At 48.5% G+C, this 57,631-nt stretch carries 43 protein-coding genes and 2 pseudogenes; 14 read left to right on the top strand and 31 right to left on the bottom strand.

The window, feature by feature from the left end; genetic code table 11:
• Nucleotides 1–86 (top strand): annotated as a pseudogene (locus tag C8R14_RS06855) (IS5/IS1182 family transposase); the annotation flags it as partial.
• Nucleotides 87–286: 200 nt separating this feature from the next.
• On the opposite strand, the gene C8R14_RS06860 reads toward C8R14_RS06855, so the two are convergent.
• The 6 genes from C8R14_RS06860 to C8R14_RS06885 all read right to left on the bottom strand — a co-directional run bounded on the left by C8R14_RS06860 (nucleotide 287) and on the right by C8R14_RS06885 (nucleotide 10,351).
• On the bottom strand, nucleotides 287–1,099 hold the full coding sequence (locus C8R14_RS06860; RefSeq protein ID WP_011634473.1) for a PEP-CTERM/exosortase system-associated acyltransferase: 813 nt from the start codon (nucleotides 1,097–1,099) through the stop codon (nucleotides 287–289).
• Nucleotides 1,100–1,418: 319 nt separating this feature from the next.
• A complete protein-coding gene (locus tag C8R14_RS06865) occupies nucleotides 1,419–3,266 on the bottom strand; it encodes an asparagine synthetase B family protein (RefSeq protein WP_011634472.1) in 1,848 nt (615 codons plus the stop codon).
• 157 nt (nucleotides 3,267–3,423) lie between these two features.
• A complete protein-coding gene (locus tag C8R14_RS06870) occupies nucleotides 3,424–4,659 on the bottom strand; it encodes a pyridoxal-dependent decarboxylase, exosortase A system-associated (protein ID WP_011634471.1) in 1,236 nt (411 codons plus the stop codon).
• Entirely contained in the window at nucleotides 4,656–6,245 is a 1,590-nt protein-coding gene (locus tag C8R14_RS06875) for an acyl-CoA ligase (AMP-forming), exosortase A system-associated (protein ID WP_011634470.1), read from the bottom strand. The genes C8R14_RS06870 and C8R14_RS06875 overlap by 4 nt, the downstream gene beginning before the upstream one ends.
• A 40-nt stretch (nucleotides 6,246–6,285) precedes the next feature.
• A complete protein-coding gene (gene prsR / locus C8R14_RS06880) occupies nucleotides 6,286–7,644 on the bottom strand; it encodes a PEP-CTERM-box response regulator transcription factor (protein ID WP_011634469.1) in 1,359 nt (452 codons plus the stop codon).
• A gap of 364 nt (nucleotides 7,645–8,008) precedes the next feature.
• On the bottom strand, nucleotides 8,009–10,351 hold the full coding sequence (locus C8R14_RS06885; protein WP_242500247.1) for a penicillin acylase family protein: 2,343 nt from the start codon (nucleotides 10,349–10,351) through the stop codon (nucleotides 8,009–8,011).
• Between the two features lie 540 nt (nucleotides 10,352–10,891).
• Between C8R14_RS06885 and C8R14_RS14380 the strand changes: the two genes are divergently transcribed.
• On the top strand, nucleotides 10,892–11,134 hold the full coding sequence (locus tag C8R14_RS14380; RefSeq protein WP_011634467.1) for a uracil-DNA glycosylase family protein: 243 nt from the start codon (nucleotides 10,892–10,894) through the stop codon (nucleotides 11,132–11,134).
• Here the strand turns inward: C8R14_RS14380 and C8R14_RS06895 are convergent.
• The 4 genes and pseudogenes from C8R14_RS06895 to C8R14_RS06910 form a co-directional block, all read right to left on the bottom strand.
• A pseudogene (locus tag C8R14_RS06895) lies at nucleotides 11,135–11,958 on the bottom strand (ABC transporter permease). It abuts the gene before it with no gap.
• 125 nt (nucleotides 11,959–12,083) lie between these two features.
• The gene (uvrC, locus tag C8R14_RS06900) at nucleotides 12,084–13,898 is read right to left on the bottom strand and encodes an excinuclease ABC subunit UvrC (protein ID WP_011634466.1); all 1,815 of its coding nucleotides are present in this window, start codon (nucleotides 13,896–13,898) and stop codon (nucleotides 12,084–12,086) included.
• A gap of 13 nt (nucleotides 13,899–13,911) precedes the next feature.
• The gene (locus tag C8R14_RS06905) at nucleotides 13,912–14,100 is read right to left on the bottom strand and encodes a tautomerase family protein (protein ID WP_011634465.1); all 189 of its coding nucleotides are present in this window, start codon (nucleotides 14,098–14,100) and stop codon (nucleotides 13,912–13,914) included.
• Nucleotides 14,101–14,120: 20 nt separating this feature from the next.
• Nucleotides 14,121–14,771: a uracil-DNA glycosylase gene (locus C8R14_RS06910; protein ID WP_011634464.1), complete on the bottom strand. Its 651-nt coding sequence runs from the start codon at nucleotides 14,769–14,771 to the stop codon at nucleotides 14,121–14,123.
• Nucleotides 14,772–14,913: 142 nt separating this feature from the next.
• On the opposite strand from C8R14_RS06910, the gene C8R14_RS06915 reads away from it, so the two are divergent.
• Nucleotides 14,914–16,722, top strand: coding sequence for an autotransporter assembly complex protein TamA (locus C8R14_RS06915; protein WP_074710437.1), 1,809 nt, complete (start codon nucleotides 14,914–14,916; stop codon nucleotides 16,720–16,722).
• A gap of 1 nt (nucleotide 16,723) precedes the next feature.
• The gene (locus C8R14_RS06920; RefSeq protein WP_011634462.1) at nucleotides 16,724–20,623 is read left to right on the top strand and encodes a translocation/assembly module TamB domain-containing protein; all 3,900 of its coding nucleotides are present in this window, start codon (nucleotides 16,724–16,726) and stop codon (nucleotides 20,621–20,623) included.
• On the opposite strand, the gene C8R14_RS06925 is transcribed toward C8R14_RS06920, so the two are convergent.
• Entirely contained in the window at nucleotides 20,611–21,075 is a 465-nt protein-coding gene (locus C8R14_RS06925; RefSeq protein ID WP_011634461.1) for an RrF2 family transcriptional regulator, read from the bottom strand. The two genes, C8R14_RS06920 and C8R14_RS06925, sit on opposite strands and share 13 nt — an antisense overlap.
• Before the next feature lie 300 nt (nucleotides 21,076–21,375).
• Here C8R14_RS06925 and C8R14_RS06930 point away from each other — a divergent pair, with 300 nt between their 5' ends.
• Genes C8R14_RS06930 through C8R14_RS06945 form a run of 4 tightly spaced genes read left to right on the top strand, consistent with a single transcriptional unit; the run spans nucleotide 21,376 to nucleotide 24,544 of the window.
• A complete protein-coding gene (locus C8R14_RS06930; RefSeq protein WP_011634460.1) occupies nucleotides 21,376–22,437 on the top strand; it encodes a multicopper oxidase domain-containing protein in 1,062 nt (353 codons plus the stop codon).
• 37 nt (nucleotides 22,438–22,474) lie between these two features.
• Nucleotides 22,475–23,173, top strand: a complete 699-nt coding sequence (locus C8R14_RS06935) for a c-type cytochrome (protein ID WP_011634459.1) — start codon at nucleotides 22,475–22,477, stop codon at nucleotides 23,171–23,173.
• On the top strand, nucleotides 23,173–23,556 hold the full coding sequence (locus C8R14_RS06940; protein ID WP_011634458.1) for a c-type cytochrome: 384 nt from the start codon (nucleotides 23,173–23,175) through the stop codon (nucleotides 23,554–23,556). Before C8R14_RS06935 ends, C8R14_RS06940 begins: the two co-directional genes overlap by 1 nt.
• 43 nt (nucleotides 23,557–23,599) lie before the next feature.
• Nucleotides 23,600–24,544, top strand: a complete 945-nt coding sequence (locus tag C8R14_RS06945) for a multicopper oxidase domain-containing protein (protein WP_011634457.1) — start codon at nucleotides 23,600–23,602, stop codon at nucleotides 24,542–24,544.
• Between the two features lie 146 nt (nucleotides 24,545–24,690).
• Here C8R14_RS06945 and cphA read toward each other — a convergent pair whose 3' ends face one another.
• The 13 genes from cphA to C8R14_RS07020 form a co-directional block, all read right to left on the bottom strand.
• Nucleotides 24,691–27,279 carry a cyanophycin synthetase gene (gene cphA, locus C8R14_RS06950; RefSeq protein ID WP_011634456.1) on the bottom strand — a complete coding sequence of 863 codons (2,589 nt, stop codon included), beginning with the start codon at nucleotides 27,277–27,279 and terminating at the stop codon, nucleotides 24,691–24,693.
• Between the two features lie 20 nt (nucleotides 27,280–27,299).
• Nucleotides 27,300–29,597, bottom strand: a complete 2,298-nt coding sequence (locus tag C8R14_RS06955) for a cyanophycin synthetase (protein WP_011634455.1) — start codon at nucleotides 29,595–29,597, stop codon at nucleotides 27,300–27,302.
• 512 nt (nucleotides 29,598–30,109) lie between these two features.
• Nucleotides 30,110–30,577 carry a cyanophycin metabolism-associated DUF1854 family protein gene (locus C8R14_RS06965; RefSeq protein ID WP_011634452.1) on the bottom strand — a complete coding sequence of 156 codons (468 nt, stop codon included), beginning with the start codon at nucleotides 30,575–30,577 and terminating at the stop codon, nucleotides 30,110–30,112.
• Nucleotides 30,574–32,892 (bottom strand): cyanophycin metabolism-associated ABC transporter, encoded by a 2,319-nt coding sequence (locus tag C8R14_RS06970; RefSeq protein ID WP_011634451.1) that lies wholly within the window; start codon nucleotides 32,890–32,892, stop codon nucleotides 30,574–30,576. The genes C8R14_RS06965 and C8R14_RS06970 overlap by 4 nt, the downstream gene beginning before the upstream one ends.
• A 93-nt stretch (nucleotides 32,893–32,985) precedes the next feature.
• Nucleotides 32,986–33,708, bottom strand: a complete 723-nt coding sequence (locus C8R14_RS06975; RefSeq protein WP_011634450.1) for a DUF3619 family protein — start codon at nucleotides 33,706–33,708, stop codon at nucleotides 32,986–32,988.
• Nucleotides 33,705–34,283: an RNA polymerase sigma factor gene (locus C8R14_RS06980; RefSeq protein ID WP_110332589.1), complete on the bottom strand. Its 579-nt coding sequence runs from the start codon at nucleotides 34,281–34,283 to the stop codon at nucleotides 33,705–33,707. The genes C8R14_RS06975 and C8R14_RS06980 overlap by 4 nt, the downstream gene beginning before the upstream one ends.
• A gap of 224 nt (nucleotides 34,284–34,507) precedes the next feature.
• Nucleotides 34,508–35,011: a TPM domain-containing protein gene (locus tag C8R14_RS06985; protein ID WP_011634448.1), complete on the bottom strand. Its 504-nt coding sequence runs from the start codon at nucleotides 35,009–35,011 to the stop codon at nucleotides 34,508–34,510.
• A 13-nt stretch (nucleotides 35,012–35,024) separates the two neighbouring features.
• Complete coding sequence (locus C8R14_RS06990; RefSeq protein ID WP_011634447.1) at nucleotides 35,025–35,909, bottom strand: TPM domain-containing protein; 885 nt, start codon at nucleotides 35,907–35,909, stop codon at nucleotides 35,025–35,027.
• Between the two features lie 19 nt (nucleotides 35,910–35,928).
• Nucleotides 35,929–36,534, bottom strand: coding sequence for a LemA family protein (locus C8R14_RS06995; protein WP_011634446.1), 606 nt, complete (start codon nucleotides 36,532–36,534; stop codon nucleotides 35,929–35,931).
• A 59-nt stretch (nucleotides 36,535–36,593) separates the two neighbouring features.
• Nucleotides 36,594–36,902 (bottom strand): BolA family protein, encoded by a 309-nt coding sequence (locus C8R14_RS07000; protein WP_240142266.1) that lies wholly within the window; start codon nucleotides 36,900–36,902, stop codon nucleotides 36,594–36,596.
• Nucleotides 36,903–37,200: 298 nt separating this feature from the next.
• A complete protein-coding gene (locus C8R14_RS07005) occupies nucleotides 37,201–38,031 on the bottom strand; it encodes a hypothetical protein (protein ID WP_011634444.1) in 831 nt (276 codons plus the stop codon).
• Between the two features lie 602 nt (nucleotides 38,032–38,633).
• On the bottom strand, nucleotides 38,634–39,971 hold the full coding sequence (gene rimO / locus C8R14_RS07015) for a 30S ribosomal protein S12 methylthiotransferase RimO (RefSeq protein ID WP_011634443.1): 1,338 nt from the start codon (nucleotides 39,969–39,971) through the stop codon (nucleotides 38,634–38,636).
• Nucleotides 39,972–40,412: 441 nt separating this feature from the next.
• The gene (locus C8R14_RS07020; RefSeq protein ID WP_011634442.1) at nucleotides 40,413–40,682 is read right to left on the bottom strand and encodes a PepSY domain-containing protein; all 270 of its coding nucleotides are present in this window, start codon (nucleotides 40,680–40,682) and stop codon (nucleotides 40,413–40,415) included.
• A gap of 524 nt (nucleotides 40,683–41,206) precedes the next feature.
• Here C8R14_RS07020 and C8R14_RS07025 point away from each other — a divergent pair.
• Nucleotides 41,207–42,379, top strand: coding sequence for a type III PLP-dependent enzyme (locus tag C8R14_RS07025; protein ID WP_011634441.1), 1,173 nt, complete (start codon nucleotides 41,207–41,209; stop codon nucleotides 42,377–42,379).
• 285 nt (nucleotides 42,380–42,664) lie between these two features.
• On the opposite strand, the gene fghA is transcribed toward C8R14_RS07025, so the two are convergent.
• Nucleotides 42,665–43,534 carry an S-formylglutathione hydrolase gene (fghA, locus tag C8R14_RS07030; RefSeq protein WP_011634440.1) on the bottom strand — a complete coding sequence of 290 codons (870 nt, stop codon included), beginning with the start codon at nucleotides 43,532–43,534 and terminating at the stop codon, nucleotides 42,665–42,667.
• A 12-nt stretch (nucleotides 43,535–43,546) separates the two neighbouring features.
• The gene (locus C8R14_RS07035) at nucleotides 43,547–44,653 is read right to left on the bottom strand and encodes an S-(hydroxymethyl)glutathione dehydrogenase/class III alcohol dehydrogenase (RefSeq protein WP_110332590.1); all 1,107 of its coding nucleotides are present in this window, start codon (nucleotides 44,651–44,653) and stop codon (nucleotides 43,547–43,549) included.
• A 210-nt stretch (nucleotides 44,654–44,863) separates the two neighbouring features.
• Between C8R14_RS07035 and ftsH the strand changes: the two genes are divergently transcribed.
• Entirely contained in the window at nucleotides 44,864–46,717 is a 1,854-nt protein-coding gene (ftsH, locus tag C8R14_RS07040; protein WP_011634438.1) for an ATP-dependent zinc metalloprotease FtsH, read from the top strand.
• Here ftsH and C8R14_RS07045 read toward each other — a convergent pair.
• The gene (locus tag C8R14_RS07045) at nucleotides 46,706–47,152 is read right to left on the bottom strand and encodes a DUF3293 domain-containing protein (protein ID WP_041353764.1); all 447 of its coding nucleotides are present in this window, start codon (nucleotides 47,150–47,152) and stop codon (nucleotides 46,706–46,708) included. The genes ftsH and C8R14_RS07045 overlap by 12 nt on opposite strands.
• 85 nt (nucleotides 47,153–47,237) lie before the next feature.
• Between C8R14_RS07045 and C8R14_RS07050 the strand changes: the two genes are divergently transcribed.
• On the top strand, nucleotides 47,238–47,957 hold the full coding sequence (locus tag C8R14_RS07050; protein ID WP_011634436.1) for a c-type cytochrome: 720 nt from the start codon (nucleotides 47,238–47,240) through the stop codon (nucleotides 47,955–47,957).
• Nucleotides 47,954–49,231: a c-type cytochrome gene (locus C8R14_RS07055; RefSeq protein WP_011634435.1), complete on the top strand. Its 1,278-nt coding sequence runs from the start codon at nucleotides 47,954–47,956 to the stop codon at nucleotides 49,229–49,231. The genes C8R14_RS07050 and C8R14_RS07055 overlap by 4 nt, the downstream gene beginning before the upstream one ends.
• Nucleotides 49,232–49,319: 88 nt before the next feature.
• Here C8R14_RS07055 and C8R14_RS07060 read toward each other — a convergent pair whose 3' ends face one another.
• Nucleotides 49,320–50,345 (bottom strand): TolB-like translocation protein, encoded by a 1,026-nt coding sequence (locus C8R14_RS07060; protein ID WP_258332808.1) that lies wholly within the window; start codon nucleotides 50,343–50,345, stop codon nucleotides 49,320–49,322.
• A 258-nt stretch (nucleotides 50,346–50,603) separates the two neighbouring features.
• Between C8R14_RS07060 and C8R14_RS07065 the strand changes: the two genes are divergently transcribed.
• The gene (locus C8R14_RS07065) at nucleotides 50,604–54,002 is read left to right on the top strand and encodes a M20/M25/M40 family metallo-hydrolase (protein ID WP_011634433.1); all 3,399 of its coding nucleotides are present in this window, start codon (nucleotides 50,604–50,606) and stop codon (nucleotides 54,000–54,002) included.
• Between the two features lie 25 nt (nucleotides 54,003–54,027).
• Nucleotides 54,028–54,462: a glycine zipper family protein gene (locus C8R14_RS07070; protein WP_011634432.1), complete on the top strand. Its 435-nt coding sequence runs from the start codon at nucleotides 54,028–54,030 to the stop codon at nucleotides 54,460–54,462.
• Nucleotides 54,463–54,645: 183 nt separating this feature from the next.
• On the opposite strand, the gene C8R14_RS07075 is transcribed toward C8R14_RS07070, so the two are convergent.
• From C8R14_RS07075 to C8R14_RS07090, 3 genes are all read right to left on the bottom strand, one after another.
• A complete protein-coding gene (locus C8R14_RS07075) occupies nucleotides 54,646–56,262 on the bottom strand; it encodes a dihydroxyacetone kinase subunit DhaK (RefSeq protein ID WP_011634431.1) in 1,617 nt (538 codons plus the stop codon).
• Between the two features lie 195 nt (nucleotides 56,263–56,457).
• Nucleotides 56,458–56,928, bottom strand: coding sequence for a VOC family protein (locus C8R14_RS07080; protein WP_011634430.1), 471 nt, complete (start codon nucleotides 56,926–56,928; stop codon nucleotides 56,458–56,460).
• Between the two features lie 451 nt (nucleotides 56,929–57,379).
• On the bottom strand, nucleotides 57,380–57,631 hold a 252-nt coding region (locus tag C8R14_RS07090; RefSeq protein WP_146208363.1), incomplete at its 5' end, for an integrase core domain-containing protein.

Here is a 57,631-nt window from a genome sequence, read left to right on the forward strand (position 1 = left end):
TATGGAAAAATTGTGAGCGTAAACTTAACACCAGCTTGCAGTTTATTCATCTGGCCTTCATGGCACTGATACTCAGAAGATCATAAACAGATTCTAAGGCGCATACTAAAGACAGAGCGTAATAAATTCTTGGAAAGATAATTGACATTGGTGCCGGGATGGACTACTACTTCAACCGCGTTATCAGAGGATAAAACATTATCCGTGAAAAAAAGCATAATTAGCAGTGCGGGGAGAAGAGTGCCCCGAAGGCAGTAAGTAAAAATTCCCGTCACAATGGTGAATGTTATTGGTTTCCCGATATGCGAGCGCTACCGTAGTCAGCGAGTTGTCGCCTGTTTTGTTGGCGCAGAAGAGTCAGATCGGCCGGCCAGATATTTCCGTGGTCAGTAACAAGCTCCCAAATTGTCCGCTGATCGCGGTAAATTCTGTCCAGAACATCTAACAGGCAGACATGATAAGGGCTGCGAAGTCCGTGGTAATCAGTTGATGGGCCAATGGAATTCAATTGCAAGCCGTAAAATCCCAACAATTTGTTCAAGGCTGGTTCCATGGATGAAAGTAAGTAATAAATTTCATACTGAGCACATGTTTGTATAATTCCAACGACAAGCCCTAGCATCGGATGAGGAAAGCGACGTCGTTCGTGAGGTTTGCCAGCAGGTCGGGTTGGTATATCAACAGGTCCAGCCAGCGTATAGTGTTCATTCTTACGTTTAAAAAAATCGCTCAGTATGGCGAAGCGGGATATTTCAGCGGTATGTTTACGAGATGATGGATCTACCTGAAATTCAGGATAAAATTGGGTATGCAGTTCAGTTGGCAGTTTATTTTCTGGATGTTGCAAATCAGGCAGAATCAGGCGAGTGGTTCCGATGAATGTATCGGTCGGCCGATGGCGCAGCAAGAGATGCGCAGAGCGACTATCGTATTCGTCATTTTCCAGTTTATCTGGATAATTTACTGAATTGAAACCAGAGATATCGTTATATACGCACAAAATACGAAAACGTAAGCCGAAAGCCTCTTTAAGCAGCTCCGGCGTATTAGCATGCACAATTTCAAAATATTGGTGAAAAGCTTTTTCAAGATCATTCATATTTCCCCTTGACTATAAGTTTTGTCTAAAACAAAAAACAGAGCCAAAAATGCTGGCTAATCAGGATGAATTTTACTGTTCAGGCCAATTTTCAATTCGGGGAATATATAAACGATATGACTTTATATTTTATTTGCATTTTGCTGCTTGCATCATGACAATCAATCGTATTTCCGAGAATGTTAATCAACAAAATATAAACTGGATAATAGTGTCGTCTGGACAAGACACATTAAACTATACTTACGTCGCTAAAATATGACAAGCTGATGATATTTTTTGTGTTGTTTTTTGTGATGATTGGATGAATCTTGAATTTTTACCGGGTATGCTGTTTGAACCAGTACTCCAACATCATTAACAGCCACACCATGGTACCATGGTAGCTGGCGTGTTCGTGAAGGTGCTGATCAAGTAGCTTATCGATGAAATCGTTCCGTATGATGTTACGAGCTTTGAGGTCGCTCAGGCTATCTGCGGAAATTTCCCGTAGCGGTTTGTGCGATTGCAGCCAGACACCAAACGGTAAGCCAAACCCCTGTTTTTGCTTGGCAATGATCTCATTCGGCAAAAATCCCCGTAATGCCTGTTTAAAGAAATAGCGCAGCTGTGTCCCCTTCAGCTTCAGATCCGGATCCAAAGCGAGAGAGAAAGCGAGCATTTCATCATTGGCAAACGGAAAAGCTACTTCCATACCCCCCAGACGACAAGCCTGGACTACTTTGGGAAAATCGTTGTCTGCCAGCGTAAATTTCCAATCGAAGGCAAGCATGCGGTTAATCAGGCTACGCGCGTGAGAAGTATCGTGGTAAGTTTGTTCGATCAACTGCGCAGGTTGCCCGGTATTAACCTGTGCCAGTAATTCTGGAGAAAATACAGCCTCAAAGCCATAATGTGTTAATAGATTATAAGTTTCCATCCGATGAGGCATGGGGACAGTGGCCTGTGCGACATAGCTACGTGCTTTGCGGAGTAATTTAGGACCGGTATCGGGCGGAATAGAGAGGATAAGCGGTGAGAGCAGATAGTTTCTCAAGGGCGCTGGAATTTTGTCATACAGCGAAAAAATATACTGTTTTGCATAACGCACATTGCCGCCGAACAATTCATCACCACCGTCGCCCCCAAGCAACAAATCCAGGCCATCTTTCCTGGCCATGCGTGCACAGTAATAGGCTGGCAGTGCCGATGCATTGCCAAAAGGTTGATCAAAGACCGAGGCGATCAGCGGGATGGTTTCGACTACATCATCCGGTGTGACATAGTATTCGTGATGATCTGTCGAGAAATGTCGGGCAGCAATTCGTGCATAGTACATCTCGTCATAACCGGTTGCCTCAAAACCAATTGAATAGGTTTTAGCTGGTTCCCCGGTAACTTCCGTCAGTATCCCTGCCAGGGTGGAGCTATCTGTGCCTCCACTTAGAAATGCTCCGGCTTTCTGATCTTGTATTATTTCACTGACACTTTTTCTAAGCAGCGAGAGAAATTCCTGTTGAAGCTCTGGAAACGGACGCTTTATATCCTCATTAAACTGAGCCTGCGTGTAGTGATTGATTTCTGCACGGCCATCATGAAAATATAAGTATTCACCAGGAAGCAGGCGCTGTTGAGCCTGGTAAATGGTGCCAGGTCCCGGGATCATGTGAAAATAAAGGTAGTTGAGCAGCCCTTGTGGATTGATTTCCTGGCTAGCCTGCGGATGTGTGAGCAGGACATCAGCCGAGGAGCCAAACAGGATTCCATTATCCAGCTGTTGGTAGTAGAGCGTATGTGTCCCCAGTGGATCAATGGCCAGTGCGACTTTGCGGGCATGGCTATCCACGATGCAGCACACGAATTCACCGCCAAGATCAGAGAATAGTTTTTCACCTTTCTGCAACCATAGATCTGCAAGCGCTGCAGCCATTCCTTTGACATCAATATCTGCCTGCAGCTGTTTATTCCGGGATTTTATCCTTCCCCAGATACCAACTAACAAACCATCTTTTTCATAGAGATGAGCATGGCTTGCTTTTGCAACAACAGACAGGGCTGCGCTGCCTTGTGCTGTTGTTTGTGCAGGATTGCTGTCAAAACGAGTCAGCAAACGGGTCATACGATCAATAACCTGTTGATTCTCTATTGCCGAATGATTAACACTCAGCCAGCCACATATACCACTCATATCATCTCCTCATCTTTCCGGATTGTCCCTAAATGCTACTGTCATAATAGCACCTGGGTATACTTAATTTATTTACTTTCTTGTACTGGTTACCAATGGCTATTTGATTTGCATGTTGTATCATTGCAGAGAAAGGTATCAGTTTGGCAGCAGATTCTCAGGCCAGTATTTCCAGCGGGGCAGGGTGACTAAGAAAAGAGGTGGGACTGGCTGTTAATCCATAGGCGCCGGACTGGAAAACAACGATCAGATCCCCGGGTTCAGCTTTGGACAGTTCCATCTGGTTGGCGAGTAAATCCAGTGGCGTGCAAAGTGGCCCGACCACTGAGGCAGTTTCAGTTTCACTGATGTACATTTTATTTCCGACCGCAACAGGGTAATTTTTGCGGATAACCTGGCCAAAATTTCCTGAAGCGGCAAGATGATGATGTAAACCACCATTGGTAATAAGAAAAACCTGCCCTCTTGATAGTTTCTTTTCCAGTACACGGCATACATAAATACCCGCTTCTGCCACGATATAGCGCCCCAGCTCAACCACGAACCGGATATTCGGGGAAGAAGCAGGGATTTCTGCCAGCAATTGTTTCAGATTAGTGCCAACGGCACTCAAATCGAGCGGATTTTCACCGGGGAAATAAGGAACGCCAAATCCACCGCCGATGTTGATTGTGCGTATTGGAACGGGTGAGGTTGACGCAAGCTGTAAACCGAGCTGCAGTGTCTTTTCGTGTGCTTCCTGAATGGCTTCCACTCTGAGATTTTGTGAGCCGCTGAAGATATGCAATCCCTCAAAATCTAGTTTTAATTGCGCAATACGTTGCAACACGGCCGGGATGCGCTCGGCATCGATACCGAATTGTTTGGAGCCTCCTCCCATCCTCATTCCGGAAGATTTCAGCTCAAAATCAGGGTTGACCCGTACTGCGACTTTAGGATGGAAACCGGTTTCGTCTGCCAGTTGAGCAATTGTTTCCAGCTCCTGTTCGGATTCCATATTAATAATAATGCCGGCGGCAATGGCACAGGCCAGTTCCTGACGGTTTTTGCCGGGGCCCGCGAAACTGATATTCTCTGGAGTCACGCCTGCATCCAGTGCCACTTTCATTTCACCAACTGAGGCAACATCAATTCCATCTACCAGGCCTGCCAGGTGCTGTACCACCGCCGGCATTGGATTGGCCTTCATCGCATAGTGCAGAAGTATGTCTGGTGGCAGATGTTGTCTCAGAGACTGTACACGTGTGGAAATCAACTGGCGATCGTAGGCATAGAAAGGGGTGCTTCCAATCCGTTGAGCCAGTCGTGTGAGTGGAATGCCGCCGATGACAAGACAATGATCCTGTACCGGAAACTGTATCATCGGCGCATGTTTAGGTTGATTCGTCGTCATATTTCTTCTGTTTGGAAAACTTGCTGAAATTCACTGGCCAGACTCTTTCGATCGATCTTTCCATTTGGATTACGCGGTAGACTGGTCTGTCGTAACTCGATCAAACCGGGTTGCATAAAAGCAGGTAAATGATTTTTGCAGGCAGCCATCAGGGTATCCTGTTTCAGTTCGATTCCTGTTTTGGGGACGGCAATAACAACAATTGCCTGGCCAAGCGTCGGGTGTGGTGCTCCAAATGCAGCAGTTTCTGCAACTGTTTCTGTTGCATAGATAACTTCCTCGATTTCTGTCGGACTGACACGGTAACCGGAGGTTTTGATCATGTCGTCACGCCGGCCAATAAAATACAGATAGCCTTCTTCATCCATCCGCACAGTATCACCTGACCAGACAGCCAGCTCGGGAATGGTCAATCCGGACTGACGGGGAGCAAGGGGGCGAAAGCGAGCTGACGTTTTGTCCGGATCGTTCCAGTAACCCAGCGAGACCAGTGGCCCACGGTGCACCAGTTCGCCTGGTTCACCTGGTGCGCAATGGGAGCCATCTTCCCGCAATACCATAACTTCAGCATTGGGAATTGCTTTGCCCATGGAATCCGGGCGTTTATCCGCTTCTTCCGGCGGCAGATAGGTTGAACGAAAAGCCTCCGTCAGACCATACATTAAAAAGATCTCTGTACTGGGCAGTGCTTCGCGCAAACGTGCCAGGGTGGTTCGCGGCATGGCTCCCCCGGAATTGGTGATGTAACGCAGTGTCTGTACACCTTGCCAGTCCAGTTGTGCCAGTTGTGTCCACAGTGGTGGAACAGCCGCCAGCCCAGTGATCTGCTCACGTTTGATGATGGAGAGAATGTCGCGTGGCAGTAGATAATTCATCAAAATAGCAGTAGCGCCTACATAAAACGCAGTGTTCAGCTGGCTCAATCCATAATCAAAGCTAAGTGGCAGTACCGCAAGGATTCGATCATTCGATTGATTATTCAGATATTGTGAAACACTTTTTGCGCCGATTACCAGGTTACGGTGGGAGAGTACCACTCCTTTGGGTTTGCCGGTGCTGCCGGAAGTATACAAAATTGCCGCCATATCGCTGTCGATGCAACGTGGCAAGTGTACAGCTTCAGAAGAGGATATTTGTGCTTGTCCCCATGAAGTGACATTGAGTCCGGGTATTGACGATGATTCTTGTGCTTCATCAACTGTGATTACAGTATGCAAATCATGGCATTGTGATAATGCCGTGTTGAGCAGGCTGAATCGATCAACGGAAGTGACCAGTACTCTAACGTTGCAATCGTTAAGAATATAGGCAACCTGTTCAGCTTTGAGCAACGGGTTGACCGGTACAAATGCCCCTCCCGCGGCAGATGTGCCAAACAGGGCAATAACCGTTTCAAGCCGTTTTTCAAGGTAAACGGCGACACGCTCTCCCCGGCTTAGCCCTAATGTATGCAAGGTACCAGCGAATGATTGCACTGCTTCGGCCAGCGCCGGATAAGATAAATGACGTTTCCGATCGATCAGAGCTACAGAATCTATATTCCGATCGGCAGACTGATAAACCAGTTCGTGAAAAAGAGAAGTCATGAGTGGGCTGGGTAATAACGAGGTTGGTAGGTTTTATAGGCTATTTAAGTCCGTGGCGATTCATCAGGTCGTAAAGTGTTGGCCGGGTGACGCCGAGCAGTTCTGCAGCTTTAACGATATTACCATCCATCCGGGCCAAAGCCTTGGCGACTACTTCGCGTTCTGCCTGTTCCCGGACTTCGCGCAGGGTGGCGGGTTGCTCAGGATTGTCTGCTGATTGCAGTCCCAGATCCTGGGCCGTAATTTGGGAGCCCTCCGCCATGATGACAGCACGTTTGATGCAGTTTTCAATTTCTCGGACATTACCCGGCCAGCGGTGGCTGCTGATTGCATTCAGTGCATCCTGACTGAAGTTGAGTGTCTGGCGCTTTTCCTTGATACGGTATTGATTCTTGAAGTGATGCGCAAGCAATACAGCGTCGCCAATGCGTTCACGCACTGGCGGTATATGAATGCTGATCTCGCACAGCCGATAGAATAAATCTTCGCGGAAAGTACCGGCATCGATCATTTTCTTCAGATCCTGATGGGTTGCACAGATAATACGCACATCCACCGGAATCTCTTCTCTGCCACCAATGCGTTCAATGACGCGTTCCTGTAAAAACCTTAGCAGCTTGGCCTGCAGTGAGAGAGGCAGATCACCAACTTCATCCAGAAAAAATGTGCCCCCTTGCGCGGTTTCTATTTTACCGAGAGTCTGTTTTGCAGCATTGGTAAAAGCCCCTTTTTCGTAACCAAACAATTCGGCTTCCAGTAATGATTCCGGAATCGCTGCGCAATTTACTGCAACCATGCGTTTACTGTTTCTGCCACTGAGCAGGTGAAGTGCTTTAGCCAGTACTTCCTTTCCAGTGCCGCTCTCGCCCAGTAATGCGACGGCAACATCGGAAGATGCAATACGTTCAATCTGTTGACAAATTCTGGCTATTTCCGGATCTCCGGTAATAAATCCAGGAACTGATGAAATCAGGCCAGCTTGCCGCAGCTTATAATTTTCCCTTTGTAACCGGTGCAGATAAAAGGCCCGATTTACGATCAAATTAAGTACACCCGCATCAAGGGGTTTTTGATGAAAATCATAAGCACCCATGTCAATTGCTTTCAGCGCATTCTCATGATTCTGATTGCCGGTCAGCACAATAACCTTGGTGTCGGGAGCCAATGCAAGAATCTGCTGCAAGGTTGCCAGGCCTTCCGTTGCCCCATCCGGATCAGGAGGCAAACCAAGATCCATGGTTACGACTGCGGGTTCATGTCGGCGGATTTGTGCCAGCGCACTTTCACGATCGGAAGCAACAGCCACGTTGCAATCATCAAAACTCCAGCGCAATTGTTTTTGGAGCCCGGGATCATCTTCCACAACAAGCAATTTTTTTTGTATTTCATTTGCTTTCATAGCGTGACTGTCATTGTGAATTTAATATGAATATATGGAATAATTTTGCTGTTTTATGCGTAATTTACTGACATTAAAACTAGCAGCCTTTCTGCTGAAAATAGAACTTCAGTCAAATTTAACTGATTTCAGCATGCTGCTATCTTTAAAGAATGCGGCTATTAAGCTGTCATTAAATTGTGTAAGTTTTATCGACATCACTGTGAAAATATTAAGCTAAATCGAATTGATCAGGAAAAAACAGTAACTTGCTGATTACTCAAATGCCACTAGAGTAACGCAATGTATCCAGCCACTAGAGTAACGCAATGTATCCAGCCAGGGTGATGGAGGATACTTTTGCTGCTGTTTCAGCCAGGTTATTTTATTGATATGGCTTAACTTCGGTGGCGTGCAGATATAAAGTTTGTTGTGGTGGTCCCGGTAGAAACGGGCTGGCATTCCCCGCCACCCAATCAGAATGGCCGCTGCCGTAATAAGGAGAGAGCGGATGGCCGCTTTGTCCTCCCGGCATCTGAAAATAGCCATTCTCTTCCTCTCCAGGCGCAACAACAAAGCGCAGGGATGCACCAAAATTTGGTGTCTGAACACGAGGCATATGGTGATCTCCAGGCAACTGATCTGCAGGCATATCCAGCCATGCAGCAATCCATGTAGGCAGGGCGCGGCTGAGCGGATGCCGGATAGCGGCAGTATTTTCTTCACCCCAATTGCGCGCGGCAATGCCGCCTGGTTGCGCTTGCAGCCATGCTGTTACACGTTGTGCGCAAGCGGCGAGCATATCCTCCCAGCTATCCTCACCGGGAGGCAATAAATGTGGTGGACGATACTTGATCAGCTTCCAGACGGCATGTTCAACCTGGCTTAGGCGGGGCCGCACAAAATCAGGGTGATTGAGCCTCACTATTGCCGCAAAGGCATTGAGAATATGTTCCATAACAGCGTAACGAAAACTGTGTACGACGCGATAAGCTACCGACTGAGGTGAAGCGTGGCCATCCCAGTCACGCAAGGCTTGCTGCATTTCCCGGCTCCACGCAGCTGACGGGATTTTTTGCAATGTTTCTTCCAACAACTGCTTCCAGCGAGCAAGCAGCAGTGCGCGATCATCCAGCTGTATGGCTAGCAGATCTTTTGGTGCAACATGATTGAGCGCATGTAATTGATCGCGGATCTGCTGACTGCGTGCGCCGAGATCATATCCACCATCCCCCAGTTTTTTCAGCAAGGCACCATCGACCATTCTGGAATTGCCATTCCAGAGTCGCGTCCCTGGCGGATTGATCACCAGCGGATAATCAGCAGGCGCAAGCCAGCCCCTCCAGCCAATTGTCTGTTGGCCCCAATCTGCGGGCAGATTTGCATCGTAGCCGCCCGTGCGTAAAGGAATACGGCCAGCAATTGTCCAGGCGATATCGCCATTTCTACTGCCTGCAATGAAATTTTGTGCTGGAATGCCCATGTTTTGCGCAATCCTAACTGCTTCTTCCAAGCTATCTGCCTGCTCCAATTCAATGATATCAAGGTTGACAGCATCTGGCTGGAAAGCTGTCCAGACCAGCGCCAGAGGGGTGCCGTCATAATCTCTAGCAAGAATAGGGCCCCACTCAGTTTCATGGATTTCGAGCTGTTCATCGGGTGCATCACGCACATGTAGCGTTTCTTGCCATACTTTGATTGCTTTCCACTCACCATGATCAGCATAACGGGCAGGATTATCCAGATCGAGCTTGACTCTGACCCAGTCGGCAAAATCTCCATAAGAATTAGTAAACCCCCAGGCAATATGACGATTGGAACCGGCAACGATAACCGGGTTACCGGGGAGGCTGACGCCGATTACATCAATCTTCCGCTGGGCGTGCAAAGGATCCGGATAAACTAGATGAGTACGGAACCACAAGCCGGGAACCTGCAAAGACAGATGCATGTCATTGGCTACCAGTGCACTGCCATTGGTTAGAGCGCCCCCAACTGCAAAAGCATTACTGCCAATGATGGGTAATTCCTGAAAGCTGTTGCCTGACAAAGTTTGTCGATTGATTGAGCGCAAATCAATATCGGTAGCAGGAGGGTAGGGTGGCCATTCAAGTTGGCTGTCATCCAGGGCGGCATCCCACTCTCCACCGCTGGCAGTCAGAAAACGGTAGGCAGATTCCGGCAAGGAGGCATGCATCATTGATAGCCCCAGTTCACGATCAATGCTGTTTTCCTGCAGTGTTATGTGCATGGCAAGCACGATCAACAGGCTGTCTTCGCTACGCCAGGGTCGGGGTAGCGTTTGTGTAAGCAGATAACCAAATTGTTTGGTTTTGAGACTGTTTAGCCCTGTATTGACTCCGTCGCGATAGGCTTCAAGCAGACGAAGCTGGTCTTGCGGCAGCCTTTGCAGCATTGACTGTGCGCGGGCACGCATCCGATAGCCACGCGCCTTGCGATCAGCCGGTAATGCAACCCCACCAAATAACTCTGCCAGCTCTCCGGCGGCCTTGCGGCGCATCAAGTCCATTTCAAAGAAGCGTTCCTGTGCATGAATGAAACCCAGGCCACGCGCCAGATCTAACCTGTTTTCAGCACTTAGTGTCACCGTGCCGAGCGCATCCCGTTCAACCGTTACAGTATCAGCTAACCCGGGAAGCAGCAGATCTCCTTCATAAACGGGCAGACTGCCTCTAAGAAATAACCACGCAGTAGCCAAGATAATCATTGTGAGAACGAGCAGAAAAAGCAGGAATTTACGCAGCATATCAACAATAAACCCAACAAAATTGAGATCAATGAGATTGTAACAATCGCGATGCGTGTTTTTAGAAAGTTTATCCAGGCGATCTATTAAATATTTATGCTTCGATTACGTACAAACTTGTCCACAATTCCTGTGGATAAGTTTGTGTATAACTTGAGGATGATTGCCTTAAGGGTGTCTTTTCAAACAGGATTTTGAAATATGCTGAAATTTTGCACACTTATTTTTTTCATTAGAAACAATATGTTATGTTTACAGCCAGTATTGACGCGGGTTTGAGGAGTTGTCAACAACTCAGGTAAAAAATGTGGATATTTTTATGCCTGTCAAGAGAAATGTTCATGACAGATAGAAAAAAATTGGAATTTCTGTCTTTCTCAAAGCCATAATCAGGCATAAACTTTTGTGTTATTTCTGATTTTAATAGTAAGTAGCAAATCATTTTGCGGCAGATCAAACCAATATGGATGATTTCATATCATTGATTCATCAGGTGCGCTGGTGTCTTTATGTACTGAACCTTTACCGCTGAGACCAAAACCAGTATTTCAATTGCATGCATCAGCCCGTATTCTGATTGCCAGCCAGGCACCTGGCAGGCGGGTTCATGAAACCAGGGTGCCGTTCGATGACCCCAGTGGCAATCGGCTGGGCGAATGGATAATTCCTTCCCGCAAGGTAGGATGTATCATGCTTAGTGATTCTGGTCCCGTAGGTATAATCTCTCGTCTCTTTCGTTTCTGATCATGCCATAGAACTAATCGTCTTGCGGAAGCGGGTAAGTGCCAGCATGAAAAAAATAATACCAATTGCAAGTAGAGCAAGAAATTCTGGCCAGATAATACTGAAACCTGCACCACGGTAGAGAATAGCCTGGGCAAGGGAGACAAAGTGGGTAGTTGGTGCTGTGAGCATGAGGTACTGCACTGCCTCAGGCATACTTTCACGTGGTGTCATGCCACCAGATAGCATTTGCAGTGGCAGTAGAATAATGATCATCAACAACCCCATTTGCGGCATCGAACGCGCTACCGTGCCGAGAAAAATACCCATTGAGGTTGTGGCAAACAGATGTAATGTCATACCAATGACGAATAGCCCGATTGAGCGCTCATGGGTACGCTGAGCAAATCCTGTACGACAAAGACAATCGAAGCCGTAGCCACGATGGCGACTACTAGACCCATCGACCAGATTTTGGCCATCATGATCTCGAAGGATGTCAGTGGCATTACCAGCAGATGTTCGATAGTGCCATGCTCACGTTCGCGGATTAGCGCCGCACCAGTGAGAATAATAGACAGCATGGTAATACTGTTGATAACTTCCATCACTGAGCCAAACCATACCGAGTTCAGATTCGGGTTAAAGCGTGCACGTATTTCGAGTTCGGCCGGCCAGGCAGGAAGAATTTGATGGCTTTGAGAGAATGTCGTGACCTCATTAGTAACGATATTTTGAATATAACCGCTGCCGATAAAGGCTTGTGACATACGTGTTGCATCGACATTGAGCTGAATGGCGGGTTGACGCCCAGCCAGTACATCGCGTTGAAAATCAGGAGGGATATTGAGTCATGTCCAGGAACGCCTGAAGGGCCTTATCAGAGCTTAGGTTATTGGCAATGGCGTGTGCGACTTCATCGAGAATAACTTTCTGTTGGTGATGCAGTTTCTGGGTTTAAGTCGCCTTGTCAGCGTAATTCCCGGTAAATTTTTTCAGCCAGCGCCCGACTGACACCTTCTGTCTGCTGTAATTCTTCGATACTGGCATTTTTTACGCCTTTAAGTCCGCCAAAGCGGGTGAGCAGATTCTGGCGGCGTTTGCTGCCGATGCCGGCAATCTGTTCAAGAGAGGAGGTTTTACGGGTCTTGGCACGTTTTGCCCGATGTCCCTGGATGGCAAAACGGTGCGCTTCATCACGAATCTGTTGGATAAGGTGTAGAGCCGGATGGTCATTCGGCAGATGCAAGGTTTCTTCCTGCCAGGGGAGGATCAGCTGTTCCAGTCCTGGCTTGCGTGCTTCGCCTTTTGCCACACCTACCAATGGAATATCATTGAGCCCCAGTTCTATCATTACTTCGCTGGCAACGCCTATTTGCCCTTTGCCACCATCAATCAGGATCAGATCGGGTAGCTTGCCTTCTTCCATGGCTATCTTTGCGTAGCGTCGTTGTAGTACATCACGCATCGCTGCATAGTCATCTCCCGGCGTGATGCCGGTAATGTTATAACGCCGATATTCGCCGTTACGCATGGCATAATGGTCATACACCACGCAGGAGGCCATCGTTGCTTCTCCCATGGTATGGCTGATGTCAAAACATTCGATACGTGCCAGACCTGGCAGATTCAAAACCTCCTGCAGTGCCTGCAACCGATCTTCCTGGCTGGCTTGCTGGATCTGTTTTTGCCGTAGCGCCAGTTGCGCATTTTCGGTTGCCATGTCCAGCCACTTGCGTCGTTCTCCAATTGGATTGATCGTCAGGGTGACTTTATGACCAGCCTGTTCAGATAGCAATTTTTGCAGGAGTGTCACCCGGATTTTTTTACCCAGGATGATCAGTGGTGGAACGCTGCGATTCAGGTAATGTTGGCTGACAAAAGCTTCCAGCACCGTGCTGATACTGTCTTCATGTGTGTTCTGCGGGAAAAAGGTTTTGTCACCCAGATGTCGTCCGCTGCGAATCATGACCAGGTTGACCGCAACAGTATGTTTGTCTGTCCCGGTTGTGCAGGCGATAACATCAGCATCCAGTGCTCTGCTGCTGTCGACAAACTGTTTTTCCTGAATCATGCGTAAAGCCTGCATTTGGTCACGGAACAGTACTGCCTGTTCATACGCTTGTCGATCCGATGCCTCAAACATTTTCTGTTCTATGGTTTTTAATACTTCGTCCTGTTTGCCTTGCAGAAACAGGGCTGCACTGTTGACATCTTCCCGGTACGCTTCCGGGGTGATCAGATTAACGCATGGTGCGCTGCAGCGCTTGATCTGGTGAAGCAGGCATGGCCGTGTACGATTATTAAACACCGAATTTTCACAGGTGCGCAGGCGAAAAACTTTCTGCAGCAGCTGAATGCTGGATTTGACCACGCCTGCATTGGGAAATGGGCCAAAATACTGATGACGGTTATCCAGTGCACCGCGATAAAACGCCAGCCTGGGAAAAGCATGATTCGTCAGTAGCAGGTAAGGGTAGGATTTGTCATCCCGGAACAGGATGTTGTAGCGGGGTGCAAGGCTTTTGATCAGGTTGTTTTCAAGCAGCAACGCTTCCGCTTCGGAGCGGGTGACTGTCGTCTCAATCCCTGTAATCTGCGATACCATGAGTTGAATACGCGGTGACAGATTCGATTTTTGAAAATAGGATGACACCCTTTTCCGCAGATCAATGGCTTTGCCTACATAAATCACATCGCCGGCCGCATTCAGCATGCGATATACGCCCGGTTGAGAAGGGAGCGTCAGAACAAACGCTTTACCGTCGAAAGAGGAATCCGGCAAGACAGGTACCTTGTTACTTATCGCTGCCCAGCAGCCGGCCGCCGATTGCCCAGCTTTCATGCGGCATTTCATCAAAGGCAATATAAACGTAAGATTTAGGCTTGTGTGCGATACGTTCCAGCGTGTCGGTAATTTCAGTGGCGATCTGCTGTTTTTGTTCGTTGGTCAGCGTACCGGCCAGCCGGATATTTACATAAGGCATCTTTACTCTCCTGTTATTTATCAAGTTGCAGCCATATCCTGACAAATTCTGTCGAAAATCTGTTCAAACATGGGTTCTGTCAGGCGTTTGGTCTGGGTATTGTAGCGACTGCAATGATAGCTGTCATAAAGCCTCAATCTTCCTGCAACAGGGTGAACAGCACCGTGACTGAAGGGATAATCTGTTTTTCGGAGTCGCAATGCTGTTAATGTAGCCTGATGGGCAACCGTTCCCAGCGCCAGTAATGCCTGCCCGCCATTACTTACAAAATCATGCAATTCAGATGCCAGAAAAATATTGCACTGTCGTATTTCTGCCGGTAGTGGTTTATTGGCAGGTGGTAAACATTTGACTGCATTGGTTATCCGGCAGTTAATCAGGCGAAGTGCATCGCCAACCGCAACAGATTTGCTGCGGTTGGCGAGACCAAATTTATGTAATGTTTGATACAGTAGGATACCAGCGTAATCACCGGTAAACGGACGGCCGGTCCGGTTGGCGCCATGCAATCCGGGTGCGAGCCCGATGATCAGCAACTTTGCTGAAGTATCTCCGAAGGGAGCAACTGGCCGAGCATGATAATCTGGGTGATCCGTTTTAACCTGATCCAGATGCTGTGCCAGACGTGGGCAGTCACGACAATCCTGCTGGAATAGTCTTGATACAGACATGTTGTCCTCTTATTGTAAAATGGGTGCCACTTATCGCAGCCTGCTATCCATGAATTTCCCTTTCGCCACAAAAATTTATACCAGTGTCTCAAGCAAACAGGATATGTATTCGTGGTATATGCTCAAATATTGTTTCGCCTGTATGAATAGGCTGGACAAGTTTTTTTATCAGGCAGAATGTAATTGGCGTGCTGGGTTGTTGTTACTCTGTTTGTTGTATTTGTCCTGCTGCGGTACCGCTTTGGCAGCTTCCGCCATTAGCAAGGATACGGAAAAGGAAAAGAAATCGGATCCTGTTGAAGTGACGATTATTGCACCATCAACTGCCAAAAAGCTGCTGGAAAAATATATTACTCCTCCGGCCAAGCCATTCAAGGATGAAATCAGTCAGGCGGCTTATGCACGTAAAATAAAACAGGAATCCACTGAGCTGCTGGCAACAGAAGGGTACTTTACCCCTGAAATCGAATTTAATGAACGGGAAAATAATAAGGCGTATGAATTGCGCGTTACACCTGGTCCCCGCACACGTGTCGCTGCTGTGTCCATCGAATTTCAGGGAAATCTGGCGGCAGATGAGCCCGAACAGCATATACGGGTAGAGCAGTTGCGTGCCGGGTGGACGCTGAAGCCAGGTAAGGTTTTTCGCAGTGCACGCTGGGAAGATGCCAAATCTGCTTTACTCTCCAACGTAGCGGACAGAGATTATGCCACTGCTCGTATCGTTGAGAGTTATGCAAGAGTGGATCCCGATACCGCCCAGGCAACCTTGTCGATCATCATTGATTCCGGCCCGGCATTTCGTTATGGAGAGCTGCAGATTACTGGTCTGGAACGCTATCAACCGGATGTAATTCAAAACAGTATGCCTTTCCGCCCGGGTGATCCCTATCGCCGGGATCAATTGTTGGCTTTTCAGGTGGCGCTGCAGAATAGTCAGCTATTTAATTCGGCGGCTGTTACGATCAAACCAGATCCCGCTTTGCACGAGGCTGTGCCGGTAATAGTCATATTGACTGAGGCAAAATCCAAACACGTTGGTGCAGGCATTGGCTACAGCTCCAACAATGGCGCACGTGGTGAAATCAATTATCAAGATTACAATTTTTTGGGGCGTGCCTGGAATCTGGGCAGCCTGTTGCGCCTGGAACAAAAACGCCAGACATTTTCTGCAAGAGTAGATACTTTGCCGGATGCCAATCGTTATCGGTATTCATCCGGTGTACGCGTCGAGAAGACCGATATCAAAAACCTGAAAACCTTTAATCAGCGTGTGGATTTTTCCAGGATACGAACCACGGCTCATTCCATTTTGAAAGTGGGCATCAATTGGCAACGCGAGGAACGGGAACCTTCTGGCGCACCCAATACCGTGAATGAAACCCTGGCGCTGGATTCATGGTATCGCTACCACGATATTGACGATCCGGTAAATGTTCACAGTGGTTTTGTTTCAGAGGTGCGACTGGGTGGCGGTTCCAGCTATGTGCTGTCTGATCGGAACTTTGTCCGCAGCTACCTCCGGCATCAGCAGTGGTTTCCTGTCGGCCGGCGGGATACATTGTATTTCCGTGCAGAAGCTGGCTATACCCTGGCTTCATCGCGTCAGGGGATCCCGCAGGAATACCTGTTCCGCGCCGGGGGCATTCAATCTATCCGGGGTTACGATTTTCTGAGTCTGGGCGTGCGTGAAGGAAATGCTATTGTTGGTGGACGTGTTGTGGCAACTGGAACAGCTGAATATGTTCACTGGTTCTCGAACGACTGGGGCGGGGCGGCATTTGTTGATGCAGGTGATGCGGCAGACAGGTGGGAAGATTTTAAACTAGCGCTAGGTTACGGGGTGGGTGCACGCTGGCGCAGCCCGGCCGGCCCGTTTGCACTGGATCTGGCCCGGCGGCATGATACCGGCACATTACGGGTGCATTTCTCCATTGCAGTGGCGTTCTGATATGGATCATCAGATAAATAACAAAAATCCGGTATCGCAATCTTCTGTGAAATCTCCACGGCGTTTCAGAAAATGGTTTTCGGGGATGCTGGCAGCGTTGATGCTGGCGGCCATGACAAGTGGTTTGTATTGGCTGGTTTTTACTTCTTCTGGCCTACACTGGTTGTTTGCAACTGCTTCCCGGGCCACGAATGGCGCGCTGACATTTTCGGGTATATCCGGCAGTTTGCAGCATGCTTTTCATGCACAAACAATCACTTTCAAAAATGATGGGCTGGATGCTCGGGTAGAAAATCTGGATTTTCGCTGGCAACCACAACGCTTGCTGACGGGTAATCTTTTGATTGAAGCGCTGACCATTCAATCGGTTGAAGTACATAGTGCACCATCTGAAGAAGAGGAAGAGCCAGTTACACAACCCGAAAGCCTGTCGCTGCCAATCGGCATGGTAATCGAAAAATTGGGTATCCGCTCACTCAAGACTTATACATTGGGTAATGATCAGCCCGATCTGGAGATATCCGATCTTGTCCTTCGGCTGGACAGTGATGGCAAACGCCATCGTCTGCAAACACTGGCACTTGAACTGGAGCAGGGAAAGATTGCGGGTAACCTGGAGATTGCTCCCAATCCACCATTTGATCTGACGTCACAACTGGTATTTTACAGTTGGGCGAATGCTGTCAATGCTGATAATAAACCAAGTCATGCGGTTCTTAAACTGAGTGGTAACTTACAACAGATAAGGGCAAAGCTGGCTGTAAAGGATGGTGAATTGAATGGGGCAGGCATTTTTACCATTCATCCTTTTGATAAATTACCTTTACTTGATGCCCGTCTGGTATTCAATGGGCTGAATCCTCATGTTTTTTCTCCAGATCTGCCCAAAGCTGATCTGAGTATTCGCAGTTATCTTGAGCAAACCCAGGCTGAGCGCCTGGAAGGGCGTATTACTGTTAGTAATACTATGGCACGCCCACTGGGTCAGGAAGGTATCCCATTGAAAGATATGCGTTTACAGTTTTTATTTACCGGTGATGACATTCATCTGGATGATATCGCGCTACGTTTGTCTGAACAGGAAGCTGCGCCTGGTAGCCTGACAGGAAAAGCCAACTGGCAAATCAGCACTAAAACAGGGCAGGCAGACATTCAAGTCCGGCAATTGAATCCAGCCTCTTTAAAAAGTGGTTTACATCCGGCAAATTTGTCTGGAAATCTGCATTTTGCAGGCGATCAGGATGTTCAGCATGGCATGATCAAGTTGCGTGATGAAGTGTTGCAAATGAATATAGATATGGCATTGGCGCGTGCTGCTTCAGTCATCACCATCGAAAAACTTGATCTCGCCCGAGGGGATTCCAGTCTATCAGGTCACGGTGTATTACAACTGGATGAATCGCAGCCTTTTACGTTTGAGGGATTACTCAAGCAGTTTGACATTTCTGCATTTGCTGATGTGCCATCCTCCAATCTCAATGCCAAATTTAATCTGGGGGGGCAGCTGGCACCACAACCGATTGCTAATATTAATTTCTCGATTGATCAAAGTCACTTCTCTAACCAGCCAGTGACTGGCCAAGGAACTTTGGCTTTGCTGCAATCCAGGCGGGTTAAAAGTGATGCCCGCTTGCATCTGGGGGATAACCAGCTTGAGATAAAGGGGGCATTAGGAAACGCAGAAGATCATCTGTCAGTGGTACTGGCCGCACCCAGATTGACTCAGATCGGATTCGGGCTGCAAGGCGATATGCATTCCCGGATTGAGCTAAGCGGTAAGATTGATCGTCCGGATGTGGCATTTGAGCTTAATTCAAATCATTTCAATTTTCATGAAGAACATCAACTTGCCCAACTCAAAGCCAAAGGCAGTTTGCGTGGAACCGTTATTCAACTTGATCTCCAGACAGGAGCCTATCAAAAAGGCACAGAAATATTCTTGCAGCAATTATCAGTTGGACTGGATGGGACTCAATCAAATCACCAGCTATTGATCAACAGCCAGATTGACCAAACGACTGAAGCACAATTTCAGGCAAAAGGAGGATTGATCACCCGTCCCGGAGATACGCAGCATTTCCAATGGGATGGGATCATTAATAAACTTGCTCTGACTGGCTCGGTACCCCTCGATCTGGTAACTCAGCCAAGCGTCCGGATCAGTCCGGAGGCGGTTGTATTGGGGCATACTCATATAAAGGTTATTGCGGGCGATATTAATATTCTTGATGCACACTGGACCCCCAAACAATGGTCTACCCGGGGTAATTTCTCCGGTATTGCATTGCAATCGGGCGGGCTGTCCCCAAAAAATTATGAACCTCTGAAACTGGGCGGAGATTGGCAGTTTGCGGCTGATCGGCAATTAACCGGGCGTTTGCATGTACAGCGAGAAAAAGGGGACTTTATCCTGCCGACAGAAACTCCGTTTGCATTGGGTTTACAAACGCTTGCATTCAATCTGCTAGCTGAAAATAACAATCTAAACGGACAGTTGGTTATTCGCGGGGCGCACGTCGGCGAAGCCACGGCGAGGGTTAGTGTCCCGTTGCAACCAGCCGGTTCTGTCTGGGAAATTCAGAAAAATGCCCCACTGAATGGAGATCTGCACCTGAATCTGCCTGATCTCACCTGGGTCGGCTCGGTTATAGGTGACAATCTGCGTAGCGAAGGTCAGCTTGCTGCACACGCTCGGCTGGCAGGAACGCTTGAACAACCAGAGCTGCAGGGCAGTGTGACAGGAGATGCATTGGTGATTGCGCTGCTGGATCAGGGGTTGCAATTAAAAGAAGGCAAGCTTGCTGTGGATTTTAACCAGGATAGAGTTTTGCTTGAAACGCTCAATTTTACTGCGCCACTTGAGAAACCCACGAAGGATAAATTGCTTAAAGGACTGAAGTTGACGCAGAAGTCTGGCCGGCTAAGTGCGCATGGTAGTGTGAATATCCATAACCAGCAAAGTAATCTTGCCATTGAAATTGATCATTTGCCTGTTGCACAACAAGAAGATCGCTGGATCGTCGTTTCTGGAACCAGTTTGGTTGGTTTCAGTGATAACGTGCTTGATGTTACCGGAAAAATCATGACGGATGTTGGCTTTATCAAGCAGCCGGAGGCCGGAACGCCTAACTTGGCAGAGGATATCATCATTACGGGCAAGACTGATTCCGAGCCAGAATCACAGGTTTTTAAAATAAATCTGGATGCAACACTGGATTTAGGAGAGCGGTTCTTTCTGCGTGCTTCAGGATTGGAGGGGCGGCTGGTTGGACAGTTACGTCTGCACAGTGAACCGGGACGATTACTCAATGCAGTGGGAACTATTGCAACTCGTGACACCCATTTTGGGGCATACAGCCAGAACTTGCTCGTCCGGCGTGGAATTGTGAATTTTGATGGGCCGCTTGATAATCCAGGACTCAATATCTTGGCGGTGCGTAGCGGTTTGCAGGTAGAAGCGGGCATAGAAATAACAGGGACAGTGAGACAACCCAAAATCAAGCTGGTATCACAACCCGAGGTTCCCGATTCAGAGAAGCTGTCCTGGATCGTACTGGGGCGACCTACCGATAAAAGCGGCCTGGACAGCGGATTATTGTTGAGTGCAGCCGGTAGCATTCTGGGAGGATCTGATGAGGGTGTTCTGGACAGTATTACCCAAGGGTTGGGTATTGATGATTTTTCAATCCGGCAGCAGGAGGGCGGTTCTTTAACCGACCAGGTGGGTATGATCGGTAAACGGCTTTCATCACGCGCCTACCTGAGTTTCGAGCATGGGTTGACTTCCGCATCGGCCGGGGTCGCCAAGCTGACCTACAGTTTATTTCCTCATGTTTCAGTGGTAACCCGGGCAGGAGATGATAGCGCAGTTGATCTATTTTATGACTTTCAGTTTGATTGATCCGTTAGGTTATCGAACATTCCCATGACTTGCAGTTGCTTTTTTAATTGACGTTTGGGAACCATCAGATCAGCCAGAGTATAGCTATCAAGCACGGTCATGAACGCCGCGAGCGCTTCCGCGATGATTGAGCGCAACACACAACTGTCGCAGATAATACATGCATTCTGATCGCTGAAGCATTCAACGAGATCCATAGAAGTTTCCGTATGACGCATGACTTCACCGATATTGATCATTTCAGGTGCTCGTGCCAGACGGATACCCCCGTGTTTTCCACGTAGCGTTTCCAGGTAACCGAGCTGACCCAGATGATGCACGATCTTGACGACATGATTACGTGAAATGCGATAACAATCGGATATTTCAGTAATAGTAGATAATTTCTCTCTTTTCAAACCGAGATAAATCAGGATACGCAAAGCGTAATCACTGTAATTCGTCAGTTTCATGAGGCATACCCCCTTTAATAATAGGCGCGGATGACAACATACCCCCACATTTTATTTTAGCCCGGAAAGCATAGATACCGGGAGCACCGGGCTGATTATTTCGTTTTCCCCCCGATAAAAGTTATTGACAATTAGATTGATATAAGTAAAATGCGCACAAAGATACATTTTAAATATATCTTTATCGCTGTAAGGAGGGATCTATCAAGTGCTGATGAGGTATTAACACAGTATGTATCTAAAAGTAAGAGAGTTTTGTGCATCAAAGGCGTATTAAATATACACTAAAAGGACCGATTTATGAGAAATTCAAATTCGATATTTTCGCATTACCGATTCATCATCAGCATCGTTATTGGACTGTATGCACTGGTGATGATTCCTGCAACAAGCTGGGCCGAAAAACGTGAATTCGATATGTCAATCGAAGACACCCGGATCGTTCTAGTCGGCAAGAGAGATTTTCACACATTTGCCTTCAATGGCCAGGTTCCAGCGCCGCTTATTCACGTCAAGGAAGGCGATGACGTTGTAGTAAATGTAACCAACATGACCACGCTGCCGCATACCATCCACTGGCACGGCATGCTTCAGCGCGGTACCTGGCAGAACGATGGTGTGCCTCACGCCACTCAGCATGCGATAGAGCCCGGTGATACGTTTACTTACAAATTCAAGGCTGAACCTTCCGGCACCATGTGGTACCACTGTCACGTCAATGTGAACGAACACGTCACCATGCGCGGCATGTGGGGGCCACTCATTGTGGAGCCGAAGAATCCTCTTCCAATCGAGAAAACAGTAACCAAAGAATACATCATGATGCTTTCTGATTGGGTATCAGCTTGGGCGAACAAACCGGGTGAGGGCGGTATTCCGGGAGATGTATTCGATTATTACACGATTAACGCCAAATCTTTTCCTGAAACGCAACCTATACGAGTCAAAAAAGGAGATGTCATAAGGCTGCGCATCTTTGGTGCAGGTGATCAAGTTCATTCCATTCATACTCATGGCCACATCTCTAACATCGTATTCAAGGATGGTTTTCCTTTGGAAAGTCCAATTAAGGCCGACACTGTTCTTATTGGGCCGGGCGAGCGTTATGACGTTATCATCAATATGGATAACCCTGGTTTATGGATGATACATGATCACGTTGATACGCATACTACCAATGGAGATAAGCCTGACGGTGGAATTATGACAACCATCGAGTATGAGGAAGTCGGACTTGACCACGATTTCTATGTATGGAAAGACAAAAAATTTGTACCTGATTTCTACTATGAAGAATCTCTGAAAAAAGACTTCGGAATGCATAATTCGAAAGTCTTCAAAGGAGAACTCATCGAAGAATGATGTGTATGTGTAACACAACAACCAAAGGAGAAGAAATATGATGAAAGCCTATTTGCTTGCGGCGATGGTTGGTGCGGGTTTTCTTGCATCATCGCTAACAGCTTCTGCTGCGGACGGTTCCGCAATACTGCAGTCACAATGTGCTTCCTGCCATGCGCTGACTCAGCCGGAAAATACTTCCCTAGATCGTTTGTGGGAACGTAAAGGGCCGGATCTTTATTACGCCGGAGTTAAATTTAATAAGCCATGGCTAGTGAAATGGCTGCAGGATCCGGTCAGAATTCGCCCGGCTGGTGAATTCTATCGCAAACATATCAAGAAGGGCGATAAGGGGGATGTTGTGGATGAGTCTACGCTCACGGTACATCCAAAACTGGCACAGGCCGATGCTGAAGCAGCTGCTGATGCCTTGATGGCCCTGAAAGGACCAGAAGGATTGATTGAGACAGGAAAATACGATGCGGACAAGAAACCATCCCCAATGGCAAAAATGCTCTTCACCAAACTGCGTGGCTGTTATGCCTGCCATTCAATCGGTGGTGGAAAGGGTGGATTGTCTGGCTCGAGTCTAGAAACAGCCGGTGACCGTTTACAGCCTGATTTCATTTACAGCTATATCAAAGATCCGCAGAAAATTGATAAGGGTATCTGGATGCCAAAACTCAAAATTTCCGAGCAGGATCTGCAGAATCTTACCGGCTATATTGCTCAACTGAAAGGAAAGGAGGGTAAATAATGAATATCAGTCGTTCTGTTTTACTGCTTGCAGGAATGAGTTTGATCTTTTTAGGATCACTAGCTACGCCAGCTTCTGCAGCGGATGACCAGTTTAAACATGCCGAAAAACTCTACGATACGTATTGTGCACAATGCCATGGTGCCGACCGTGATGGCAATGGTCTTAACAGTACTTTTATATCTGTTCAGCCGCGCGATCACAGTGATCCAAAGGGTATGGGTGATATTCCCAACGACGAGATTATTGAAGTAATCAAGAAAGGAGGTCTTGCCGCCAATAAATCAGTGTTGATGCCAGCCTGGGGAGAAATTTTCAGTGATGAAGAGGTTGATCAGCTGGCCGCCTACCTGCGTCATATCTGTAAGTGTGGTTCAAATTAATTAAAAGTTGATCTGTAAATAAAGTAGAGGAAGAAAAAACAATATGAAATATAAAAAATTATTTAATGCAAGCTTTGCTGCGCTGGCAGCCAGTGTTGCCCTGCCAGGATTTCATGCAGAAGCTGTAGCTAAAACAGTACCGGTCACGATCCATGCAGTGGAAAAAGATGTGGCCTACGATAATAAGGGCAGCACCTATCATGCGTGGACCTTTGGCGGTGTTGTACCGGGTCCGGTTGTGCGTGTTACTGAAGGTGACACAGTCGAATTTACTCTGGTGAATGAAGAAAGCAATAAAAACTCACATAGCATGGATTTTCATGCCGCCAGAGTGGATGTAATGACGGATTTTGATTCTGTCAAACCAGGCGAAACAAAAAAATTCACCTTTACTGCTGATAATCCCGGTGTATTCTTTTATCACTGTGGTTCGGATCCAATGATTCAGCATATTGCGCGTGGTATGTATGGCGTTATTATTGTCGATCCGAAGGATGAGAATGCTTTGCCTAAGGCTGATCGTGAATATGTGCTGATTCAGGCCGAGCACTACGAAAATCCGGATGACAAAACAGCCATGATGAAGAATCAGTGGTCTAATGCCGTTTTTAATGGCGGCGTCTTCAAATACGATCCGGTACATGACCCGGAAGCGACACGCTGGTTGCAAGCCAAGCCGGGTGAGCGGGTTCGTATCTACTTTGTCAACGCTGGACCCAATGAGTTTTCCTCACTGCATCCTATCGCTGGGATCTGGGAAAATGTCTACCCCAGTGGAAATCCCAAGAATGTCCAGTATGCATTGCAGTCCTATACAATTGGGCCAGGCGATGCGGCAACGCTTGATCTGATTTCTCCAGTTGCAGGTGCTAATGCAATCGTTGACCATGCCATGAATCATGCATTGACTGGTGCAATCGCTGTAATTATGTTCAGTGATGATGCTGATCCGGAAGCTGGCAAGGGTGACAATATCCTGGTCAGATAAGCTACTCTGTAATAACATTACGTAACTGCAGCATCATGGGGCTGCGTGTTTCAGGGCTCCATGAAATATCCTCTTCAGGATAGCAGCATAATAAAACCGCCTGAATTCCGAGTATTGCTTCACAGGCGGTTTTTCTTTTGTCATTGTCAGGCAACGGCAATACGAGCATCAGCGGCAATACGAGAGTGGATGTATCCAAGCGCCTGCTCCACCTGATCGATCAGAATAAGGCAAAGCTCCCCGGCTTCCAGATTGGTCAATGCGGTATCAATCGCCTTGAACTCACCACGAATTTCACTGACTTTGCGTACGCGTTTTGCATTTTCCAGGCCTTCTCGCAATAACCCAAGCACTTCGCCATCAGCACGTCCACGCTGGCATTTATCCTGAAACAAAACAACTTCGTCAAATACATCACCCAGAATCTGCGTTTGTAGCCGAATATCTTCATTTCGGCGATCTCCTGCTGCGCTGATGACGACTGTACGTTTCTTGGCCGGGATATGATCAATGGCACATATCAGTGCTTCCATCGCATCCGGGTTATGTCCGTAATCCGCAATTAGCGTGGCTTCACGATAATTAAACAGATTAAATCTGCCTGGGACAGTCTGCGCATCACTAACAAAATCAGCCAAGCCTGCGCAAATAATTGACCAATCCAGCCCGGATGCTAATCCTGCACCGATAGCCGCCATGACATTCTCAATCTGGAAGCTGATCATTCCATTCTTCGTCAACTGGATGTTGCTGAGTGATATTCGTCGTTCAGTTCCGGCTTCCGTTACAACAATATGTTGTTCTTCCAAGTAGATTACACGTTTTCCCTGGATGCGCTGTTCCAGAATCACCGGATGACGGCTATTGCAGGAGAAGAATGTGACAGAACCCGGGCAGTGGCTTGCCATACCGAGAACCAGGGGATCGTCAGCATTTAACACGGCAACGCCTTTCTCCGGATTGACGTTTTCCACGATAGTGCGTTTGACAGCAGCCAATTCCTCGGCTGTATTAATGTTAGCCAGACCAAGATGATCCCCCCGGCCAATATTTGTGACAACCGCCACATCACAATAATCAAAACCCAAACCTTCACGCAGAATACCGCCACGTGCGGTTTCCAGTACTGCAGCATCAACATCGGGGTGAAACAGAATATTCCTGGCACTCTTGGGGCCGCTACAATCGCCCGTATCTACACACTGATTATTAACAAATACACCATCCGTGCAGGCAATACCAACCCGCATCCGGTTGTGTTCCAGTATGTTGGCAATCAAGCGTGCCGTAGTGGTTTTTCCATTGGTGCCGGTTACGGCGATCACTGGAATACGGGCATCTTCATCCTGTGTAAACAGATGATTGATGATGGCTTCTCCTACTGCGCGTGGCTTGCCGTATGAAGGTTGTAGATGCATGCGCAAACCCGGTGCAGCGTTGATTTCGATGATTGCGCCACCCTGTTCTTCCAGTGGTCGCGAGATGTTGCTGCATATTACGTCGATACCACAGATATCAATGCCAACCATTCGAGCAGCCATCACTGCGCAATCAGCAATATCCGGATGAACTTCATCCGTTACATCCCTTGCTGTCCCCCCGGTAGAGAGATTGGCGTTGTTACGCAATACTATTTTCCCCTCTTTTTCAGGGACAGAGGTAGCGCTCAATCCTTGCGACGCAAGGTGTGCAAGAGAAATTTCATCCAGATGAATTTTGGTCAACAGATTTGCATGGCCTTCGCTGCGCAACGGGTTGCTATTGATCTGATCCACCAGCCAGGCAATATTATGAATACCATCACCGACAACCTGAGGTGGATCACGTCTTGCTGCCGCAACCAACTTGTTGCCTACGACCAGCAATCGGTAATCGTATCCGCTTACGTAACGCTCAACCAATATACTGCTGCTTTCCTCTGCCGCAACATGATAGGCAGTTTTTATCTGATCTCGGTCAGTGAGATTGGCTGTAACTCCTCTACCATGGTTCCCATCCTGCGGTTTGACAACGATGGGCGCACCAATTTCGCAGGCTGCTACCCAGGCATCATCAGCACTGGTCACCGGTCTCCCGGTCGGAACGGGAATGCCAGCTGCGCGTAAAAGTATCTTGGTCAAATCCTTGTCTTGCACAACGGATTCTGCCACCACGCTGGTTTGATCGCTTTCAGAAGCCAGAATACGCCGCTGCCGGCTTCCCCAGCCAAATTGAACCAGACTTCCGTCAGTCAGACGACGGTATGGAATATTGTGTCGGACAGCGGCCTGCACGATCGAGTTTGTGCTGGGCCCCAGACGGACGTCTTCGTACAGTTCATGTAAACGGATTATTGTTTCAGCAACATCAAATGCGGCAGATTCTGCTGCTGCCTGATATAACGCAAAAGCCTGTTCAAATGCCAGTCTTCCAACGGCTTCCTCAGTATATTCCACGACGACACGACAAATATTCGGTTCAGCCATTCTGACCGCACAACTGAAGCTTACGGGGCAGCCGACCTGTTTTTGTAATTTCAGTGCAATAAATACCAGAATATTAGCTGGTGTTGTCTCTTGCCAGTTAATTGGCTGCAGCTGCACAATATCCGGAAAATAGTTACATAAACGCTCTTCCAGGGAGGAAATAGTGTTAGGCGTATGTTTATTCTGTTCCAGATCTAGCGTAGCTTCGATGGCGGTATGTTTACCCCAGACGTTAGGTCCCCGCAATGCACGAACTTGTAATACCTTCATGGATACTTTCCTTAAATTATCTAACCTTCGAGAGTTTGATATATCGGTGGATGGCCTTCCTGATCCTGCAAGAAGGCCGTTAAACCAGTTTTAATGAGATCGGACGACATGCCCAAGGCCCAGCCAGCGCCAACGCCCGCCAGAAGATGTATCGTTTCTACGATATGATTACCGGTTTCTACTCGCAGCTCATCCAGCCGGGCAAGGGGTGTTTCAGTAGAACCATCAATTAGCAGAATCTCCTGGTTACGTACAGTAACAACCCGTTTCCCACGAGTTGGCCCTGTTCCCTCTCGCCGGTGAGTATTTATCGTGGGCAATTCGGGATCACGACTGATGTAAATGACCTCACCGTGGCATAAATCTGCCATCCGGATTAGCACAGGATCTTCCGCATCAAGAATAGCTGTACCGATTGTCGGCATAGCCTCTGGCAAGATGTCATCTTTTTTACCTCCGGTAGGAGAAACCACATCAACCTGGGTTCTCAGCACCTTGAAAATCTGCTCAGGTGTTTCAATTCCCCGATAACCAATATGTTGTGCGGGCTCAATTCGGGTAACAATACCTACCTGACAACTGTCATACGCTAATCCTTCCTCAAGCATGCTATTGAAACCATTTTCAAAAACGGCTGCTTCAACAGTACGGTTCATCAGAATACGGCGAGCCGATTTGTGATTGGCACAGTCGTTGTAATCAATTTTTTTGTGGTCGAGATAAAGTCCACTACTGCATGCTAAACCGGTACGTTTACTTGCAAGCATGAACAGACGGGCAACAAGACGGGCGATAGTGGTTTTGCCATGACTGCCGGTAATGCCGACAATGGGAATACGGCTCTGATTCTGATCCGGAAACAAATGATTGATAATCGCTTCACCAACCGGTTGTGGTTTGCCGATAGCGGGCTTGATATGCATTAGCAAACCGGGACCGGCATTGACTTCAACAATGGCTCCTCCCTGCTCGGCAAGCGGCTGTGAAATATCTTCCACCACCAGATCAATCCCGGCAATATCCAGACCAACGACTCGTGCAGCTAGCGCAGCCAGATCAGCAGTGGCCGGGTGTATGCTATCGGTGACATCAATTGCGTGATTGCCATTACGCTGTACCCGTATTTTTGAATCAGCAGGCAGGATAGAATCATAGGTGCAGCCCTGATGCGTGAGTTCCATTTTGACCGCATCATCCAGCTTGACAAGATTGAGCGGGTGATTTTCAGTAGTGCCCCGGCGCGGGTCGGCATTGACCTGATTTTCAATCAATTCTGCAATTGTGGAAACGCCATCACCAGTAACAAGCGCGGAATCTCCCCGTGCTGCGGCGATAACTCGTCCGCCAACGATAAGCAAGCGATGTTCGATTCCCGAAATATAGCGCTCAACTAACACATCACTGCCTTCCTGCTGTGCAATAGAGAAAGCAGATTCAATTTCTTCGCGCGTACTCAACTCAATAAACACCCCACGTCCGTGATTGCCATCGCTGGGCTTGACAACAACTGGCAACCCAATATCTGCAGCGGCCAGCCAGGCATCTGCCGGATCAGTCACGATACGCCCTTCCGGAACCGGTATGCCACAAGCACGCAACAGTGATTTGGTCAGTTCTTTGTCACGCGAAATACTTTCAGCAATGGCGGTGGTCCGATCGGTTTCTGCGGTCCAGATATATCGACTGCATGCCCCTTGCCCTAACTGAATAAGATTGCCTTTATCCAGCAAACGAATGAACGGAATATTGCGTGCTGTGGCGGCATCGACAATACAAGCGGTAGAAGGGCCGATCCAGAGTGAATCAATCATGTCACGCAACTGCCCAATAGCGTTTTCTACGTCATAAACTGGCTGTTCCTGGTCAAACCCCATCGCGGCCAGTACCAGTTCCCGCGCCAAATACAAAGCTTTGAGTGTTATTTCCTCATGCCACGCACTGACAACTACCTTATAAACTCCCCGCTCCGTGGTTTCGCGCGCCCGGCCAAATCCTCCCTGCATCCCGGCAAGATTTTGCAATTCAAGCGTCACATGCTCAAGAATATGACAGGGCCAGGTTCCTTCCTTGACCCGTCGTAAAAATCCACCTCTCTCACCATAGCTACAGCGATGTTCAATCAGGGATGGCAACCAGGCTAACAAGCGCTCATAAAAACCAGGGATCGTATCTGATGGATAATCCTCCAGCTCACCGATATCAACAATTGCCTCCAGAACAGGGTTGTACGTCCACATGTTGGGACCATTCAGATAACGAATGTCAAGAAACCTAAAATCTTTTTTACTGCAAGCGGGAAAATCGGATTGAATCAACATGAGTGAGTAATCGAATGTACACCCTCTAATTAACGCGAGACATATTCAATTGGTTTACAGGAAATCTGGAATTTTTGGATATCTCTCATTTCTTGCTGAGAGTGAGCGCACAGGAAGGGGATTCACAGCAGCTTATACTGCTACTGCTGTTGGTTGTAGAGGTTTTATATTCACATGTATCCGGCGTGTACAGCCGATTGACATCGAATACTTGAAAGCATTGGAAGAAACGCTTGCCAAGTGGGCAAGCGCAACTGATGAGAAAACTTATTGTGAGTTATGAATGCTTTACGGTGCTGAAAGTATCTTTCCCGTTTACTGATCACACAGTTGTGCAGCTTTAAGCTGCTCACGCTTGATTGTCAGCTGGTACGTGGTGAACTTGGACGACTCGCAGTCAACGCCATTATTCAGGCCACACGATCTCTGTATTATCTTTTTGGAATATTGCAGCAGTGTGGTAAAGAAAATCTTGATGTGTTGATATTCGGGAATCTTGTTTTTGTCTTGTTTCACAAAAAACGATCCAGCAATCTGTTGCTGTGATGATCCAGTATCAACCGGTCTCGAATCAGGAAGTGAATGCCGTGGCTGTCGGTGATCAGTAATGTAGCGAGCGACAGCCGACGGATATCTTCTTCTCCCTTGAGGATGAGGCTGGTTTCCCCTCGATTTGTTTGTATTTGCCAGGTGCTGGGGGTTGCGAAGCTGGAAACCTTGTCAATGCGCTTTATCTCAGGCATGAATTCACGGCTGGCAAGTTCTTCTTCGATCAAAGTTCGCTCTGATTCCTGTAATTCAACAAGATTATCAATCCAGGCCACTTCATGGCCATGGCCATCGACCAGAGCTACTCCCTCATCCGCGGCAGTAATTGGAAATGCACGTACGGGTATGACACTTTCGTAGATCTGATCTTTGCCTATAGCTACCACCCGACCGAAAGCATTCCTCTCCAGTTTGTATTCAGATAGTTTCATACACGATTTCCCCTGATATCAGATAGGTTACCGGGTTCAACAGAGGACTCTTCATTATCTGGGCTACGTGACTGTGACTGATAAAGGTGGTAGTAATGTCCCTGGCAGGCCATGAGTTCCGCATGATTGCCTGTTTCCACGATCTTGCCGTGGTCGAGTACGATCAGCCTGTTTGCTTCCTGCAGGGTTGACAGGCGATGAGCAATGGCAAGGGTTGTCCGACCGGAAACAAGATTATCGAGTGCCCCTTGAATTTCCTGTTCCGTCTGGGTATCCACAGATGAAGTGGCTTCATCCAGTATCAGGATGTGTGGGTCGATTAGCAGTGCCCGGGCGATGGAAATACGCTGCCTTTCGCCACCCGAGAGTGCCTGGCCGCGTTCGCCCACCAGAGAATCATAACCGTAAGGCAGGCGCAAAATAAATTCATGGGCATGGGCAGCGCGTGCCGCTGTAATAATTTCCTTGCGAGAAGCATCGGGTTTTCCATAGGCAATATTCTCGGCAATCGTGCCGAAAAAAAGAAAAGGTTCCTGCAGTACCAGCCCGATATGTTTTCGATAATCCGCGATAGGCAATGAGCGGATATCGATACCATCAATCAGGATGGCACCCTCGGTCACATCATAAAAGCGGCAGATCAGGTTGATGAGTGTGCTTTTGCCTGAGCCACTGTGCCCGACCAGCCCGATCATCTCGCCTGGTTCAATTGCAAAATTGAAATTTTGTATCACCCGGCGCGTTCCGTAACGGAAACCGACATTACGCAACTCGATATGGCCTTTTATAGCTGGCAGATGAACGGGCTTGACCGGTTCCGGCACGCTGGAAACGTGATCGAGAATATCGAATATCCGTTTGGTTCCAGCCGCCGCCTTTTGTGTGGCAGAAACGATCCGGCTCATTGAATCTAGCCGCAGATAGAAGCGACCGATATAAGCCAGAAAAGCGGTGAGTACCCCGACGGTGATGTGATCTTGTGATACCTGCCAGATACCGAAAATCCACACAACCAGCAGACCGCATTCTGTCAGCAGGGTTACCGTGGGGGTAAACAATGCCCAGACTTTGTTGACACGATCATTGATTTCCACATTACGCTGATTGACTGCACGGAAGCGTTCGATCTCCCGTACTTCTTGCGCGAATGCCTTGACCACTCGGATGCCAGGCAGGGTATCTGCCAGAACATTATTGACTTCGGCCCAGACACGATTGGTTTTTTCAAAGCCGACACGCAAACGATCACGCACCAGATGAATCAGCCAGGCAATGATCGGCAATGGGAGCAGGGTAATAAGCGCGAGCCATGGGTCGATTGAAACCAGGATAATGACGGTCAGGACGATCATGAGCACATCCGTGGCGAAATCAAGCAGATTGAGCGAAAGAAACAGGTTAATCCGGTCGGTTTCCGCACCGATACGCGCCATCAGATCCCCTGTACGTTTCCCACCGAAATAGGCTTGAGAAAGTTTGAGCAGGTGTTCGTAAGTTGTTGTTCGCAAATCAGCGCCGATGCGCTCTGATATCCTGGCCAGTACATAGGTGCGCGCCCAGCCAAGAATCCAGGCTACTATTGCCGCTCCCAGCAAGCCGGACAGATAAAATATCACCAGATCAACATTAATCGGATGGCCGTTCTGATAAGGGATCAATACATTATCCATCAGTGGCATGGTCAGATAGGGCGGTACCAATGCAGCAGCCGTACTGCCCAGCATTAGCATGAAACCGGTAAATAATTGCCACTTGTACGGTCTGGCAAAGCGCCACAGGCGAAACAATGTCCAGGTAGAGGGTGGAGTGGAGGTTGCTTCCTGATCGTGATGAGCGTATGCCGCTTCACTACTGTCATCGTTGCCAGCGGTATTCTGGTTACTGCTGGCTTGTTCTGCCATCCCTTTTGCTGGCAGGGCTGCCTGGGTATCAAGCGCATCAATCAGCCGGATAAAGTGGATAATCAGTTGATCCGCTGCCTGTTGTTTGCTCAATGTGCAATACCAGCGCGCCAGACGGGCGCTGGTGTCAGACAGTTCGATGCTGCAAATCCCGGCGTGATCCTGATAAGCTAGCTTCATATTTGGTTGATAATGCCATGCCTGCCAGTGCTCATCGCCCGCTATTCTAGCCAGAATCCGCCGGGTGGTAATCACAATCAGCCCTGGTGAAAAATGTAACTGATGATCGAGGTCAGTTTCCAGCCAGGCAATTACCTGTTCATGATTGATCAGTGTAGGCTCAATTTGCCTGTTCCAGGCTGATGGGAAATCAGCAGGAACAAGGTGGAGTAAATCGCTGGTGTTGGAGTGCATTAGCTGGGGTAGGGTGCTTAAGCAGAAATAAATTTTATCTTCCGGGATGAAACCGAAGCAGCCGGATCAAATCCGGATTATATCTTGGTTGGGCTATGGGGCAGATATCTCGCTATCGGTTTCTGTATCCTGCGTATCCCTGTCTTCGGAATCTGTATCCGGGGATTCTGCATCATGAGCGTCTCCCACTTCCTCAGAATCCTGAACATCACTGGTTTCATCAGGGACGACATCTGTTTCTGAATTCCTGTCATCCTTGCTATCGGAAGGTTCATCCATCCAGTCAGGATCCTGAGTTTCACCGGGGTAAACGGAATCGGTAGCCACACCAGAATTTGCTTCTTCATTGACATCGGTTGCTGAAACATCAGTCGTATTTTCCGAATTATTGTTATTTTCGGCTTCGTGAGGAGGCGTTTCATCAGAAGTTCCATCGTCAGCATCCTCCTCTTCTTCGAAATTGGCAGTATCCTCGGTACTGAATAATTCGGCGGGTGCATCATTAGTGAATATGGCGTGCGATGCTGTTGATTTATCTTCAATCCTGTAATTTACCTGCCAGTAGTTATGAATTATTAGGAGCAGCAGAAAACTGGCTGATAATAATAATTTGCCGGCATGATTGGCAAGCCAGTGATACCCGTTCCGGGCTGATATTCCCGCGCCTGCATGCAGCATTTTTTCTGCTGGTTGATAATTTTCCAAAGCGGCTCTGCGTGCAGCTCGCAGTTGGTACAGAGTACCTGGGGTAATGTCACGCAAGCTGTGATCCAGCAATCTTGCGATCGTTCTCCCCGTTTTTTCCTCTTTATTCATCGCTTGACTCCTTTACCCTCTAATATAGCGGCAAGTGTGTGTGTCGCACGGGAGCAATGTGTCTTTACGCTTCCTTCCGAGCAATCCATGATTTTTGCTGTTTCGGATACATCCATCTCTTCCCAGTAACGCAACAGGAAGGCCTCTCGTTGACGTGGCGGTAAAGTTTCTAGCGCCTTGCTGATCAGTTCGATCAGTTGAGATTGCTCCGCTGCGGTACCGGGTTTGTTTTTCTGGTCGAAATCCTGCGCCAGTGACAGAGATTCGGGAATATCGGAATATTCATCAGTATCTTTTTCGCTTGAAGCAGGCATAAATGCTGAGAACAACGTCACCCAGAGTGAACGGGATTTCTGTCGCCGATAATAATCACGAATCTTATTTTGCAGAATGCGCTGAAACAGGGGAGGGAGCTCGGCAGGCGGTTTATGCGCATACTTCTCGGTCAGCTTCATCATTGAGTCCTGCACGATATCCAGTGCAGTGTGTTCATCCTGCACCGCGAATAACGCTTGCTTGTATGCACGCAGCTCGACTTCGCTCAGAAAATCAGAAAGTTCTTGCCGAGTAGCCAGAATAACCTGCCTTGGAGTTTATGATTCATTTTCGGTAATGCAACGGCCATCGCCATTATCAGATACATAGAAGGTATACAGAACGACAGCAAGAGACAGCAATATTATAACTTCCTGTCGTGCAGCAGGCGCATAGAATCAGGTAGTGAGCCAAGGTAAAACCAGAGTCGATTGGATTTATTCTGATCCGGCTGACCTGTCTTTCAGGGAAGTGGAAGACGGATTTATAACACGACCGGGTAATCGGAAAGCTCGCTTTTTCTTTTGCCAGCGCTGTTGGCTGGAAAGTATTGCTGTAGCACTCTGGTAATTACATCAATTCCGGAGAGAATACCCTGTTCAAATTGTCCCTGGCTGAAAGCAGTTTCCATCGTATGGCAAGCAGCGTCCCATTCCGCCTGTTCCATGCGAGTGTAAATGCCCCGATCTGCTATGATCTCCACGCTGTGATCTGCCATTAATAAATAAATCATCACACCATTGTTCTGTTCGGTATCCCAGACTCGCAACAGGGAAAATACATCAATGGCCCGTTCACGACTGAAATGATTTTTCAACAGCAGGGATATATCCAACGCCGCTTCTACTGCAAAAACAATTTCGCCACTATGTGTGGTTTCAGACCGTGCAATTGCCTGCTTGATTGTATTCAGCGTATTCGGTGGAAATGCACGTTTTACGGCTGATTGACCAGTGACGAGATGGCGGATGATGCGCATCAAATTCATTAATTTCTCCTGATTACCATCTTCCCGAGGCGCCGCCACCACCAAAGCCGCCACCCCCGCCACGGAATCCACCGCTAGAAAAACCACCCCCTCCAGGCCAGTTTCTGCGCCCACTCCTGAACCCACCTTGGTGAATGATTCTCCCTGTCTGCTCAAACAGGCTGATAACAAATGCCACGATGGCAATTAGGACAGCGATCAGCAGTGAAGAGGAAATCAGCCAGATCAGTAATCCTGCAATACTGCTGGTTATGGTTGCACCGGTCATTCTCCCAAACGTGGCTTGCAGCATCCTGCCCAGCATCAGCATGACAAATAAAACGGGAATAATGTTTTCCAGCACAAGGTTCATACTGGCTGATTCTCTCGCCTGCCGTGCAGGAACAGGCAAAGGTTCGCCTTCAATCACACTGATAATCTGCCTGATACCTGTCTGTAATCCACCAAAAAAATTACCATGCTTGAATTCAGGAGTAATTCCCTCGTCTATGATGCGCCGAGCGATGGCATCCGGTAATGCACCTTCAAGTCCGTAGCCGGTTTCAATCCGCAAGGTTCTGTCATTCTTGGCAACCAGCAGCAATACGCCATCATCGATTCCTTTGCGGCCGAGTTTCCATGCCTCAACCACACGAATTGAATACTGCTCAATCGTTTCAGGCTGTGTGGAGGGAACAATTAGCACGGCGATCTGACTGCCTTTTTTTGCTTCAAAATTAGCTAGTTGTTGCTCCAGTTGAGTGATTTCTGTTTTGGTGAGCGTTCCAGTCAGATCGGTAATATGTGATTTAAGCGGAGGAATAGCAACATCGGCCAGCACCCCGGTGGCAGCAACACATAACAGTGCTATAAACGACAAACTGATATGCCGCTTGATTCCTGTAAATAAAATCAACATGCTTGCTTATTTAATCAATTTATTGAGCAGTTACCGGAGCACCAAATTCCACCGTGGGCGGAACAGCAATCGCTTGTTCATTCTCCACCGTGAAGTTGGGTTTGACCTGGAACCCGAACAGCATCGCAGTCAGGTTGCTCGGAAAGGAGCGAACCGTTACGTTATATTCCTGCACTGCCTGGATGTAACGGTTACGGGCGACCGCAATACGATTTTCAGTACCTTCCAGCTGTGCCTGCAGATCACGGAAATTGGCACTGGATTTGAGCTGCGGGTAATTCTCTGCCACCGCCAGCAAACGGGTAAGCGCACCGGTCAGCTCACTCTGAGCGTTCTGAAAACGGGCAAAGGCTTCCGCATCGTTGATCAGTTCCGGTGTCGCCTGAATGCTGCCTGCTCTGGAACGGGCGGCAGTCACTCCCAGCAACACTTCTTTTTCCTGTGTGGCAAAGCCTTTTACCGTATTGACCAGATTCGGAATCAGATCTGCCCGGCGCTGATACTGGTTGATTACTTCCGCCCAACTTGATTTGATCTGTTCATCAGTCGATTGCAGGGTGTTGTAGCCGCAGCCGCTGAGCAGCAGAACGCAGGCAAGTGTCAGAAAATTTAACAGTTTTTGCATAAGAACCTCTCTGAAAGTTGATGGGCCACTTTCGCGGCGTGAGGTTATCACTCCCGGTTTCATTCGGCAGCCGATCCACCAAGGCAGGGTGGGGATGTGCGCGCTGCATCATGACGTTCCTGCCATTCCGCAGGAGTGAATGTGTGTAACGCCAGTGCGTGAATGGAGCGAATAATCTCATCCGTCAGCGTGGCGTTGACCAGCCGGTGACGCGCCACCAGCGGTTTGTCATCAAATGCAGCAGATACAACCGTTACCTTGAAATGAGATTCGGATCCTGCCGGGACATTATGACGATGGCTTTCATTAAATACTTCCAGGAACTGCGGCTGTAACGATTGTAGCCTGCTTTCAATCCTGTTCTTCATGTCTGTCATGTTTATTGCAACCTTCTGTTGTTATTTCCTGGCTCAGATTGATGTACTTCCGTTGAGACTTCTTTATGAAAAATGGGTTCAGTCGATTGTAAAAATTGACAATTTTCTTATGAGTTGTAGATATTAATCAATATATGGAGGGTGTTCTTTTTTTGGAGACGCAGGCCGAATTGAGGGTGCCTGCAAAATATACCGAATAGGTTGGAAGGGCGAGTACCATGCAACGCAGTGCTTCGCCTGAAAAATGACTTTAGAAAGCCGGAGATAGATTCTCCGGCTTGATGGTAGATTAGCAGCAGCGCAGCTTTCTGGTGAACCCTAATGCCAGTAAACCGGCAGTTAGAAGTACCAATGGCATGGGTTCGGGTATTTCATTTGGATTCTCTGCTGGATCTTGTGGATCCTCCGGTTTGGCTGTCCAGGAAATAAGGTTTTGAGAATCTTGGGTCATTTTTCCATTTTTACATTGTCCCTTTTTATTTCCACTTGTGTATTTTTCAGTACAAGTAGAGCTTGATGTCAGGAAAAATAAATCATATTTCTCACTTTTTGTGCCATCTTGAGTGTTGTCATAAATATCTTTTATCCATCCATTTGCCAGATCGTCGGCATCACCAAATCCTCCTACCTTGAAGTTGCCCTTTGAAAGTGGGTTTCCGTTTTGATTGCCCTGGTTTTTGCCGTTTTCAAACAGAATTTCCCACAGGGTGAGCTGGAATGCCGTTAATTCTTTTCCATTTGCCGAATTGTCAAGGTAGTCGCCATAATTATCGAACAGGTAACCAATCCGGGCGATTTCCCAGGAACCAATACCAGCTACGCTTCCCGTTGTCAGGGCATCCATTTGGTATGTGGTTCCAGATTTTAGCGTATGGAAAATATCAGCACAGAATGCGTAGAAATCTAATCCTTCAGATGTTTTAAATTTGAATTCTCCCGCATATACATTTCCTTGAACAGGTTTTCCCTGATTCCATGGGTTTCCTGACCAAGACGAATTATTGGGAAGGGTTCCTACTTGTTCATTTCCAAATGTATCTGTATAGGTCAATGTAACTGGATCAGCATGCGCTGTTCCAATTGCTGCAAATAAGGCTGCTGCAATAAGTGTTTTCTTCATAGGTAAATCTCCTTCGGATTAAAAATTTTGTTTTTAATTGGTTACCACTATCGACTATCAGGGCTAATGAGGCATCGATCCTGAACAACCTTGATTTACAATAAGCACATTACATGCCAATACTTTATTTGCGATATAAGTGCATGACACTAATAGATATATGTTCTATTTGCAGGGGTGGCTAAGTAGAACAATTCTTTGCTTGTAAATTTTTCTGACAAGCCTTGATACTTGCTGGAATTTTTATAGTGATTTGTTTGTTATAAGGAGATAACCTGAATGCTTGTTTTCTCCATTGATATTTTGTATGGAGAGCCAGGGGGCTGGTTTATACGAGGAAATATAGGAAAAGTTGTGAGGCTGGAGAGGATTTTGGCTTTGGCATTGTGCCAAATCAATGACACGGAATGGTTTCGAGTAGTGGCGTGCAAAAGCACAGCCACTCAAGCAGAATCAGTTGCTGGTCAACGCGGTACTGGATTGCCTCGGCGTTGCTTCAACACAGCACCTTGTAAGGATTGAGGAAAAAGTGGCAATGATACAAATGCCACTTTTGCGGGCAGGCACAGTCGCCGAAGCAATTCAGGAGTTTACTGTTCGCGTTAGATTTTCTCTGTCCACAGGTCGTGAATGTCAGTATCGGTAACGCGCACATCTGCCCAGTCACCCGGTTTAAGGGTTGAGGCATCATTAATGTAAACAACGCCGTCAATTTCCGGTGCATCGGCATAACTTCTGGCGATGGCGCCTTCTTCATCAACTGTGTCCACCAGCACCCTGAGCTGCTGGCCTTTTTTCACAGCCAGGCGTTGTTTGCTAATGATTTCCTGCTGTTGCATCAGTCTTTCCAGTCGTTCTTGCTGGATTTCGGGAGGAACATGATCAGGCAATACATTGGCAGCCGCGCCTTTGACCGGCGAATAGGTAAATGCCCCCACCCGATCCAGTTGTGCTTCTTCCAGAAAAGCGAGCAGTTCCTCGAATTCTGCTTCGGTTTCTCCCGGAAAACCAACAATAAAAGTGCTGCGCAGAGCAATGTCCGGGCAGGTTTTGCGCCACTGCTGAATGCGCACCAGTACGTTTTCACTATTGGCTGGGCGTTTCATCAGCTTGAGTATGCGTTTGTTGGCGTGCTGAAAAGGAATGTCCAGATAAGGCAGGAGCTTGCCTTCTGCCATTAATGGGATCAGTTCATCCACATGTGGATAGGGATAGACATAGTGCAGCCGTACCCAGATACCGAATTCCCCCAGTGCGTTCGCCAGTTCGGTGATGCGAGTGCGAACGGGTCTGCCTTGCCAGAAGCCGGTGCGATATTTGATATCCACCCCGTAAGCACTGGTATCCTGGGAAATAATCAGCAATTCCTTGACACCAGCTTCGACCAGACTTTGCGCCTCCTGCAGTACACCACCCACCGGTCGACTGACCAGATCACCGCGCATGCTGGGAATAATGCAGAACGTGCAATGATGATTGCAGCCTTCGGAAATTTTGAGATAGGCGTAATGCTTCGGCGTGAGCTTGATTCCCTGTGGCGGTACCAGATCAAGATAAGGATCGTGCGGTTTGGGTAAATGATGGTGAATGGCGGCCATCACTTCCTCGGTTGCCTGCGGGCCGGTTACTGCCAGCACGCTGGGGTGCGCCTGCCGGATGACATCCTCTTTTGCACCCAGGCAGCCGGTTACAATCACCTTGCCATTTTCAGTCAGTGCTTCGCCAATGGTTTCCAGCGATTCCGCCACGGCACTATCAATAAAACCGCAGGTGTTGACGACCACCAGATCAGCATCGGCGTAGTTGGGTGAGATCAGGTAGCCCTCTGCTCGCAGGCAGGTGAGGATACGTTCGGAATCAACCGTTGCCTTGGGGCAGCCAAGTGATACAAAACCAACGCGTGGAATTGCAGGGGGGTGTAGGGATGAGGCAGCTGTCATTCAGATTTCCGTATATACAATGGTTTATATCCATCACCGCTTTCCTGGCTCCGGATGAAAGGCGGTATGGTGCCACCGGGGAATATATTGCACAAGATTTCCGTCAGTTCAATCAATTCTTAGAACCTATTCAAGATCTCGATCAAGGGATGCAGTTCAATTTCAACGCCGTAATGTGCCCTTCAGTGAGATATTGAACAGGTTCTTATGAAAAAATCAGAATTCAGTAGAAGGATTGCAACGAGAGAGCGAGAATAATGGTCTGATTTTTTGGTTGCCAACTCTGCTGGATTGTTTCATGTTTGCGACATTCACCATAACGGAGTTATGTGCAGATGGCTCAAAGACAGAGCCTTACCATAACAGGCAGGATGTTATTGCGCGAATGCCTGCAGCGGGAAAAAATCCAGCAGCAGTTTTATCGGGGGGTGTTAGTCAAGGTTATTTGTTCGGGATGACTGCATTTTTTGCCGGATCGATTTTTACTTTGATTTTTTTACCATTGGCGTCGATGATTTTTACCTCGACGATCAGCTTTCCCTGTTCTCTTTCAACTTCAGCCTCGTGGATATTTCCGGGGTTTGCTGCAACGGCTGCCTGAATGGCTGAAATTACCTGATCTGCTGGTAATCCTTCATTACCAGCAAATGCACTATTGAACGAGAAAAACATGGTTGCGGTGAAGATGGCTGCTCCGGTAATTTTTTTCATCGTGATCTCCTTCCGGTTTATCTAGATATACCAACTCTCTTATAAAGCTGGTTGTTCAAAATATTAGTCCTGCGCTTGCTCATGTGCAAATCTTTTGCGTAAAAGATTCTTCTGAAAACTATTTTTCAGGCGAATCGAGGCATTAAGTACCCTGAAAAAATATTGCCTGTATTTTCTTGTCCAATATAAATTGGTCGGCAGAAAAACCCAATAAAAAGTTGTTAATTGGCTCTTTTTTCTGATGAAGATTGCTGTTTATAAAGTCGCTGGGCTTTGCAAACAGCCATCAAAAATAATGAAGATAATTTCTGTCATATAAGATGATGATTATTAATCGTTTATTTTAATAAAAATAATGCAAAAAAATACTTGATTCTGAAAAAATCAAGCCTATAATGCGTGCCTTTAGAAATTCCAGCAGCCCATAAGGAGGTCATCATGAGAAGCAAGATAAACCTGTTTGTTCCAACTGATTGGGTTCAAATTCATATTCCCGAAACGTAGCGATTCCAGGAGAAACCCTCATGAAAAAACTATCCGCAGCCGTACAGCAACAAACAGAAAATGCCATTTTCGATACTCACCCTGAAATCAGTATCGATCCCTCCTTGGTGGAAGCCAAGTTAAAACAAGGTTATCTGAAGCCTTTTCTGATGGTGGATACCGCCATCATTCGCAATAAAGCCCGACGATTCAAGGCAGCCATGCCACGCGTACATCCGCATTATGCAGCCAAAGCCAATCCTGATCCGCGCGTGCTGAAAACGTTGATTGAAGAAGGCGTTGGGTTTGAAATCGCGTCGATTGCCGAGCTTGACCTCCTGATGGGTTTTGGCGTGCCGGCTGCCGAAATTTTTTACAGCAATCCGATGAAATCACGCGCCTACCTCCAGTATGCTGCTGCGAAAGGCGTGGAGTGGTACGTGCTGGATAGCGTTGAGGAGCTGCGCAAGATCGTCAGCATCAAAGCGGATGCCAAGCTTTATTTGCGGATCGACACTCCCAATATCGGCAGCGACTGGCCGTTGGCAGGAAAATTTGGAACACATCTGGGAGACGTGCGCGAAATTATTGATGAAGCTGTGAAGCTGAATGCGGATCTGGCAGGTGTTACTTTTCATGTGGGTTCCCAATGCCGCAATCCACAGAACTGGCGGGTTGGGATCGAACGTGCCAAAACCGTGTTTGCCAGCATGCGCGAAGCCGGTCTTAATCCCCGGTTGTTGAATCTGGGTGGCGGTTATCCGGTGCGTTACGTCAAGCCGATCCCATCCATTGAAATCATTGCCGAGGTTATTAACGAGGCCATTGCTGATTTGCCGCAAAATATTCGCATCATGGCAGAACCTGGACGTTATCTGGTATCCGACTCAGCGTGTTTTGTGTGCCGCGTGGTCGGTACTGCGACCCGTAATGGCAAGCGCTGGATGTATTGGGATGCAGGGATCTTCGGTGGCATCATTGAGGTAAGCGAAGGGTTGCGTTATGAAATCTTGACTCAACGCAATGGTTCTTTGGTTCCCTGGTCAGTTGCTGGTCCGACATGCGATTCTGTGGATGTGCTGATGCACGACGAGATGCTGCCTGAAGATGTGCGGGAAGATGATTTCATTTTTATCCCCAACGCAGGCGCTTACACAACGTCGTATGCAAGCAATTTCAACGGCTTCCCATTGCCAGATGTCATTGTAGTTTGATGGAGCCATGAACTGCCATGCCAGTAGAGGAGATGGCGGCATTTTTATCAAACTTGCCGCTTATCCGTATTAAGGATGGTGGATGGCATCGTCATTGTGAAATCCGTAGGCCTCAGCTGCGAGTGTAGTGTGGCGGCGGATAAAGCAAAGCAATTAGCAGGCCATCCTTATCCCGGTTGTAACCGCTCTGGATTGCTTCGCACGAACATGCTCGAAAAGGCGAGAGGGAGAGGTTGTCGCTGTCGCACAATGACGATGAGATATAGCAAGAAAATCCAGATTGAATCAACCTGCTGAATCAGCCGGATCCAACGTCAGGAAAGTGTGGTGATGTCGCAAATGATCTTCAATAAAAGTGCTGATAAAAAAGTAGCTGTGATCATAGCCAGCATGGCGACGCAAAATAATGGGCTGTTCAGCTTGCTGACAGGCGGCTTCAAAATAGCTGGGATGTAATTGCTCAGCAAGAAAAGGATCGTCTAGTCCCTGATCAATTAACGGGGTTGGTAGTCGGTGACCAGATTCGATCAGAGCGGTTGCATCGTGTTTATGCCAGCTTTCTGGCGATTTCCCCAGGTAACGACTGAATGCCTTTTGTCCCCAAGGGCAGTGAATGGGGGCTGCTATCGGCGCAAAGGCAGAAACTGACTGGTACAGCTCAGGGTGGCGTAACGCCAGGGTTAACGCACCATGTCCTCCCATTGAATGTCCTGAAATTCCCACACTTTTCGGATCAACTGGAAATTGACCCAGTATGATGTTGTACAGCTCTTGTGTCACATAGCTTTCCATGTGAAAGTATTTGGACCAGGGGGATTCTATGGCATCAAGATAGAACCCGGCGCCTGATCCAAATTCCCAATCATCCGCTTCACCAGGAATGCCGGTATTGCGTGGGCTGGTATCCATACTGACCAGCATCAGCCCGAGCTCGGCAGCATAACGTTGTGCACCGGCCTTAATCATGAAAGTTTCTTCTGTACAGGTCAGCCCGGCTAGAAAAAACAGTACGGGTAAACGCTGCTCACCGGCTTCGGGCGGCACATACACTGAGAAGCGCATCGGTAAGCCGATAATTTCTGAATGATGCTGATAATAACTTTGAAGACCACCAAAACAGCGGTGCTGGCTGCGAATTTCCAGTTTGATTGTCATTTTTTTAAGTCATCAGTAAATTACAACAGAACGAATAGATTTTCCGGCTTCCATCAATTTGAAACCTTCGTTGATGTCTTCCAGTTTCAGGGTGTGTGTAATCAGCGGATCAATACTGATTTTTCCCTCCATATACCAGTCAACAATACGTGGTACATCCGAGCGGCCACGTGCGCCACCAAAAGCAGTACCCTCCCATTTTCTACCAGTCACCAGCTGAAATGGGCGGGTACTGATCTCGGCGCCAGCTTCTGCTACACCAATAATGATACTGCGCCCCCAGCCTCTGTGTGTGCATTCCAGCGCTTGGCGCATAACAGTGGTATTGCCGATAGATTCAAAGCTGTAATCTGCACCTCCATCCGTCAGCTGTATTACTGCATCCACCACGTTTTCTACTTCCTTCGGGTTGATGAAATGGGTCATGCCGAATTGTCGGCCTAATGCTTCCCGCTCCGGATTGATATCAACTCCGATAATCTTGTCCGCACCGACCATGCGCGCACCCTGAATAACATTCAGGCCGATGCCGCCTAGCCCGAATACAGCGACGTTTGCACCCGTTTCTACTTTGGCGGTGAACAATACCGCACCAATACCGGTGGTCACCCCGCAGCCGATGTAGCAGGCTTTGTCAAAAGGGGCATCTTCACGAATCTTAGCCAGAGCAATCTCAGGGACAACGATGTAATTAGAAAAAGTTGAAGTGCCCATATAGTGCATAATGGGTTTGCCGTTGAGCGAGAAGCGCGAAGTGCCGTCCGGCATCAGGCCGCGCCCTTGTGTCGCACGGATCGCCTGACATAAGTTGGTTTTACGCGAAAGACAAGATTTGCATTCCCGACATTCCGGTGTGTACAAGGGAATCACATGATCACCCGGGCGCAGTGATTTGACATCTGTACCCGTTTCAACCACAACTCCGGCACCTTCGTGGCCAAGAATTGCAGGGAACAGGCCTTCCGGATCAGCGCCGGAAAGTGTGTAGTAATCAGTATGGCAGATACCCGTGGCTTTAACTTCAATCAGCACCTCTCCCGCGCGCGGAGCGGCAAGATCAACCTCTTCAATGGTAAGGGGCTGGCCAGCCTGCCAGGCAACTGCTGCATGTGTTTTCATGACGGAGATCATCCTTTTAGGAGAAGTTTGATGAAAGCAGTCATTGTATGTGACTGACACGGCCGTGCAATCTAGTTCTTTGCGAAAGGCCGGATGAAAGGTAAGTGTACCATTTCTCGGTTTTAGATCGACAAAATTGGGTATGATTTAGCAACTTGCGAACCCGATTTCTGAAAAAATAAAATCAGACAAACAAAGAAAGGAGGATTCATGAAAAACCAGTCGCCGGTGGATAAGAAGACACAGATTAACTTCTGGTATGTGTTGATCGCGGTAACCAGCATTCTCTTCATCCAAAATCTTTACACACAATATACAAAAATTGAGCCAATTCCCTACAGTCGCTTTCAGACATTACTGGAGGAGGACAAGGTAGCGGAAGTAGCTATTACTGATCAACAGATCTTTGGCAAACTCAAGGATACTTCTGGTGAGAAATTTACCGAATTTGTCACCACGCGGGTTGAATCGGATCTGGCGGAGATGCTAGACAAACATAGTGTTACCTATACTGGCGTGGTGCAAAGCACCTGGTTGCGCGATATTCTTTCCTGGATAGTGCCGATGGCAATTTTTATTGGTATCTGGCTGTTTATTATCCGGCGGATGAATAAAGGAATGATGGGAAGCGGGTTGATGTCGATTGGCAAAAGCCGTGCCAAGGTTTATGTTGAGCAAGAAACAAAAGTCACTTTTGCCAATGTTGCCGGAGTGGATGAGGCTAAGGAAGAATTGATGGAAATCGTCAATTTCCTTAGAAATCCCTCTGAATACAGTCGATTAGGAGGAAGAGCGCCCAAAGGTATTTTACTGGTTGGCCCACCCGGCACGGGTAAAACCTTATTGGCGCGTGCGGTGGCAGGGGAGGCAGGCGTACCGTTCTTCTCGATTTCCGGTTCAGAATTTGTCGAAATGTTCGTCGGGGTGGGTGCCGCCAGAGTGCGTGATCTGTTCGAGCAAGCACGCCAGATGGCACCCGCCATCATCTTCATCGATGAATTGGATGCACTGGGGCGTGCACGCGGAGCAGGCGGATTTGGTGGCCATGATGAAAAAGAACAGACACTGAATCAATTGTTAGCCGAGTTGGATGGGTTTGATCCTTCCGGCGGCATTGTTTTGCTCGCAGCCACTAATCGTCCCGAAATCCTGGATGCTGCCTTGCTGCGTGCCGGGCGTTTTGATCGACAGGTACTGGTAGATCGGCCTGATAAAAAGGGTCGTCAACAGATTCTGGCTGTGCACATTGGTAAAATTACGTTGGCATCAGATGTTAATACCGAGCAGATAGCGGCGCTGACGCCTGGTTTTACCGGTGCAGATTTAGCTAATCTGATTAATGAAGCTGCGCTGTTGGCGACCCGACGTGATGCAACAGCCGTGGCCATGGAAGATTTTAACAATGCAATCGAGCGTATCGTGGCCGGTCTGGAAAAACGTAACCGACTGATTAATCCTGACGAAAGGCGTACAGTTGCCTACCACGAACTGGGCCATACCCTGGTGGCGCTTGCTCTGCCTGGATCGGATGAAGTACATAAAGTTTCGATTATTCCACGCGGAATCGGTGCGCTGGGTTACACCATTCAACGCCCCACCGAGGATCGCTATCTTATGACGTGCAAGGAATTGGAAAACAAGATGGCGGTATTGCTGGGTGGGCGTGCGGCGGAGCAACTGGTATTCAGTGAGATTTCCACTGGCGCTTCCGATGATCTGGCACGTGCCACTGATATCGCTCGTGCGATGGTGTTGCGCTATGGTATGAGCGAGGCAATCGGAAATGTGGTTTATGATCGGGAGCAAATGACGTATCTGCAAACCAATTACCCGATGCCACAAAGCCGTGACTATAGTGAGGAAACCGCTCACAAGATCGATCTGACAGTACGTACACTACTCGATCAAGCGCTTGAGCGTGCGATTAAAATTCTGGATATGAATCGAGCGTTACTTGATCAAACTGCGGTGCAATTACTGGAAACTGAAACATTGAATGAGCCGGAAATAGAAGAGTTGAAGCGTAGCATCCTTGTTGAGGAAACTGTCTCTTCAGCGCAGTAAAACTAATCGGGAGATTGCGTCAGTATTCATCCAGATGATTGCATTCTGTCCAAACGCATGTCCGATTGTTCTGGCTGTGGCAAGATCGATCCCCAATGCGAGAAAACCTGCTTCGGCAGGCCATTCTCCGGCGGGATCGATACTCTCTCCCGGGTATAGGTGCTTTGAATAGCCGGCAAGTTGCTTGTACAACTGGATCGTGGCAGACTGATTTTCTTCAGGCGTTACCATTTGGCTGGCGGGGTTACAGGCGGTGATATACGCTGCATTCTGGTTCCCGGTTGCCTGTAGTAGTGTTGCAACAGACTTGGATTGGCTGCCAATACGCAGCATGATCAAGCGGGTTGTATCAATCCTTATCTGGTACCAGGCAGCAAGGTAATTACTGACCAGTTCTTTTGAAAGTATAGTTGGCTTTGTGTTTCTATCCTGCAAAATGGCCTGATTCCAATCTGGACTTTCAGATAAAAATGCAGGAGTATTTCGTTTATTTTGATAACTTTTCACCAGTTGAGTGTAAATGAAATTTATTGTTTTTATTCTATTATGGGCGATCGTCGGCTCGGCCAATGCACTAGAGCTGGGGGCATCTGAAATTCCTGATACGCTGGAGCAGCGTGTCAAGCCTTGTATTATTTGCCATGGTGATGAGGACAGAGCAGGGCGGGATGCATATTATCCGCGTATCGCGGGTAAACCTGCTGGTTATCTATTCAATCAGTTGCGCAATTTCCGTGATGGGCGACGTTATTACCAAGCAATGGCGATTTTGCTGGAAAATATGTCTGATGACTATCTGCTTGAAATTGCCCATTATTTCTCCTCCCTGAAATATCCCTATCCACAACCGACAGCAAACACACTTTCACCCGATGAAACACAGGCAGTGGAAACGCTGATTCATTCGGGCGACCCTGACCGGGATATTCCCGCCTGTAGTGCCTGTCACGGTAAGGCATTAACAGGGACGAAACCCTTTATTCCCAGTTTGCTGGGTTTGCCGCATGCCTATCTGGCTGCTCAATTTGGCGGCTGGCGCAACGGTGGAATCATGCGTGGACAAACACCAGATTGTATGTCTGAAATAGCCAAAAAAATGACGCAGAAGGAAGTAAATGCGTTGGCCATGTGGCTGCCTACCCAGCCAGTAACGGGTGAGCCCGCAGAAATGGAAGAGCTGACTCCGGAACTTATGCAGCGTTGTCATACGATTTTATCTGGAGAGGGCTTTATCCAATGAAATTATCAAATAAATTCAAATTTACCGGGAGACGGCAAACTATTATTTTTGCAGCGAGCCTACTGTTGCCATTGTCAGTTGTTGCTGCAAACCAGTTTCCAGCCCCAGATGCTGAGCAAGTTAAGCGTGGCGAATATCTGTCGCGTGCTGCGAATTGCATGGGCTGCCACACGACCCGAGGCGGAGAGCCTTACGCTGGCGGACGTACACTGAAAACACCATTTGGTGAATTTGTAACACCAAACATCACGCCGGATAATGAAACTGGCATTGGTCGCTGGAGTGGTGAAGATTTCTGGCAGGCACTTCATTTCGGGAAAGGGCGCGATGGCAGCTATCTGTACCCTGTCTTTCCCTATACCGAATATACAAAGGTCACGCGCGAGGATGCAGATGCCATATTCGCTTATCTGCGTTCATTGAAGCCGGTTGCGCAGACCAATCCGCCACACAAGATCAACCCGCCCTACGATAACCAGTTTCTGCTGTTCCTGTGGCGGACATGGTACTTTAAGGAGGGGGTGCATGAGCCGGATAATTCCAAAAGCGAAGAATGGAATCGCGGTAACTACCTGGTACAAGGGCTTGGGCATTGTAATGCCTGCCATACCCCGCGCAATGTATGGGGTGCCACTCAGGATAGCAAGCTGGCAGGGGGTGAAATCATGGGGACCTACTGGTATGCCCCTTCGCTGATTTCTCCATTGGAAGCGGGGGTAGGGGAATGGTCAATAGATGAAATCGTCAAACTTTTGTCCACCGGTATAAACAAGCATGCGGTAACTTCCGGCCCCATGGCCACTGTTGTTCGGCAAAGCCTGCAATATCTGTCTCCTGAAGATATACGTGCCATGGCGGTTTACTTGCAATCTATTGGTGAGAAGCGTAGCAGGAATGAGGCACTGAAAAAAATCCCACCCATGCCGGAACGAGTCAGCAAATATCTGGCACTGGGGAAACCGGTATATGAAAAACATTGTCAAGGTTGTCACGGTGAATCAGGAGAAGGCGTGCCGGGCATTTATCCACCGCTGGCAGGTAATCGTAATGTTACTATGACTTCACCACACAACACCATTCGCAGCGTGCTGTATGGCGGGTTTCCTCCCGTCACGGCGGGTAATCCGCGCCCTTACGGCATGCCGCCTTTCCAGCACATCATTCGCGACAATGAAATTGCCTGGGTGGTTTCCTACATCAGAAATACCTGGGGAAATCTTGGCAGTTTGGTAAGCCCGGAAGAAGTTGATAGCAGCCGGGGAAATGAGTTCTGAAGCCGGGCTGGGTTGACGTTGGCTGACAGTTTTATTTTTTACAACTGTCAGCCAGACTAAACAACCACTGATTTTAACCAATAGTTATTTATTTCAACCCCAGACTTTCCAGTGCTTTTTCATGGTTCCATTTGCCATGAAAAAGATGGCCTTTTTTATCAGGTGTGCGATCGCTGGTCCAGGTGATGTACTGGCCATCCGGTGTAAATACCGGTAGACCATCAAATCCTTCTTCCTCTGTTACTCGTACGGGCTCTTTCTTGCTGTCAACATCAACGACGTAGAGCTCAAAATTCCGGTGCCCCTCAACGTTGGCTGCGAAAATAATGTACTGATTGGATGGGTGGTAAAAAGGTGCCCAGGACATTTTATTGAGCCGGGTAAGTTGCTTTTGATCCGATCCATCAATATTCATGGTGAATATTTCTGCTTCTTGCCCATTTTCCGAGAAACGACGCCAGACGATCCTTTTTCCATCCGGACTGAAGAACGGGCCACCGTCATAGCGGTTGGTATGCGTCAGTCTTTTTACATTGGAACCATCTGCATCCATGATGTAAATATCGATTAGGGAAGAAGGGTTATTGTTGAACAGTGCAGTTTCTTCTTCGGTAAGCGGCTCGCTGTAAGCCCGGCGGTTGGAGGCAAATGCAATCAGCTTGCCATCTGGCGACCAGGAAGCCTCTGCATCATATCCTTTGGTATTGGTGAGATTTTTGATATTTTTACCTTCAAAATCGGCTTCATAGATATCATAGAATTCGTCATAATCCCAGGCATACGCCCTGCGTTGGCCAGATTTTCTTTGCTCAATCTCAGCAACCATCTTGGCTTTTGCTTCGGGATCGTCATGGGTTGAAGAAAACAACACCTTCTCCTGGGAAGGATGTACCCACGAACAAGTGGTTTTGCCAATACCAGGTGAAATCTGCTGCACATTCTCGTTGGCAAGATTTTTCAGATAAATCTGGTAAAAAGGATTCTCACCAGCAACTTCTGCCTGATAAACCAGCCAGTTACCATCAGCACGGTAATACCCTTCACCTGACCTGACTTCCTGCCCCGAAACTTGTTTGGCATCGGTAATGAAACCGGCTGCTCCTGCCTGAGCCATAACAAGAAAAAGGCGGTTGCCAGTAAATTACGAGCAAATGGCAGGCCACCGGAAAGGTTGATTGGCTGTGTAAAATTTTTCATTTGGTTCATAATCCTCGTCAGTAAATAAAAATCATTTAAGCATAGTTCCCGTAAAAAGATAAGCAAAGGTAAGCGAACCCACCCGTTACAAGGGCATCATAATAAAGAATCATCAAACCAGCCCGAACGATCTGGTTCGCTATTCAATTCAGTTTCCGATAATTTTTAATCAGTTATGACACTCCCAATCCGTTTTTTTATCCTGTGCTGCTTCATCTTTATCAACCTGCTTTGTAGTGTGCTTGTGCTGGCTAATGACCAGACATTTCACCACCGGATGGAAATCATACTCTCGCCGGACACCTCGAAAATTCAGGTCAAGGATCAGATTCATGTCCCAAAACATGTGCTCAATCCAACAGCAGCTACTCGTCTGGAATTCAGCTTGCATGCGGGTTTATCGGTTACAGTAAATAAAGGAGTAGATATTGTCGCCCGAACAGCTGATGTGGTTGCGGGCTATGCCGGCCCGGTACCGCTGAAGCGTTACACTATAACGTTACCGGCAGGGCAGGAATCTTTCTCACTGGCTTTTAACGGACAGATTCACCATGCAGTGCGTGATCCCAGTCTGGAATACGCACGCAGCTTTAGCTATTCGCCTGGATTGATTTCGGAAGAAGGCGTGTTTCTGGCCAACTCAACTGCCTGGTATCCCCGGTTTGATGAAGATATGGTGTCATTTCACCTGAATATTCAGCTGCCAGCCGGTTGGGATGTTGTCAGCCAGGGAAAACTGTTGCAGGAGCAGACCACAGCAACCACCCGGCATGTTATCTGGGAAGAAAACCATCCGCAGGATGATATTTATCTGGTTGCCGGGCGCTATCAGCGTTACCAGCAAACAGCCGGGCCGGTCGAGGCCTATGTTTATCTACGCAGCGCGGATGAGGCATTGGCACAAAAATATCTGGATGCCACCGGGCAATACATCGCCATGTACAGCAAGCTGATCGGGCCTTACCCCTATGCAAAGTTTGCACTGGTCGAAAACTTCTGGGAAACCGGTTACGGCATGCCTTCGTTTACCTTGCTGGGACCGCGAGTCGTGCGTTTTCCTTTCATTCTGCATACCTCCTATCCGCATGAAATTTTGCATAACTACTGGGGTAACGGCGTATTTGTTGATTACCGCAAAGGTAATTGGTCAGAAGGATTGACTGCTTATCTGGCCGATCATCTCGTCAGCGAACAGAGTGGCAAGGGAGAAGAATACCGTCGCGATGTGTTGCAAAAATATGCTGATTTTGTCAACAAGGAAAAGGATTTTCCAATTGTCCAGTTTACTTCGCGCCATAGTCCCAGTACGGAAGCCATTGGTTATGGCAAAACCATGATGCTGTTTCACATGTTGCGGCAGGAGCTGGGGGATCAAGACTTTACCCGGGTGCTGCGCACCTTCTACCAGCAATACCAGTTCAAACAAGCCACGTTTGAAGATCTGCTGACAACTTTTAATACCCAAACCGGCAGGGATTTTTCTTCGTTCTTTCAGCAATGGGTGTATCAGAGTGGTGCGCCTGATCTGCTGCTGGAAAGCGCCCAGGCTGAACCTGTAGGCAATGGGTTCAGGCTTAAAGCCGTTGTTAAGCAAACCCAACCAGGTGTTCCTTATCAATTGAGTGTGCCGGTGGCAATTCATCTGGAAGGGGAAACGGCTGCTCGACAGAGTCAAATTAAAATCGATCAGCCAGGTAATGTTATTGAAATGGATTTCCCGGCACGTCCGGTACGTATTGATATTGATCCCCAGTTTGATGTATTCCGGCGTTTGGATAATCGCGAGATTCCTTCCGCCTTATCGCAAGGTTTTGGTGCAGAAACCCCCTTGCTGATCTTGCCTTCCAACGTCAGTGAAGAACTGATGCAAGCTTATCAATCGCTGGCCACTAATTGGCAGAAAACGCAAGCCGGTTCGCTGGAAATTGTCCGGGATGATCAACTGCAAGCATTGCCTGCTGATCGCACAATCTGGGTTCTGGGCTGGCAAAACAAGTTCAGCAACCAATTGATTGATTCCCTGGCAGAGCAAGGCGTAGCCAGAAAAGAAGGCACACTGCAGCTAAGCGGTAAAATCTGGCAACAGAGCAGGCACGCTGTGGTACTGACCACACGCCAACCGACCAATCCGGATTTAACCCTGCTATGGGTGGCAGCCGATCAGCCCGCAGCGATTGCAGAACTGGCCAGAAAATTGCCGCATTACCGCAAATACAGCTATCTGGTATTTGAAGGAGATGAGCTGAATAACATCAGCAAGGGGCAATGGCCAATCACCCATTCACCGCTGACGCAGCTGATCACCCAAAAAGATAACGCGACGTTTACCTCGAATCACGTCGGTACACTGGCACCGCGTCATGCATTGGCAGAATTGCCGCCGTTGTTTTCAGAAAGTCGCATGTTGAAGGATATTACATTTCTGGCCAGCGAAGCATTCAAGGGGCGCGAGCTGGGCAGCCCAGAGCTGGATAAGGTAGCGGAGTATATTGCACAACAATTCCAGCAGGCAGGGTTGCAACCCGGAGGAGAAGGTAAAAGCTATTTTCAGACTTGGCAGCAGGATGTTGGCGTGCCCAAAGGCAAAATCGCACTGCGTAACGTCATCGGCATTCTGCCAGGCACTAATCCGCAACTGGACGGGCAAAGTCTGGTGATTGGCGCGCATTATGATCACCTTGGTATGGGCTGGCCAGATGTACGCGCCGCCAATCGTGGCAAGATTCATTATGGTGCGGATGATAATGCCAGCGGTATTGCCGTCATGCTCGAACTGGCACGGCAGGTTGCAACCAAATGGCAACCGCAACGTACTATCATTTTTATTGCTTTTACCGGTGAAGAAGCCGGTCTGCTGGGCTCAACCCATTATCTTGACAATCCATTATCCGGTTATCCATCGGAAAAAATCATTGCCATGCTCAATCTGGATACCGTTGGCCGACTGGGAAATAACCCCGTCACGCTGTTTGGCACGGGTACGGCACGTGAGCTAGTGCATGTTTTCCGGGGTGCCGGTTTTGTTACCGGTATTCCTGTCAACCCTGTGGCGAGCGATTTTGGTTCCAGCGATCAGGCAGCTTTCATCAAGGCGGGAATACCAGCAGTCCAGTTCTTTGGTGGCGCGCACGAGGATTACCACGCGCCGGGCGATACTGTCGATAAAATCGATACCGCCGGGTTGATCAAAGTGGCAGCCATTCTCAAAGAAGGTGCTGAATATCTAGCCAATCGCATCGAGCCGCTGACCGCCATGCTTGATACACAGCCATCCCGTTTAACACAGACGCCTGCGCAGACAAATGCCAAACGTAAAATCATCCTTGGCACCGTGCCGGATTTTTCCTGGCAGGGGGAGGGTGTACGAGTGGAAGATATTATTGCCGATTCCCCGGCACAACAAGCGCAGCTACAGCCGGGCGATATTTTGATTGAGCTGGCAGGACAACCCATCATCAACCTGAAGTCGTATGCAGCTATTCTCACAACCATGAAAGCAGGAGAAAAAGTAGTGCTGCAATTTCAGCGGGGAAAAGAGCTTAAGACAATCAAAATCACACCAGTTGAACGCTAATATCAGAAATCAGGAGTGGAATACTATGATCAGCACATCAGGAAAAATAGTGGGAATCGGAATAGTACTATCAGGACTGTCTGCCTGTGCAAGCTATCAGCCTGTGCTGTATCCCAATGCTTACTATCAGTCTGTCGGAAGAACTATTGCAGACCGGGATATCAGAGAATGCAGACAACTGGCTGAATCAGCCGGAGCAAGGGAAGGAAGCGGAAGCACTGGCAATACAGCAAGAAGAACAGCTGTTGGTGCAGGCGCCGGCGCAGCCAGTGGAGCAGTTGGCGGAGCCATTGCTGGTGCTCCCGGACGTGGCGCTATGGTTGGTGCTGCCAGCGGCGCTACCTGGGGATTATTGTCAGGTATGTTTGGTTCTGGTACGTCGCAGCCAGCTTCAGCCTATATGAATTTTGTAAACCGCTGTTTACGTGAAAAAGGTTACGAAGTGACTGGCTGGCAATAAGCTGATGTCGCTTCGTGGCGCGGCTTAATTCAGGCATTAGGTTTCATGAGAAAGCAGTACCACCTTCGAAATAGCAGGCAAGGGATTTTGGCCTGGGACGTTAACAATCTCATTCGTCTGACAGCGGATCTGATAGTGACGTAGTTTCATTACATGTTTTAAATAGATGCTTACTATCTAAAATTAGGCCAAGTGTTCAAACAGTCGCGCGACCGCCTCAGCACCTGGATCAGCGTGACCGACCAAATGCTTGGCATTGACATAGGAAGCGCGACCAACATTCGCCACACTCATGTGGGCAGTGCGATCGGCACCTGCACGCGCGGCTTTCGCCGCTTCGGACAGGCTCTCTTCCAGGGCATCAAGAGCCGGCGCAAGGGCATCGACCATGGTGCGGTCACCCGGACGTGCCCCGCCGATCTCCTGCATTCTCCGCAGTCCGGCCTGCAACGCTTCGTACATTGGCAAGCCGCTTGACGCGGCGTCGCCCGTTGCGGCGAAGAAGATCGCGAGGAGCACACCGAACGAGCCTCCCATGGTTTTGGAAAGCTCCAAGCCAATAGCGCGATAGAGTTGGGTATGGTCGGCAAGCGGCAATCGGTCCATGGCGCTGATCAGGGCGCGTGCCGCGCCGGCTAGCGTGCTTCCGGTGTCGCCATCGCCTGACTTCGCGTCGAGCGCGTTGAGGTCGTTCTCAGCGGCGATCAGAACCTCGCAGCATCTGGTCAGGAACTCCCTGGTCGGCTTGTGCTGCGAGGGCATCGGAACGACAGGCGTCAGGCCGTCCGGAAGCGCCTGAATAGCGACCTGGCCCAGCCGGGAGACCCGCGGCCATGCTGCCAGCGGCGTGTGCTGCTTGAGCAGGGCGATCTCGGTATCGTCGGCAGGATAGACCGAAATCGAAAAGCCGTGCATGTCGAGAGATGTCATCATGGCCGCCGGCCCGATGACGTGGGTTATCCGCTCGCCAATCGCTGACCGCTGGATTTCGTTGAGGATGATCGACATCTCGATGATCGACGTGCCGCCGAGATTGTTGACCATAGCGACATGCGGCTTTTCTTCCATTGCAACTGACAGGTGCTCGACCATGGCAGCGACAGCTTCGCTCGCGCCCTTGAACTCGACCTGCTCAACTCCGGCTTCACCGTGAATGCCAAGCCCAAGCTCGGCCATGCCGGGCGGGATGCGATCTTCCTTTGGTGAACCTGGGATGGTGCAGGTGCTGAGCGACATGCCAATACTTTTTGTCTTTGACACAACCTTGCGTGCGGCCGCGGCGACGTGCGCCAAGTCGGCACCATTTTCGGCCAACGCGCCGGCTATCTTGTGGACAAAAAGCGTGCCAGCAACGCCGCGGGCTTGGGGCAAGCCTGGCAACGCCACATCATCGTCGACGATAACTATCTCGACAATCAAGCCAAACTGGCGAGCGCGCTCAGCCGCCAGCCCGAAATTCAATCGGTCACCGGTATAATTCTTGACGATGAGCAGGCAACCGGACGATCCTGTCACGGCAAGGATGCCTGCCAGTACTGCATCGACTGTCGGCGAGGCGAAGATGTCGCCGCACACCGCAGCCGTCAGCATCCCTTCCCCGACGAAACCCGCATGTGCCGGTTCGTGGCCTGATCCACCTCCCGAAATCAACGCGACCTTGGACTTGTCCCAGTCATTGCGTACAACCACCCGTATATGCGGATAGCCGTCGAGCCGCGCCAGCTTACCGCCAGACGCCGCGATCAGGCCATCGACGGCTTCGGTGACGATGCTTTCTTTGCTGTTGATGAACTGGGCCATGTTTTCAGATCTGTTGCAAAAAATAATTTGTGATAAAAATGAATTTAAAAGTTATTAAAAGATATTTAGTTAAGGGTCTTAGGATGTTTAGTCCCACGGTGTGCTGGTGTAACATATAACCAACTACGGAGGGATGATTTATGGGACGATTCCTCACAAAGTAAAAACCTTGAATGAATTTTAGGCCGCGGACTTCTAGTCACGAACTGCTGCTGCTTCAATTGCAGCGATGTCAATTTTCTTTTGCTTCATCATGGCTGCCATCGCTTTGGCAGAAACATTCTTGTCTGCATTCATCGTCAATTCCGTTAGTCTTCTCGGGAAAATCTGCCACGAAACCCCGTAGCGATCTTTCAGCCAGCCGCAGACGCTTTCCTCGCCACCATCTGCGGTCAGCGCGGTCCACAGTCGATCAGTCTCGGCCTGATCGGCCGTTTCGACCGAAATCGATACTGCCTCAGTTAAGGTGAAATGCGGCCCAGCGTCGAGAATCTGGTAAGGCACCCCGCCGAGCGAGAAATCAATTACCGAGAAAGGGCCATTTCCGGCATCGCCAGAAAAGGTCCTCTCGACTCGGCTTCCCGGGATCAGAGAGCAGTAGAATTCTGCGGCTTCGCGGCCTCGCCCGTCTCGGAACCAGAGACAAGTACGGATAGAGCTGGACATAGTGTTACTCCTGGTGTGAGTAGGTCAATTACTGCGGCCTAACGGTTGAACTAAGCCGCAACGGGCAGCGCAGCGGTCGTACGAGGCAAGGAAACACTTTAGCGTGAACGAAGCAAGACCCGCAAGCCCGTTGTCGGCTTGAGTGATTGGTTATGCAGCAGATTGAGGTTCATTCATACCCAATCTGCGGACGAGAGCCAGGAAAGTCGCCCAATGGTCTCGACGGACAATGAGCTTCTCCTCAACAATCATAGCATTTTCCAAAATATTGGCTACGCGGTACCCATAGATCGACTTGAATGTCTTTAGGTCAATCAGCTTCTCGCTAAGCATGACTTCGCAGTGCTCGAAGAGGCCCATGTATGCTTCTACATCAGCCCATTCTTCCGCCGTGCTTGGGCCAGTGCCAGCATGAATCGTCCCGGGTTTTGAGGAGGCTGTTTGGTTAAAGTCAAGCCACCGGAATGGCTTCCCTGGCGAATTGCCTATAGTAGTTTACCTCAGCTTCTGCGGGAGGGATGTAACCGATTGGTTCCAGCAGCCGCTGGTTGTTGAACCAGGCTACCCATTCCAGCGTTGCCAGCTCCACGGCCTCCCTGGTTTTCCAGGGGGCGCGCTTGTGAATCAATTCTGTTTTGTACAGCCCATTGATGGTTTCTGCCAGCGCGTTGTCGTAGCTGTCGCCCTTGCTGCCGACCGAGGG

Source organism: Nitrosomonas eutropha, from assembly GCF_003201195.1.
GTDB classification, from domain to species: domain Bacteria; phylum Pseudomonadota; class Gammaproteobacteria; order Burkholderiales; family Nitrosomonadaceae; genus Nitrosomonas; species Nitrosomonas eutropha.

Bases quoted from the DNA above. Each gene is read 5' to 3' on its own strand.
- C8R14_RS06860 (WP_011634473.1), bottom strand. From the start codon at position 1,099: ATGAATGATCTTGAAAAAGCTTTTCACCAATATTTTGAAATTGTGCAT.
- C8R14_RS06865 (WP_011634472.1), bottom strand. From the start codon at position 3,266: ATGAGTGGTATATGTGGCTGGCTGAGTGTTAATCATTCGGCAATAGAG.
- C8R14_RS06870 (WP_011634471.1), bottom strand. From the start codon at position 4,659: ATGACGACGAATCAACCTAAACATGCGCCGATGATACAGTTTCCGGTA.
- C8R14_RS06875 (WP_011634470.1), bottom strand. From the start codon at position 6,245: ATGACTTCTCTTTTTCACGAACTGGTTTATCAGTCTGCCGATCGGAAT.
- prsR (WP_011634469.1), bottom strand. From the start codon at position 7,644: ATGAAAGCAAATGAAATACAAAAAAAATTGCTTGTTGTGGAAGATGAT.
- C8R14_RS06885 (WP_242500247.1), bottom strand. From the start codon at position 10,351: ATGATTATCTTGGCTACTGCGTGGTTATTTCTTAGAGGCAGTCTGCCC.
- C8R14_RS06905 (WP_011634465.1), bottom strand. From the start codon at position 14,100: ATGCCTTATGTAAATATCCGGCTGGCCGGTACGCTGACCAACGAACAA.
- C8R14_RS06910 (WP_011634464.1), bottom strand. From the start codon at position 14,771: ATGTCTGTATCAAGACTATTCCAGCAGGATTGTCGTGACTGCCCACGT.
- C8R14_RS06915 (WP_074710437.1), top strand. From the start codon at position 14,914: ATGAATAGGCTGGACAAGTTTTTTTATCAGGCAGAATGTAATTGGCGT.
- C8R14_RS06920 (WP_011634462.1), top strand. From the start codon at position 16,724: ATGGATCATCAGATAAATAACAAAAATCCGGTATCGCAATCTTCTGTG.
- C8R14_RS06925 (WP_011634461.1), bottom strand. From the start codon at position 21,075: ATGAAACTGACGAATTACAGTGATTACGCTTTGCGTATCCTGATTTAT.
- C8R14_RS06930 (WP_011634460.1), top strand. From the start codon at position 21,376: ATGAGAAATTCAAATTCGATATTTTCGCATTACCGATTCATCATCAGC.
- C8R14_RS06935 (WP_011634459.1), top strand. From the start codon at position 22,475: ATGATGAAAGCCTATTTGCTTGCGGCGATGGTTGGTGCGGGTTTTCTT.
- C8R14_RS06940 (WP_011634458.1), top strand. From the start codon at position 23,173: ATGAATATCAGTCGTTCTGTTTTACTGCTTGCAGGAATGAGTTTGATC.
- C8R14_RS06945 (WP_011634457.1), top strand. From the start codon at position 23,600: ATGAAATATAAAAAATTATTTAATGCAAGCTTTGCTGCGCTGGCAGCC.
- cphA (WP_011634456.1), bottom strand. From the start codon at position 27,279: ATGAAGGTATTACAAGTTCGTGCATTGCGGGGACCTAACGTCTGGGGT.
- C8R14_RS06955 (WP_011634455.1), bottom strand. From the start codon at position 29,597: ATGTTGATTCAATCCGATTTTCCCGCTTGCAGTAAAAAAGATTTTAGG.
- C8R14_RS06965 (WP_011634452.1), bottom strand. From the start codon at position 30,577: ATGAAACTATCTGAATACAAACTGGAGAGGAATGCTTTCGGTCGGGTG.
- C8R14_RS06970 (WP_011634451.1), bottom strand. From the start codon at position 32,892: ATGCACTCCAACACCAGCGATTTACTCCACCTTGTTCCTGCTGATTTC.
- C8R14_RS06975 (WP_011634450.1), bottom strand. From the start codon at position 33,708: ATGAATAAAGAGGAAAAAACGGGGAGAACGATCGCAAGATTGCTGGAT.
- C8R14_RS06985 (WP_011634448.1), bottom strand. From the start codon at position 35,011: ATGAATTTGATGCGCATCATCCGCCATCTCGTCACTGGTCAATCAGCC.
- C8R14_RS06990 (WP_011634447.1), bottom strand. From the start codon at position 35,909: ATGTTGATTTTATTTACAGGAATCAAGCGGCATATCAGTTTGTCGTTT.
- C8R14_RS06995 (WP_011634446.1), bottom strand. From the start codon at position 36,534: ATGCAAAAACTGTTAAATTTTCTGACACTTGCCTGCGTTCTGCTGCTC.
- C8R14_RS07000 (WP_240142266.1), bottom strand. From the start codon at position 36,902: ATGAAGAACAGGATTGAAAGCAGGCTACAATCGTTACAGCCGCAGTTC.
- C8R14_RS07005 (WP_011634444.1), bottom strand. From the start codon at position 38,031: ATGAAGAAAACACTTATTGCAGCAGCCTTATTTGCAGCAATTGGAACA.
- rimO (WP_011634443.1), bottom strand. From the start codon at position 39,971: ATGACAGCTGCCTCATCCCTACACCCCCCTGCAATTCCACGCGTTGGT.
- C8R14_RS07020 (WP_011634442.1), bottom strand. From the start codon at position 40,682: ATGAAAAAAATTACCGGAGCAGCCATCTTCACCGCAACCATGTTTTTC.
- C8R14_RS07025 (WP_011634441.1), top strand. From the start codon at position 41,207: ATGAAAAAACTATCCGCAGCCGTACAGCAACAAACAGAAAATGCCATT.
- fghA (WP_011634440.1), bottom strand. From the start codon at position 43,534: ATGACAATCAAACTGGAAATTCGCAGCCAGCACCGCTGTTTTGGTGGT.
- C8R14_RS07035 (WP_110332590.1), bottom strand. From the start codon at position 44,653: ATGAAAACACATGCAGCAGTTGCCTGGCAGGCTGGCCAGCCCCTTACC.
- ftsH (WP_011634438.1), top strand. From the start codon at position 44,864: ATGAAAAACCAGTCGCCGGTGGATAAGAAGACACAGATTAACTTCTGG.
- C8R14_RS07050 (WP_011634436.1), top strand. From the start codon at position 47,238: ATGAAATTTATTGTTTTTATTCTATTATGGGCGATCGTCGGCTCGGCC.
- C8R14_RS07055 (WP_011634435.1), top strand. From the start codon at position 47,954: ATGAAATTATCAAATAAATTCAAATTTACCGGGAGACGGCAAACTATT.
- C8R14_RS07060 (WP_258332808.1), bottom strand. From the start codon at position 50,345: ATGGCTCAGGCAGGAGCAGCCGGTTTCATTACCGATGCCAAACAAGTT.
- C8R14_RS07065 (WP_011634433.1), top strand. From the start codon at position 50,604: ATGACACTCCCAATCCGTTTTTTTATCCTGTGCTGCTTCATCTTTATC.
- C8R14_RS07070 (WP_011634432.1), top strand. From the start codon at position 54,028: ATGATCAGCACATCAGGAAAAATAGTGGGAATCGGAATAGTACTATCA.
- C8R14_RS07075 (WP_011634431.1), bottom strand. From the start codon at position 56,262: ATGGCCCAGTTCATCAACAGCAAAGAAAGCATCGTCACCGAAGCCGTC.
- C8R14_RS07080 (WP_011634430.1), bottom strand. From the start codon at position 56,928: ATGTCCAGCTCTATCCGTACTTGTCTCTGGTTCCGAGACGGGCGAGGC.